35 protein-coding genes are annotated in these 48,557 nt (G+C 44.4%); 18 read left to right on the top strand and 17 right to left on the bottom strand.

What is annotated here, in order from left to right; all coding sequences use genetic code 11:
• Nucleotides 1–75: 75 nt before the first annotated feature.
• The 5 genes from fliE to GY843_RS05440 form a co-directional block, all read right to left on the bottom strand.
• The gene (gene fliE / locus GY843_RS05420) at nucleotides 76–429 is read right to left on the bottom strand and encodes a flagellar hook-basal body complex protein FliE (protein WP_297307296.1); all 354 of its coding nucleotides are present in this window, start codon (nucleotides 427–429) and stop codon (nucleotides 76–78) included.
• A 176-nt stretch (nucleotides 430–605) separates the two neighbouring features.
• Nucleotides 606–1,235 (bottom strand): 3'-5' exonuclease, encoded by a 630-nt coding sequence (locus tag GY843_RS05425; protein WP_297307298.1) that lies wholly within the window; start codon nucleotides 1,233–1,235, stop codon nucleotides 606–608.
• A 3-nt stretch (nucleotides 1,236–1,238) separates the two neighbouring features.
• Nucleotides 1,239–3,068 (bottom strand): putative nucleotidyltransferase substrate binding domain-containing protein, encoded by a 1,830-nt coding sequence (locus GY843_RS05430; RefSeq protein ID WP_297307301.1) that lies wholly within the window; start codon nucleotides 3,066–3,068, stop codon nucleotides 1,239–1,241.
• An 81-nt stretch (nucleotides 3,069–3,149) separates the two neighbouring features.
• Nucleotides 3,150–4,958 carry a sodium:solute symporter family protein gene (locus GY843_RS05435; RefSeq protein ID WP_297307303.1) on the bottom strand — a complete coding sequence of 603 codons (1,809 nt, stop codon included), beginning with the start codon at nucleotides 4,956–4,958 and terminating at the stop codon, nucleotides 3,150–3,152.
• Nucleotides 4,959–4,989: 31 nt separating this feature from the next.
• Nucleotides 4,990–5,250, bottom strand: a complete 261-nt coding sequence (locus tag GY843_RS05440; RefSeq protein ID WP_297307305.1) for a DUF4212 domain-containing protein — start codon at nucleotides 5,248–5,250, stop codon at nucleotides 4,990–4,992.
• A gap of 332 nt (nucleotides 5,251–5,582) precedes the next feature.
• Here GY843_RS05440 and GY843_RS05445 point away from each other — a divergent pair, with 332 nt between their 5' ends.
• The gene (locus GY843_RS05445) at nucleotides 5,583–9,527 is read left to right on the top strand and encodes a NahK/ErcS family hybrid sensor histidine kinase/response regulator (RefSeq protein WP_297307307.1); all 3,945 of its coding nucleotides are present in this window, start codon (nucleotides 5,583–5,585) and stop codon (nucleotides 9,525–9,527) included.
• A 147-nt stretch (nucleotides 9,528–9,674) separates the two neighbouring features.
• On the opposite strand, the gene GY843_RS05450 is transcribed toward GY843_RS05445, so the two are convergent.
• From GY843_RS05450 to fliS, 6 genes are all read right to left on the bottom strand, one after another.
• The gene (locus GY843_RS05450; protein WP_297307309.1) at nucleotides 9,675–10,340 is read right to left on the bottom strand and encodes a response regulator transcription factor; all 666 of its coding nucleotides are present in this window, start codon (nucleotides 10,338–10,340) and stop codon (nucleotides 9,675–9,677) included.
• Nucleotides 10,341–10,495: 155 nt separating this feature from the next.
• Nucleotides 10,496–12,448 carry an acetate--CoA ligase gene (gene acs, locus GY843_RS05455; RefSeq protein WP_297307311.1) on the bottom strand — a complete coding sequence of 651 codons (1,953 nt, stop codon included), beginning with the start codon at nucleotides 12,446–12,448 and terminating at the stop codon, nucleotides 10,496–10,498.
• Between the two features lie 399 nt (nucleotides 12,449–12,847).
• Nucleotides 12,848–14,218 (bottom strand): sigma-54 dependent transcriptional regulator, encoded by a 1,371-nt coding sequence (locus GY843_RS05460; protein ID WP_297307313.1) that lies wholly within the window; start codon nucleotides 14,216–14,218, stop codon nucleotides 12,848–12,850.
• 23 nt (nucleotides 14,219–14,241) lie between these two features.
• Complete coding sequence (locus GY843_RS05465; protein ID WP_297307315.1) at nucleotides 14,242–15,354, bottom strand: ATP-binding protein; 1,113 nt, start codon at nucleotides 15,352–15,354, stop codon at nucleotides 14,242–14,244.
• Entirely contained in the window at nucleotides 15,355–16,800 is a 1,446-nt protein-coding gene (locus tag GY843_RS05470; protein WP_297307317.1) for a sigma-54 dependent transcriptional regulator, read from the bottom strand.
• Between the two features lie 258 nt (nucleotides 16,801–17,058).
• The gene (gene fliS, locus GY843_RS05475) at nucleotides 17,059–17,463 is read right to left on the bottom strand and encodes a flagellar export chaperone FliS (RefSeq protein WP_297307319.1); all 405 of its coding nucleotides are present in this window, start codon (nucleotides 17,461–17,463) and stop codon (nucleotides 17,059–17,061) included.
• 193 nt (nucleotides 17,464–17,656) lie between these two features.
• Between fliS and pseB the strand changes: the two genes are divergently transcribed.
• From pseB to GY843_RS05550, 15 genes are all read left to right on the top strand, one after another.
• Nucleotides 17,657–18,658 (top strand): UDP-N-acetylglucosamine 4,6-dehydratase (inverting), encoded by a 1,002-nt coding sequence (gene pseB, locus GY843_RS05480; protein WP_297307321.1) that lies wholly within the window; start codon nucleotides 17,657–17,659, stop codon nucleotides 18,656–18,658.
• Complete coding sequence (gene pseC, locus GY843_RS05485) at nucleotides 18,655–19,806, top strand: UDP-4-amino-4,6-dideoxy-N-acetyl-beta-L-altrosamine transaminase (RefSeq protein ID WP_297307323.1); 1,152 nt, start codon at nucleotides 18,655–18,657, stop codon at nucleotides 19,804–19,806. The genes pseB and pseC overlap by 4 nt, the downstream gene beginning before the upstream one ends.
• A gap of 36 nt (nucleotides 19,807–19,842) precedes the next feature.
• Nucleotides 19,843–20,703, top strand: a complete 861-nt coding sequence (locus GY843_RS05490; RefSeq protein ID WP_297307325.1) for an N-acetylneuraminate synthase family protein — start codon at nucleotides 19,843–19,845, stop codon at nucleotides 20,701–20,703.
• 135 nt (nucleotides 20,704–20,838) lie between these two features.
• Nucleotides 20,839–21,672, top strand: coding sequence for a class I SAM-dependent methyltransferase (locus GY843_RS05495; protein ID WP_297307327.1), 834 nt, complete (start codon nucleotides 20,839–20,841; stop codon nucleotides 21,670–21,672).
• Between the two features lie 98 nt (nucleotides 21,673–21,770).
• Nucleotides 21,771–23,072, top strand: coding sequence for an acetyl-CoA carboxylase biotin carboxylase subunit family protein (locus GY843_RS05500; RefSeq protein ID WP_297307329.1), 1,302 nt, complete (start codon nucleotides 21,771–21,773; stop codon nucleotides 23,070–23,072).
• Between the two features lie 17 nt (nucleotides 23,073–23,089).
• A complete protein-coding gene (locus GY843_RS05505; protein ID WP_297307331.1) occupies nucleotides 23,090–23,977 on the top strand; it encodes a transketolase in 888 nt (295 codons plus the stop codon).
• Nucleotides 23,974–24,945 carry a transketolase C-terminal domain-containing protein gene (locus GY843_RS05510; RefSeq protein WP_297307333.1) on the top strand — a complete coding sequence of 324 codons (972 nt, stop codon included), beginning with the start codon at nucleotides 23,974–23,976 and terminating at the stop codon, nucleotides 24,943–24,945. Before GY843_RS05505 ends, GY843_RS05510 begins: the two co-directional genes overlap by 4 nt.
• Complete coding sequence (locus GY843_RS05515) at nucleotides 24,942–25,688, top strand: SDR family oxidoreductase (protein ID WP_297307335.1); 747 nt, start codon at nucleotides 24,942–24,944, stop codon at nucleotides 25,686–25,688. The genes GY843_RS05510 and GY843_RS05515 overlap by 4 nt, the downstream gene beginning before the upstream one ends.
• Entirely contained in the window at nucleotides 25,685–26,890 is a 1,206-nt protein-coding gene (locus GY843_RS05520; RefSeq protein ID WP_297307337.1) for an ATP-grasp domain-containing protein, read from the top strand. Before GY843_RS05515 ends, GY843_RS05520 begins: the two co-directional genes overlap by 4 nt.
• A 43-nt stretch (nucleotides 26,891–26,933) precedes the next feature.
• Nucleotides 26,934–28,103 (top strand): class I SAM-dependent methyltransferase, encoded by a 1,170-nt coding sequence (locus GY843_RS05525; RefSeq protein WP_297307339.1) that lies wholly within the window; start codon nucleotides 26,934–26,936, stop codon nucleotides 28,101–28,103.
• A gap of 17 nt (nucleotides 28,104–28,120) precedes the next feature.
• A complete protein-coding gene (locus tag GY843_RS05530) occupies nucleotides 28,121–29,227 on the top strand; it encodes a hypothetical protein (RefSeq protein WP_297307341.1) in 1,107 nt (368 codons plus the stop codon).
• 102 nt (nucleotides 29,228–29,329) lie between these two features.
• Nucleotides 29,330–31,246, top strand: coding sequence for a hypothetical protein (locus tag GY843_RS05535; protein WP_297307343.1), 1,917 nt, complete (start codon nucleotides 29,330–29,332; stop codon nucleotides 31,244–31,246).
• The gene (locus GY843_RS05540) at nucleotides 31,239–32,978 is read left to right on the top strand and encodes a hypothetical protein (protein ID WP_297307345.1); all 1,740 of its coding nucleotides are present in this window, start codon (nucleotides 31,239–31,241) and stop codon (nucleotides 32,976–32,978) included. Before GY843_RS05535 ends, GY843_RS05540 begins: the two co-directional genes overlap by 8 nt.
• Before the next feature lie 18 nt (nucleotides 32,979–32,996).
• The gene (locus GY843_RS05545) at nucleotides 32,997–34,343 is read left to right on the top strand and encodes a DUF4910 domain-containing protein (RefSeq protein WP_297307347.1); all 1,347 of its coding nucleotides are present in this window, start codon (nucleotides 32,997–32,999) and stop codon (nucleotides 34,341–34,343) included.
• Complete coding sequence (locus GY843_RS05550; RefSeq protein ID WP_297307349.1) at nucleotides 34,336–35,133, top strand: formyltransferase family protein; 798 nt, start codon at nucleotides 34,336–34,338, stop codon at nucleotides 35,131–35,133. Before GY843_RS05545 ends, GY843_RS05550 begins: the two co-directional genes overlap by 8 nt.
• A gap of 120 nt (nucleotides 35,134–35,253) precedes the next feature.
• Here GY843_RS05550 and GY843_RS05555 read toward each other — a convergent pair whose 3' ends face one another.
• From GY843_RS05555 to GY843_RS05570, 4 genes are all read right to left on the bottom strand, one after another.
• Nucleotides 35,254–37,311: a 6-hydroxymethylpterin diphosphokinase MptE-like protein gene (locus tag GY843_RS05555; RefSeq protein ID WP_297307350.1), complete on the bottom strand. Its 2,058-nt coding sequence runs from the start codon at nucleotides 37,309–37,311 to the stop codon at nucleotides 35,254–35,256.
• A 97-nt stretch (nucleotides 37,312–37,408) separates the two neighbouring features.
• Nucleotides 37,409–39,523: a flagellar filament capping protein FliD gene (gene fliD, locus GY843_RS05560; RefSeq protein ID WP_297307353.1), complete on the bottom strand. Its 2,115-nt coding sequence runs from the start codon at nucleotides 39,521–39,523 to the stop codon at nucleotides 37,409–37,411.
• 53 nt (nucleotides 39,524–39,576) lie between these two features.
• Nucleotides 39,577–39,957 (bottom strand): flagellar protein FlaG, encoded by a 381-nt coding sequence (locus GY843_RS05565; RefSeq protein WP_297307355.1) that lies wholly within the window; start codon nucleotides 39,955–39,957, stop codon nucleotides 39,577–39,579.
• Nucleotides 39,958–40,053: 96 nt separating this feature from the next.
• Nucleotides 40,054–42,402: a flagellin gene (locus GY843_RS05570; RefSeq protein ID WP_297307357.1), complete on the bottom strand. Its 2,349-nt coding sequence runs from the start codon at nucleotides 42,400–42,402 to the stop codon at nucleotides 40,054–40,056.
• A 228-nt stretch (nucleotides 42,403–42,630) separates the two neighbouring features.
• On the opposite strand from GY843_RS05570, the gene GY843_RS05575 reads away from it, so the two are divergent.
• A complete protein-coding gene (locus GY843_RS05575; RefSeq protein WP_297307359.1) occupies nucleotides 42,631–42,942 on the top strand; it encodes a hypothetical protein in 312 nt (103 codons plus the stop codon).
• A 102-nt stretch (nucleotides 42,943–43,044) separates the two neighbouring features.
• Here the strand turns inward: GY843_RS05575 and GY843_RS05580 are convergent, their stop codons facing one another.
• Both GY843_RS05580 and GY843_RS05585 read right to left on the bottom strand, forming a co-directional pair.
• Nucleotides 43,045–45,399, bottom strand: coding sequence for an MMPL family transporter (locus GY843_RS05580; RefSeq protein ID WP_297307361.1), 2,355 nt, complete (start codon nucleotides 45,397–45,399; stop codon nucleotides 43,045–43,047).
• Nucleotides 45,399–46,496 carry a YCF48-related protein gene (locus tag GY843_RS05585; RefSeq protein WP_297307363.1) on the bottom strand — a complete coding sequence of 366 codons (1,098 nt, stop codon included), beginning with the start codon at nucleotides 46,494–46,496 and terminating at the stop codon, nucleotides 45,399–45,401. The genes GY843_RS05580 and GY843_RS05585 overlap by 1 nt, the downstream gene beginning before the upstream one ends.
• Before the next feature lie 441 nt (nucleotides 46,497–46,937).
• On the opposite strand from GY843_RS05585, the gene GY843_RS05590 reads away from it, so the two are divergent.
• A complete protein-coding gene (locus tag GY843_RS05590; RefSeq protein WP_297307366.1) occupies nucleotides 46,938–48,497 on the top strand; it encodes a PAS domain-containing methyl-accepting chemotaxis protein in 1,560 nt (519 codons plus the stop codon).
• The last annotated feature ends 60 nt before the right edge of the window (nucleotides 48,498–48,557 follow it).

The following is a 48,557-nucleotide window of genomic DNA, read 5'->3' on the forward strand; positions in this document are numbered from 1 at the left end:
AGCCCAGCATTGGACTTCCACTTAACGCTTCTGTGTCAGCCACAGCCACTCACCTTACTTATTGTTCTAATAATATTAGATTGGCATCTTCATAATATCTTCATAAGCAGTAACCAGGCGGTTTCTTACCTGAGTCATTGCCTGAAATGATACCGACGCTTTTTCTGCCGCTATCATAACCTGCGGCAGATCGATCGTTGGATCACCTTGCTCATAGGCAACCGCCAGTTTTTTGGCATCACCCTGAACTTCACTAACGCTATCAACCGCATTCTTAAGAATATCACCAAAACCGGTACGATCTACCGACTTTACACCGTCCATATCCATAGAAGGCGCTACCGGCGATATACCATTAGCTGCACCCTGCACCTGAGACTTAATTGTTCTCATCTGCATAAGTACGCTATTAATATCTGCTCTTTCCATAACACTCAACCAAACGGCATTTTATTGACATTATAACCGGGTAGCTTACAGCTTCAATAACGCAAACACCCGATTTCGACATTTTTTTGTCTAAAAACACGATTACAAAGATTTATATGTATTAAAAAAGCAAAAAACGGGCCAAAGGCCCGTTATTATTCTGACAAAGTTATGACTTAATAATGCGCCTCTGGCGGATCGCCATATTTCAAGCGCACATACATCAGAGCAACCGTTAAAGCATCTCCAACAGCGGTATGCCGCTCTAACATAGGAATATCAAGCTGCTTAGAAATTGTATCGAAGCGCAGATCAACATTACCCCCAACCGACTTCCATTTAATAATGTCATGGTAAACATGAGAAAGCTCTATCGCCTTATTCGGCAAACCAAAACCGAACTTGGGACGGATATACTTATCCAACATACGGATATCATAGTTCACGTAATAACCCAGTATTGGACGATTACCAACAAACTCCAACACCTGCTCCAGCGCATCATCAAGCTCTATACCTTCAGCGAGATCACTTTCACGGATTTTATGGATTTTAATTGAGTCACCAGTGAGTGACTTAGGTGGCTTTAGTTTAATATCCAAGCGCTCACTGGCCAGAACCTTCTGACCTTTAATACGCACACCACCAATTGAAACTATCTCACCCTGCTTAACATCCAGACTTGTTGTTTCACAATCCAGCGAAACCACCTCATCTCCATCATAAGCCTCGAACAGGTGAGCATACGGCCCAGACTTATGGTCGTATTTTTCTTTTATTCTTCTGACCGCTCTAGGTATGATCATTCATCATCCTCCGAGGTGATATCTCATCTCAAGATGCTTCTTAAAGCCTTTTACAATATGCAAAGCATCACGCAGGAGATCTCGCTCCAACTTGTCCAGTGACTGCAGCTCGATGACATTAGGGGTCTGATCATGCCCCGTCTCACTGCACTCAATTCGCTTAACCTGTTGCCTCAAACGCAGACTAATAAATAGACTCAACGCCTCAGCTATTTCCTTACCGTGCTTATCTTTAAGCTGCCCGGCCTCAACTAATGCCTCTATCCGCTCAAATGTATTGGTCTGCTTAATCCTATGCTCAAGCGCAATTGTCCTAATTCCATGAACAATAGGGAAAATACCGCCCTTTTTGATATCCAGCTCACCTTTATCCTTTAGATTCCCAAAGAAAGTCAGCGGAGTATCAAACTCAATGGAAGCCTTAGCGAAATGCGAGAAGAAAACATCATTGTTACGCAGATGACGCATAAACCAGTTACGGCTCGCCTTAAAAATCGCCGGATTGCCCGCTACAGGCTTTGCATCTACAGCTATTGCCAAATTCATTTGCGAATCACCATCACATCGATCCGCCCATTCACCCAGCATTTGAGTCCAACCACCGAGAGAACGCACCCAATCAGGGTTGGATACCATGATATTACCCGGACAAGGCGGGAAGCCAAATTCGATTAAAGTCTGACTAAACTTATTCAGGACATCCTGCATTTCTGGCCAAACCAAACCATCGCGGTGGATAATCGCATTATCCTGGTCAGTCTTCATAATCTGCTCGCCACGACCTTCGGAGCCCATCACAAGCAAACAAACGTGAGGCTGCATATCACTTGGGATCATAATATTAAACAGCTTAGCGATAATGCGACCATTCATTGCCGCCAAGAGATCCATAACAAAGCGTGTTTTAACCCCCTGAGAAACCAAAGCCTTAATCAGATCATCCAAACCCTGTTCAGCCTCTTTTAAATCCTCAACCGTCTGGGCACGCTCAATACGCAAACCAATTACATGCGAATGACTGGAGAAATAACTCAATACATCTGTAAGCTCGACTATGCCGCTCATCTCTCCATCTTTCATAACAACAACACGCTCTATATGCTGTTGCGTCATAATAATCAGAGCATTAAACAGATAATCATCAGGCCTAACTGTGATCAAACGATAACTGGCAATCTCTGCCAAATCAGTCTCCATAGGCAACTGATTTACAATAACAGCATCAAGTAAGTCTGTTCCTGTTACCATGCCATATCTATTACCACGCTTAACCAAAATACAGTCAGCTTTAGCTTGGCGCATTTTCAGAGTAGCATCACTAATGGAGGTCCCTTCCTGAATAACCAAAGGCTCACGCACCAACCCATCGGACACTTTTGCCAGCATAAATTCGGCCATATCCTGGTCTTTACCATGCTGCTGTACTATCTCTGTTTTTGCGGAAAGATTTTGCTGGAAATAATCAGCAAAAAGACTATTGGTCGACATTAGGTCCAATAGTGTTTTAGTAGGCAGAATGTGGCAAATAGTCTCCTCTTCCGCGATAAAGTTATGTATTGCCTTACCACGGATGGCCGACCAACCACCAAAATAATCCTCATTGGTATAGTGAACAAAAACATGCTCAGGAGTATCACTTCCCTCCTCCTGCACTTCACTCTCACCAACCTTTCCTTTAAAAATAACAAACACACCCTCCGGCTCTTCTCCCGCCGTCATGATGTACTCACCTTTCTGGTAATAAGCAATATCAAGACTTGAGCGCAGCAACTGTTGCTCTTTTTCATCCAGCAAGCTGAATGGCAGGTTTGTCATTTTGAAAGAATCAGGCATTTCCAACATCCCCTTTGTAGGAAAAAGAAAGGGCGCACCAACAACCGCTGGGCGCCCTTTTATAGATTTAACTAGTCGATCTTAGTGATCGTGAGCAGCACCAGCACCACGTGGGATACGCAGATCTTCTACGATATCCTGGATTTCCTGCGGTGGTTCTTCAGTCATGTTGGATACTACGAAGCCAACGATGATGTGAAGGATCGCACCTACAGTACCGAAGCCACCTGGAGAGATACCCATGATGTACTCGGAAGGTGAACCGCCGCCAAATGCGAAGTAGTACATGTAGCACATAGTAGATACCAGACCTACCAGCATACCTGCGATCGCACCCTGAGAAGTGTGACGCTTCCAGAAGATACCCATGATGATTGCTGGGAATACGGACGCACACGCCAGACCGAATGCCAGGGCTACTACCTGGGCCACGAAGCCTGGAGGGTTGATACCGAAGTAACCCGCAATACAGATAGCAACGATAGCAGCCAGACGTGCATACATCAGCTCCTGCTTATCAGAGATATCTGGGTTGATAGTCTTCTTCATCAAGTCATGCGAGATCGCTGTAGAGATTACCAGCAGCAGACCCGCAGCTGTAGACAGTGCCGCAGCAACCGCACCAGCCGCTACCAGAGCGATTACCCAGTTTGGAAGCTGAGCGATATCTGGGTTAGCCAGTACCATGATGTCACGGTCTACGTATACTTCGTTTGCGAAAGGCTGTTTAGCTGCATCGAACTCAGCACCCGCTTTCGCGTTGCTAGCCAGACGCTGACCGTACTCACCACGCTCATCGATGAACGCAGGCTTACCTTTCTTAGCGTCGAACGCAGCACCAGCAGCATACTGTACTTTGCCGTCACCGTTACGGTCAGTCCAACCTAGAAGACCAGTGTTCTCCCAGTTTTTGAACCAATCAGGCATTTCAGTGTATGCAGTACCAGTACCGTCAGCACCATTGATTGTCTGGATCAGGTTTACACGACCGAAACCAGCAACACCAGGAACCGCAGTGTACAGCAGCGCGATGAAGATCAGCGCGTAACCCGCAGAAAGACGAGCGTCTTTTACGCGAGGTACTGTGAAGAAACGTACGATTACGTGAGGCAGACCCGCAGTACCACACATCAGAGCTACAGTCAGGAAGAAGATATCAATAGTTGATTTCTTACCGTCAGTATACTGATGGAAGCCCAGATCAACAGACAGCTGGTCCAGAGTAGCCAGTACAGACATGCCGCTATCCAGAGTTGCACCCAGACCGATCTGAGGCAGGAAGTGGCCAGTGATCTGTGCAGACAGGAAGAACGCTGGAACAGTGAATGCTAGGATCAGTACAACGTACTGAGCTACCTGAGTATAAGTAATACCTTTCATACCACCCAGTACAGCGTAGAAGAATACGATCGCCATACCGATAACTACACCAGTGTTGATGTCAACGTGCAGGTAACGAGAGAATACGATACCAACACCACGCATCTGACCAGCTACGTAGGTGAAAGAGATCACGATAGTACAAACTACTGCGATTGTACGTGCAGTAGAAGAGTAGTAACGATCACCGATGAAGTCAGGTACTGTGAACTTACCAAACTTACGCAGGTAAGGAGCCAGCGTAAGTGCCAGCAGTACGTAACCACCAGTCCAGCCCATCAGATAAGCCGCACCATCACGACCTACGAAGGAAACCAGACCAGCCAGAGAGATAAACGAAGCTGCTGACATCCAGTCAGCTGCAGTCGCCATACCGTTAGCAACCGGTGGTACACCACCGCCCGCAACGTAGAATTCTTTAGTAGATCCTGCACGTGCCCATATCGCGATACCGATATAAAGCGCAAAGGAGCCACCTACAAAGAGAAATGTTAAAACGTCGAGACTCATAGCAATGCCGTCCTAATTGAACTTATTATTTTTATTCGTGAACGTCATACTTCTCGTCAAGCTTGTTCATACTGAACACGTAAGTCCAGATCAAGATGACGAAAGCGAAGATTGACCCCTGCTGGCCGAACCAGAAACCTAGTGGGAAACCGAAGAACGGAATCTCATTAAGCTGGTCAACAAACAGGATCGCGCAGCCGTAGGAAACTACGAACCAGATTGCGAGGTGAGTCATAATGATGCGCAAGTTTTCGCGCCAGTAGGCTTGCGCCTGCTCATTACTGATTGACATAACACCATCCTTATTTTTGTTATTTAAAATTGGTGAAAATTTAAGACAGGTAGAGACTAACAGACAGCAAAGCCAAACAAAGCTCAACTTTAGTCGACTCAGCCACTAAGGTCTTAGACTACCTATATCCCCCGTTCAGCCACTTGTGCTGAATACTTTTTAAAATAAAAAAAGCTAATAACTACAACAAGCTATACAAAGGTCTTAGCCGTATTCCCGTATATGTCATTTTTCCTAAACTACCGAGATATGGTTGGGTTCTAACGCAAAACAAGTACACTAAGCTGATAAAACTGTTTAAGCATTGAAATAATTATTTTCGGACAAGAGATATGCTGTCAGGCTGGTCAATAATTCTAATCTCCCTCTGCTATTTAGGCCTTCTTTTTGCGATCGCTTACTACGGCGATAAGACTGCACAGAGAAGCTCAAAGATTATCAGCCGCCCGATTATCTACTCGCTATCCCTGGCTGTTTACTGCTCCTCCTGGACCTTTTACGGCGCAGTAGGGCGAGCCACTACCAGCGGCTGGGAATTTCTCGCAACCTATCTAGGTCCAGCAATAGTCTTTATTTTTGGCTGGCGTCTGATAGAAAAGATGATTCTGATTAGTAAGCAGCAGAACATCACAACAATTTCCGATTTTATTTCATCCCGTTACGGCAAAAGCCAGGCACTAGCAGTCCTGATTACCATCATCGCCGTAACCGGAACAATGCCTTATATTGCGATGCAGCTTAAAGCGGTTGCCATAAGTTATAACGCCCTAACACCTGGAACCGAAGACGTTTTGAGTAAGGGTAGTGATACCGCTCTTTTTGTCGCTATCGTCATGGCTATCTTTGCCATATTGTTTGGTACACGTCACATCGACGCTACAGAGCATCATGAAGGCCTCGTACTCGCGGTCGCCTTTGAGTCAATCGTTAAGCTCACCGCATTTATAGCCGTAGGAATATTTGTGACCGTTGAGGTTTTCGACGGACTCGATGATTTGGCCTACAACGTTGCTATCCAGTTGAATAGCAACAGCAACTACAGCTCTTTTCTTGAAGACAGTTTTTTGACAGAAATCCTGCTGGCATGTGCAGCCATCATCTGTCTGCCGCGTCAATTTCACGTCACCATTGTTGAAAACACCAACCCTGCACACCTCAAGCTTGCTCGCTGGCTCTTCCCTGCTTACCTTTTATTACTGGCAGTGTTTGTCCTACCGATCTCCACGGCAGGCATGCTTTATTTCGGAAACACTGAAGTAGATGCCGATACCTTTGTATTGATGCTGCCACTAGCCGCAGACCATAAAGACCTGGCCACTTTTGCCTTTATTGGCGGCCTATCAGCATCAACCAGCATGGTAATCGTTGCCAGCATCACTTTGGCCACCATGGTTTGTAACGACATCATCATGCCACTGCTTTTCCGAATCTCATGGCTGAAGCTATCCAGTAATAATGATGTAGGCGCCCTGCTACTACGTGTACGCCGCATCACCATCATGTGCCTGATGATCCTTGCGTACTTCTACTACCGTATTCTTGGAGAGCAATCTCCACTAGCATCATTTGGCCTTCTCGCTTTTGTTGCTGCGGCCCAATTCCTGCCAGCAATTATTGGCGGCATATACTGGAAAGCAGGCTCTCGCCATGGCGTACTTGCCGGGCTTATTGGCGGCTTTATACTTTGGCTGTATACACTTGTCCTGCCATCATTTAGTGAAGCAGGACTATTAGGCCCTGAGTATCTGAATACAGGCATTTTCGGCATAGACTGGCTGAAACCTACGGCATTATTAGGCATTACTGGCCTAGACCCTCTAACCCATGGCGTCATCTGGAGCTTAAGCGCCAACCTGTTCCTCTACATTGTGATCTCACGCTACACAAATCTACGCCTAGTCGATCGCATACAGGCGAGTGCATTTGTTGATGTTTACAACAAAGATCTGACAGAAAGCTCACGCCAGTACGGGCAAGTCACCGTTGGCGACCTACAGATGCTAACCGAACGCTTCCTTGGCATCAGTCGCACTCAACACTCCTTCACCGGCTTTGCTCTACAACGAGGCGAGGAACCACCTCTTTCCGGTGATAAAGCAACACCCGAACTGATCCAATTTACCGAACGACTCTTAGCCGGTGTTATCGGTGCTTCCTCAGCACGCATCGTTCTTGCCTCTACCCTACGCGGTAAGGATATGCATATTGGTGATGTTGTAACCATCGTTGATGAAGCCTCCCAAGCCTTGCGATTTAACCGTTCGCTACTGCAATCCACCATCGAAAACATAAGCATGGGCATCAGCGTAGTCGATCAACAGATGCGCCTAGTCGCCTGGAACCGCGTCTATGTGGAAATGTTTGATTATCCCGAAGGCCTGATCTGCGTTGGCAGACCTATAGAAGAGGTATTCCGCTATAACGCCATGAAAGGTGAATATGGCCCTGGCAACAACGACCAACAGGTACGAAAGCGCTTAAAGGTATTAAGGTCTGGTAAGCGCCACAGCTACGAACGCTTCCGCCCGGATGGAACCGTACTAGAGGTTCGCGGAAACCCCATGCCAAATGGCGGTTACGTCAATACCTACATGGACATTACCAACCACAAACACGTGGAAGAGGCGCTTAGAGAAAGCGAGCAGAACATCCGTATATACACCGATAACGTTCCTGTTCTTATCGCCTATCTGGATCCGGAACGGCGTTATCTGTTTGTGAACAAAGCCTATGCAGAAACATTTAATCTGGACCGTAGTTCGATAAGCGGGCAACCCTGCTATAAGATCATGACCCCTGAAGGTTACGAACTGCGCCGCCCGTACATCTCTGCGGTATTGGAAGGCAAACGCCAACAATTTGAAACCACACTACCAAGCATAGACGGCGACACTCGCTATGCGGAAGTCCAGTACATCCCACATATTGGTGAATATGGGGATATCCTCGGTTACTTCTCGCTTTACCAGGACATCACGGAACGCCGTAAGGCAGAAATAGCACTCAAAGAGACCAACGAAACCCTTGAACAACGAGTTCGAGAGCGTACGCACGCATTATCAGTAGTTAACAAAGAACTTCGTAAAGAGAACACCATTCGCTCCCTGATGGAAGACGAACTACGTCAGGCCAAATCAGATGCCGATGACGCCAACCTTGGCAAAACTCGATTCCTTGCATCTGCGAGTCATGACCTGCTCCAACCGCTTAACGCTGCCCGCCTGTTTACATCTGCATTAGCCCAGCAAAGCCATAGCGAAGAGACCAGCCAGTTAGTTGACAATCTCAACGGTTCTCTAACCGCAGCAGAAGAACTGATCACTGCCATCCTGGATATTTCCAAACTGGATGCCGGCGCCCTGGAACCGTCAATTACAGATTTCTGTCTCGATGACATGTTCACTGCATTAAACACTGAATTCACAGCTGTCGCAGATAAAAAACAGCTCAAATTCCACTTTGTTCCATGCAAGAAGGTAGTACGCTCGGATCAACAACTGCTGAGACGAATCATCCAGAACTTCCTTTCAAACGCCATCCGCTATACGCAGGAAGGCAAAATTCTACTGGGCTGCCGCCGCAGAAAAAACATGCTTCGAATAGAGGTTTGGGATACAGGCGTTGGTATTGCAGAAGATAAGATAAAAGAAGTATTCGAGGAGTTCCGCCGCATAGACAACCCTAAACACTCACAGGTTCAGGGACTTGGTCTGGGTCTAGCAATCACAGAGCGAATTGCCAGAATGCTCAATCACAAGCTCAATGTTCGCTCATGGCCAACTAAAGGCACAGTTTTCAGCGTTGAGATACCTTTAGGAGATGAAGCTAAAGCCGTCAAACCTAAACCAGAGAAGCGCGGCTGGATCCGCAGTAAGGGCCTAAATGGCATTCGCGCCTTGGTTATCGATAACGAACCGAAAATACTGGAAGGGATGTCTGCACTGCTGAATGGCTGGGGTTGCGACGCCAGAACCGCCCTGTCAGCCAAGGAAGCGGTTTCTCTGGTTGAATCTGAAGGCTATCAGCCAGAGATCATTCTCGCCGACTACCACCTGTCTGAGACGCTTACAGGCATTATGGCACTTGAGGACCTGAAACCTCTGCTGCAGAAAGAAGTTCCATCCATTGTTATCACTGCTGATCGCACGGATGAGGTCAAAGCTGAGATAAGTGAATTTGGCGCACAACTTCTGACCAAACCAATTCGCCCGGCAGCACTTCGAGCAATGATCAACAAGACCATTGCCACAGCTAGAGCCAATGAGGCAGAAATGTAGGTGCTCACCCCGTGAGCGACACCATTTCAAAGTATCTCGTTGGAGGCGCATCCTCACGCCGATATTATTTGTCGGATTTAATCGCGATGCGGACATCGCTCCAACAAAAAAGGCGCTGAATGCGCCTTTTTCTTTATTTCGAACCAATTATTCCAGATCAGTTTTCGGCGGCTCAACACCCAAGCGCTGAGCAGCAATAACTGCCTGAGTTCGACTATGTACGCCCAACTTACGCAGAATAGCCGTTACGTGAGCTTTGATAGTCGCTTCAGATACGTTTAACTCATATGCGATCTGCTTGTTTAACAAGCCTTCCGTCAGCATAGTCAGTACACGGAACTGCTGTGGTGTCAGCGCAGCCAGGGCAGCAGCGAATTTCTGATCATCTTCACTAACATCGCCCAGATTATCGGCAACTTCCTGTGGCAACCACTCTTCACCCTCTAGTACAGCAACAATAGCTTCACCAATGGTTTCCAGCGGTGCTGACTTCGGAATAAAACCTGATGCGCCATAGTCAATGGCACGCTTCATTACGTGTGGCTCTTCACTACCAGAAACAACGACAACAGGGATACCAGGGTTCTGACCACGCAGGAACACCAGACCAGAAAAGCCATTAGTACCCGGCATATGGATATCCAGCAAAACCAGGTCGGCGTCTGAATGCTGATCTACCGCATCCTGAACAGCCTGAAGCGAATCAGACTCAATTGTTTCTACTCCCGGCATAGCCTGAGACACTGCCTGCTTTAAAGCAGCACGAAACAACGGATGATCATCTGCGATAATAATTTTTTGCGCTAGCTGCATGCGTTCAACTCCCCCTTCAGAAACCCTTAAACGAACGCTGACCGTCAAGGAACGTTATCCCTATAACAAGAACATACTACTTTAAAACAAAAAACTCCCGTAAGGCTAGGAATTTCCCAGCCCTACGGGAGTTTTTATAACTAATTAATTATAAATTAGTCGTTACGGTTCATACGGTTTTCGATCAGATCATCAACTACTGATGGATCTGCCAGGGTAGAAGTATCACCCAGAGCACTGAAATCGTCTTCAGCAATCTTACGCAGGATACGACGCATGATCTTACCAGAACGAGTCTTAGGCATGCCTGGCGCGAACTGAATCAAGTCAGGTGATGCAATTGGACCGATCTCAGAACGTACGTGCAAGCGCAGCTCTTTCAGAAGCTCGTCAGACTGCTCGTAACCAGCCTGCAGAGTTACGTAAACGTAGATACCCTGACCCTTAACTTCGTGCGGGTAACCTACTACAGCAGCTTCAGCTACTGCTTCGTGAGCTACTAGAGCAGACTCAACTTCCGCAGTACCCATACGGTGGCCAGATACGTTGATTACGTCATCTACACGACCTGTGATCCAGTAATAACCGTCTTCATCACGACGAGCACCATCACCAGTAGTGTAAACACCCTTGTATGTGCTGAAGTAAGTCTGAGTAAAGCGCTCGTGGTCACCCCAGATTGAACGCGCCTGTGAAGGCCAAGAATCAGTGATTACCAGGTTACCGTCAGTTGCGCCTTCCAGAGTTTTACCATCTGCATCAAGCAGCGCTGGCTGAACACCGAAGAATGGACGAGAAGCCGCACCTGGCTTAGCGTCACATGCACCCGGCAGAGGCAGAATCATCATGCCGCCAGTCTCTGTCTGCCACCAAGTATCAACGATTGGGCAGCGACCCTGGCCGATAATACGGTGGTACCAATCCCATGCTTCTGGGTTGATAGGCTCACCAACTGATCCAAGAATACGCAATGTAGATAGATCAGAGTCACCCAGTACATCTTCGCCCTGCTGCATCAGTGCACGGATAGCCGTTGGAGCAGTGTAGAACTGGTTAACTTTATGTTTTTCGATAACGCGGCCGAAACGGCTGTTATCTGGGTAGCTTGGAACACCTTCAAACATCAGAGAAGTTGCACCGTTCGCTAGTGGTCCGTATACGATGTAGCTGTGGCCTGTTACCCAACCTACGTCAGCAGTACACCAGTAGATGTCGCCTTCTTTGTAGTCAAAAGCGTACTCGTGAGTCATAGAAGCGTATACCAGGTAACCACCCGTAGTGTGCTTCAGACCTTTTGGGGCACCAGTAGAACCAGATGTGTACAGGATAAACATTGGATCTTCTGCATTCAGCTCTTCAGCCGGGCAGTCTGCAGATGCAGCAGCAACCAGCTCTTCGTACCAAACATCTACGCTGTCATTCCAAGCAACATCTTCTTCAACACGCTTAACAACAATTACGCTGTCTACGATGTCTTTAACTTCACCGTGCTCAAGCGCTTTGTCTACGTTCGCTTTCAGAGGAACGGACTTACCAGCACGCAGAGAGTAGTTAGATGTTACAACTACTTTAGAGTTCGCACCTTCGATACGAGCTGCCAGAGCTTCTGGAGAGAAACCACCGAATACGATTGAGTGAACAGCACCGATACGTGTACAAGCCAGCATTGCAACTGCCGCTTCTGGAATCATCGGAAGGTACAAAGTAACTACATCACCCTTCTCAACGCCCTGTGCTTTCAGTGCATTTGCAAACTTACATACGCGCTCGTGCAGATCACGGTAAGTAATATTTTCAGATTCGCTTGGGTCGTCACCTTCCCAGATGATTGCTACCTGGTCGCCACGCGTTTCCAGATGACGGTCCAGACAGTTGTGAGAAACGTTCAGAGTACCGTCTTCATACCAACGGATATCAACATTGTGCGGGTCAAAAGAAGTGTTTTTAACTTTAGTGTATGGTTTGAACCAATCTAGGCGCTTACCTGCCTCACCCCAGAATGTATCCGGATCGTTAACCGACTGCTCATACATCGCCTGATATTTTTCGTTATCGATGTGCGCGTTTGCCGCAACTTCCGGACTTACTGGATATACCTTTTCACTCATCGTGATGCCCTTAGCTTGATTGTTTTATTTCTCGGATTGCCACGCTGCTTTTTACTAAATTCTTATTATCAGCATTCACGTGGTTCCATTTGGACTTAGATTTATACAGAAGGGGGGTCAATTCTCTGAATTAGACATTGGTATATCCGGACTAAGACCTTAGTCTCACCAGACCATTCATCCTGCCAAAAAAAACCAGCGCCTGAGAAAACTTTTGTTTATTTTTCAAGGACTCACAGCAACAAATGAAGAAGGCAGCAAAGAAACAGCCACACAACGCAAAAATAGCTTACAAGCGCCCACAAACTCTGAAACTAAGCGTTCTGGGCACCCAAACTCACAACTCGATGTGACTTTTACACTATAGAAAATACTACACCCTGCCATTGGCAAAGAGAGCTATCGGCCTAAAAGCTTATCTAGATCCAGCCCCATTTCTCGCATCTTAGCCAACTTATAACGCAAGGTACGTGGACTGATGCCCAATTTTTCAGAAGCTTCTTTACGGCTCCCATGGGTTGATTTGAGCGCATCGATAATCAGCTGAAATTCATGCTGACGCATCCCTTCACCCAACTGCCCTGCCAGATCTTCATCATCCTCGGCTTCAACCGGGCTTTCTATTTCTGTATGCGAGATATCTGAAGGATTCAACATCAGATCAACAGCTCGGATCTCTGTACCACCTTGAAGAATCAAGGCCCGCTGCACCACATTGTCCAGTTCTCGAACATTACCTGGCCACGCATAACCTGCTAAGGCTGCTTTGACATCATCGGTAAGTGCGACTGGTGCACGGTGCATCTTCTGGCAGTATTTACGAAACAGCCTTTCAGCCAGCGGTACCACATCAGCAGGACGTTCCCGCAGCGGTTTCCACTGCAATGGAAAAACATTTAGTCGATAATACAGATCCTCTCTAAACTTCCCTTCTTTTACATAGGACTCTAACTGGCGGTTAGTGGTCGCAAGCACTCGAACATCCAGCGGAATCACTTTGCGTCCACCAATACGCTCAACCTCTTGCTCCTGCAATACGCGCAATAACTTCGCCTGCAAACCCAGATCCATCTCCGAGATCTCATCCAGCAGAATAGTTCCACCATTAGCCTGCTCAAATTTACCCGGGGAGTTATTGTACGCCCCCGTAAAAGCACCTTTTTCGTGACCAAAAAGAGTGGCTTCCAACATATTCTCAGGAATAGCTGCACAGTTGATCGCAATAAAGGGCTTATCAGCTCTGGCGGAGTGATTGTGCACGTACTGCGCCAATACCTCTTTACCGGTGCCAGACTCACCCGAGATAAGTACTGTAGAATCTGAAGCAGCTACGCGACGCGCCAGCTGGAGCAACTGCTTACTACTGGGCTCTTCAGCGATCGGCTGTTCAATTTCTTGTGCTGTTGTTTCACCCACCGCAAAGCGACGTACTGCGGAGATCAATGCCGCCGAATCAAAAGGCTTCATCAAATAATCCACAGCCCCGGCTTTGATCGCCTCAACCGCCTTACTAACCTGACCGAAAGCAGTGATCAGCATCACTGGCAAACCGGGATACTGGCTACGAATTTTTTCCAATAGCTGGTGACCATCCATACCCGGCATATTCACATCGGTGACAACCATATCAACCTGATGCTCGGTCAACAGTTCAAGCGCTTTTTCTGCATCCTCTGCTTCCAGGAAGTTAAAACCGGCCAACTCAAGCGTATCGCACAGAGCCTCTCTCAGCTCATTATCATCTTCAACAATCAGTATCTTGTTGCTCATATATATCTACTCAAGTGACAACTTTAATTTCCTGGTTTTACGCAAGGCAGCAAAATGCTTGCTACCGTCCCTTTACCATCTTCTGATTGCAGCTCAAAACGGCCATGATGAGCGTGAGCAACAACCTGGGCTACAGCAAGCCCTAAACCTGTACCATGAGACTTGGTTGTATAAAAAGGCTCCATTGCTTTTTTAACCGCCTCACTGTCCATACCCGGCCCCTGGTCGATGATATCAATGCGCACAAACTGCTCTGCATCAGAAAAACGGATCTGCAGCTCTGATCCTTTCCCACAAGCCTGTAAAGCGTTTTCAACCAGATTCATACAAACCCCAAGCAGGGCTTCTTTATTACACTGCAAGGTATAACCCGGCACTTCATTAAGGCAATCACAGTCCGCATCAAAGTTGACCAGTGGCAGATCAAGCATATCTTCCAACTCAGCCATTAAAGCAGTAGTGGTAACACTATCATCTAGTCGCATCTCACCACGGGCAAAGATAAGCATATCCCTGACTTGTTGCTCTAGATTAGTCAGGCGCGATTTTGCCTTACCAGCAAATTTCTGACGCTGCTCCTGCTGCAGATCGGGACGGGTAAGATGATCAACATATAACAGAGCAGCCGATAAAGGGGTTCTGATCTGATGTGCTAGTGAGGCCATCATTCTGCCCATCTCAGACAAACGCTGATAATGCGATAAGCGCCCCTGTAGCAACCGGGTTTCAGTCTGATCAGTCAACAGAACCAGCTGCCCGGGCTCAACATCCATCGCACGTGTCATCAGACTTACACGGCGCCCATCTTTCAGAGAAACTTCATGCCCATCATCACTTTTCGGAGCAAAGCTACGATTAATAATTTCAAACCAAGGCTGGCCCTGTAGAGGCTTACCAAGAAAGTTTTCTGCTGCAGGATTAGCTTCCGCGACAACACCCGAGCCATCAATCATCACAACACCTGCAGGTAACAAAGCCAAAAGGTGCTGAAAACGATCACTTAGCCCAGCATTGCGATCATCACCCTGTTGACGTTGCTCGAGCTCGATACTCAGCTGTTGCCGAGACTCTGCTAATTCCTGTTCCAACTCTGCAATGCGCTGCTGGCAAGCCTGAAGATTATTTTGATCACTCATCTACTTACGCTGCATCCCATATTTACGCATTTTTTCCACCAGCGTGGTTCGCCGGATCTGCAAAGCCTCTGCTGCCCTGGCTACAACACCTGAACTTCTATTCACGGCCTGTTCAATCAATGACCTTTCTATCGATTCAAGGTGCTCTTTAAGATTAAGTCCATCTTCAGGCAAAAGATCCAGCGCTGATACAGCAAGCATACCTCCCGTATCAGGTACGCTTTTATCTGTCTGCTCTTCATCTTGGACGGAATAACGATCTGGATCTGGCTCATCTATATGTTGAAAACGAGCGGGAAGTTCAGAAACACCAACAACCCCATTTGGGTACATAATAGCCAGCCGCTCCAACAAATTTGCCAACTCACGAACATTCCCCGGCCAGCTGTGCTGCTGCAGAGACTCAATCGCACTATGCTGAAAACGAACAGAGTCCAATCCCTGACTTTTAAGACGGCTTAGTAACTCATCCAGTAATAAGGGAAGATCTTCTAAGCGATCCCTTAAAGGGGGCATCTCAATAGGAAAAACATTCAAACGATAATACAGATCTTCACGGAAGCTACCTTCCGTTATCATCTGTTCAAGATCTTTGTGGGTTGCAGCTATGACACGAATATCTGCTTCGAGAGTTTTAGTACCACCGATACGCTCAAACTTTCTTTCTTGAAGCACACGCAACAGCTTTACCTGCATTGGTAGTGGCATATCGCCGATCTCATCCAGAAACAGAGTTCCGCCTTTAGCTAACTCAAAACGACCTGCCCTACTACTTACCGCACCTGTAAACGCCCCTTTTTCATGCCCAAACAACTCACTTTCCAGAAGATCGGCCGGAATAGCGCCGCAGTTAATCGGAACAAATGGGCCATCTTTACGTACAGAGTGGTCATGAAGATTGCGGGCAACCACCTCTTTACCCGTTCCAGACTCACCAGTAATCAGGACATTGACGTCACGACCTGCCACCTGGCTCATGGCCTTGCGAACCGTAAGCATGGACTGGCTACTACCTACCAACGAGGAAAAAGATCCGGCATCACTTTCGGAGTTGCTTGCATAGGAACCGTGATAGACCTGAGCTTTATGAAGCTGATCAAGGAGCTCCTTATAGTTGAACGGTGCGCTGATCTGCCCAATCAGACTTATATTAAGATCATCAGGCAGGGATTCAGATTCACTCCACTCCCCCAACGTGATCACGGCGGCTGACGGGATTCTTTGTTGCAGATCCTTAATCAGCTTCTCAAGAGAGATTGGCAACTGACTCTGCCCGAGTATCACCAGCCGGATACCTTCTTCACCTAACTGTTCAGAAGCGGATTGCAGCCAATCAACGAAACCATAAAACTGAAAATTTTGATCCAGAAAAGCAAGGGCCGAGCCAAGCAGCTCACGCCTGCTGATATCATCATCAATGATTAAAACACTAGGCTTAGACGACATAGAGAAAACGAATCTTTATTTTTTTCTAATAGTGACCACATTCCCCATAATTGTCAATTTTATGTCACATTACACAACACATTAATATCCTGACATTATTATGACACATACCAGGACTAAACCAGCACCAGCGAGCGCTCGCACTTAACAGTTCGTTTAATTCCTAATTTACGACGCCAGTCCTGTATGCCCTGAGCCTGGCAATAAAAAAGCTGCCAGAAGGCAGCTTTTTGTTAACTATATCCAAAAACTAACAAGTTACTCGTCACCCACTTGAATCTCATTGGGCATCTCAGACCAACCCTGCTTAATCTCCAGCATAAGATTCATTATTTCCTGAACCTTATCTGCATCATTATTTCGGTTTGCTTCCAGAATTCCCGAAACCATGTAGTCATACAAAGCATCCAGATTTGCTGCGACTTCACCACCCTGCTCAAGATCCAGACTACCCTTAAGACTAACAACTATCTCAGAAGCCTTGTTGAGAGAAGAAGTACGTTCCTCGATACTATTACGCTCAATAGCTCCTTTAGCCTTTGCCAGCGCACCCAGAGCTCCATCCAGTAACATTGAAATCAATTTATGGGGACTTGCTGTTTCTACCGTAGCTCGCAGGTCAACACTTTGATACTGCTTCAGAGCATTTAAATTAACTGCCATGCACACACCTTACTAAATTAACTAGATCACCTAACGTACTGAACTGAGTAATCGGCTACAACCGATCTTCCTTTAATATTCTTTACTCCTCAGCTTAGAAAAAGATAACATTACCCGACTGCAAAAAATGCCTTTCAATTCCAGGCAATTCTGCCGATAACGTATGTAAATCCAGCACGGTAGGGAAGTTCAGATGTTCGATAATAAAACCATATTGATTACCGGTGGCACCGGCTCCTTTGGTAAACAATATACAAAAACCCTACTGGAACGCTATCGTCCTAAGAAAATCATCATTTACTCCCGAGATGAACTTAAACAGTTTGAGATGCAGCAATATTTTGATGCGCCATGCATGCGCTATTTCATTGGAGATGTACGCGACAAAGACCGGTTGCAACAAGCCATGCAAGGTATCGATTACGTAATTCACGCCGCTGCACTCAAGCAAGTTCCTGCTGCAGAATACAATCCTATGGAGTGTATTAAGACCAATATTCACGGAGCTGAGAATGTCATCAAAGCTGCATTATCAAATAATGTAGATAAAGTTATTGCTTTATCTACGGATAAAGCAGCAAATCCAGTAAACCTTTACGGAGCCACCAAATTAGCATCAGACAAGCTTTTTATTGCGGGAAACAATATTGCAGGCGGCCACAGAACCCGCTTTAGCGTTGTCCGTTACGGCAACGTTGTAGGATCACGTGGCTCGGTAGTTCCATTCTTCAGAAAACTGATCAATGACGGTTGTGATGCATTACCTATTACACATTTGGAAATGACTCGTTTCTGGATCACGCTACAGGAAGGTGTAGATTTTGTGCTAAAAAATCTTGAAAGAATGCAAGGTGGGGAGACCTTTATTCCTAAAATACCTTCAATTCGCATCACAGACCTCGCCAATGCGATGGCTCCAAGCTTACCGCTTAAAGATATAGGTATCCGCCCTGGAGAGAAACTTCACGAAATCATGCTACCGTCTGATGATTCATACCATAGCGTCGAATTTCACGATCACTATGTAATCACACCAACTATTCGCTTTTTCTCTGGTGATATTGATTACACTCGAAACCACCTTAATGAAAAAGGTCACGCAGTACCTTCCGGTTTCGAGTATAACTCTCTAAACAATAGCAACTTCCTTACTGTAAACCAGATAAAAAATCTGAACGAGCAATTAGGCCTATGATAGGTTACGGTCGACAATCTATATCTCAAGAAGATATAGATACTGTTGTTGATGTACTCAATTCTAATTCTCTCACACAAGGGCCCGTAGTGAATGCTTTTGAAAAAGCCCTGGCGGATAAGTGCCAGTCGAAACATGCTCTAGCGGTATGCAATGGAACCGCAGCCCTACATCTTGCTTGCCTAGCACTTGAAATTGAAAAAGATGATCTTGTATGGGTAAGTTCGGTCAGTTTCGTAGCAAGTGCAAACTGCGCAAAATACTGCGGTGCAGAGGTAAGTTTCGTCGATATTGACCCAAATAGTGGCTTAATATGTACAACTGAATTGGCTCAGAAATTAAAAAACGCAGAAAACAATGGCCTTCTTCCTAAAGCTCTCATTGTGGTCCACCTAGCAGGACAGAGCTGTGACATGAAGACTATCAGCTCTCTATGTCAGCAGTATGATATCAAGATTATCGAAGATGCTTGCCATGCTCTAGGAGGGCAATACGAAAGCAAACCCATTGGTTCATGCCAATATAGCGACATATCCGTTTTTAGTTTTCACCCTGTAAAACCGATAACAAGCGGAGAAGGCGGGGCCTTACTTACCAACAAAAAAGAATTAGCTAACAGGGCTCGACTCTATGCAAATCACGGTATCGTAAGAGATGAGGAGAAATTGCAACACTCAACTCAGGGCCCTTGGTATTATGAAATGCAGGCTTTGGGTTATAACTACCGCTTAACGGACCTTCAAGCAGCTCTAGGGCTATCCCAATTAAAACGCTTAACTGACTTCACCCTGAAAAGAAATCAAATTGCAAAACTTTACACTGACGCTTTAGAAAGTATGAAGCTTCCATTTCAGCATTTACAGCAAAGCATTGGTCAAATATCTGCGTATCACCTTTACGTTGTCAGGCAATCAAGTCACCTCTCTCAATCCCAGCTATTCAAGAGAATGCATGAGCAAGGTATAGGCTGTCAGTTACACTACATCCCCATCTTTATGCATCCTTACTATGCAGCATCTACTGATGCACAAAGTTTTCCCGGCGCATTAGAGTATTATCACTCGGCATTATCTCTCCCCTTATTCCCGGATATGGATGAAAAAACAATTCACAAAGTTCTTAATGTTTTAAGCAACTGCTGCCGATAACCTCTTTTAATTAGTTTGACAATAAGCTCTCAACTCATGCACAAAAAACTGCCATATTTTATCGCTGAAGTATCGAGTAATCATGCTCAAAACTTAGAGCGCTGTTTTCAATTCATTGATACCGCAGCAGAGATTGGCTGTGACGCGGTAAAGTTCCAGCTTTTCAAAATTGATGAGCTATTTGCTCCTGAAATTCTCAACGACAGCGAACCACATAGAAAAAGAAGAGCCTGGGAACTTCCCTTACAGTTTTTACCTGAACTATCTAAACGCTGCCAGCAACAAAACATTGCCTTCAGCTGCACCCCTTTTTATCTAAAAGCGGTTGAGGAGCTTGAACCTTATGTAGATTTTTTCAAAATTTCATCATATGAACTACTGTGGAGCGATCTAATCCAACGTTGCTCTGAAACCGGGAAACCTCTAGTTATATCTACTGGCATGGCAACGGAAGATGAAATCAGATCTGCAGTAACTGCAGCATCTGGCTGCGAAAAGCTCACGCTTTTGCACTGTGTATCGGCCTACCCTACACCAATCGAACAATGTAATTTAAAGACTATAGAAACCCTACGAAACACTTTTGGCTGCGATGCAGGCTGGTCTGATCATAGTGTGAGCCCTGCTGTGCTATATCGTGCAACTCAACATATGCAGGCATCGATGATTGAGTTCCACCTGGATCTAGACAAGAAAGGTGAAGAATATGAAGCAGGACATTGCTGGCTACCTGAGCAAATTTATCCCGTCATAAAAGATATAAAGCAAGCTCATTTGGCTGACGGCTCTAGTTCAATTTCGATATCTAAAAGCGAACTCCCTGACAGAGACTGGAGGGCAGACCCGAGCGATGGCCTTCGCCCTTTGCTGAAAACAAGGGAAATATTTAAGAATTAGTTTGTTTGCATATTCAACCCCTTACCAATCAGTTCTCTTAAGTTGAGGCTTTATAACAAGATGCATCACGGGAAAGTTTTAGCAACACACAAAGGCCTAAAAGTTATTAATTGCTTAGAATGTGGGTACGCACATGTGGATCCTTTGCCCTCTAGCGATGACTTGATGCCCTACTATGAGACAGATTTTTTTTCTAAGACCAAGGCAAGTGCTTATCTCGATAACGCCAGTGATGAAGAAAAAAATTGGCGTGACGGCTTGTATGGAGACCGCCTTCGGCTAGCCGAGAAATACTTAAACACCAACGGAAAAGAGCTCTTAGATATAGGCTGCGGCCCTGGACGATTTTTACGAGTAGCTCAGAACTCTGGTTGGACGATAAAAGGGATTGAACCAGGAGTCGCTGCCGTAGAATACTGCCACCAGCAAGGTTTTGATGTTGATGCTGGGTTCTTTGATACAGTCTCTGCTGCAACCCTCGGAGAATTCGACATCGTGCACTCGGACATGGTTTTAGAACACGTACCGCATCCCGCCAATTTTGTGCAGCTTGTTAAAAAAACACTCAAAAGAGATGGGATCTTCATCATATCGGTACCTAATGACTTTAATCCATTCCAGATGACTCTTGAAAGCAGCGGCAATTTCCAGCCATGGTGGATCGACAGGGACCATATCAATTATTTCAATTTCGACACATTAGAAAACCTCTTAAGCCAAAACGGTTTTGAAGTATTAGATCGCTTAACAACCTTCCCTATGGATATGTTCCTGCTTATGGGGGAAAACTATATAGACGATAATCAACTAGGTCCTCTGTGCCACAAAAAAAGAATGCATTTCGACCTGAATTTTGAATACATAGGGCTACAGGAACATCGATTAAACTTTTATCGTCAACTGGCCCAGGCTGGAATGGGCAGGCATGCCATTATAATTGCAAAAGTTGAGCAACATGAATACAGCTAAATCGATCATAAAAGTATTTGGATAGCTCAAATAACACCGTAGCATGACATGCCCAATGATGAAATAAGATATCAATCCGAATATGGAGCCCTAGAGAAATGCAGAAAAAAGCAATATACATTATCGGAGCTGGGCCACTGGCAATAAAAACATTTAGCTGGACGAAAGAGTTAGGACTTCTGACAATTGTAACCGACCAGAACCCTGATGCTCCTGGTATATTGCATGCGGACTTTCATGCTCAGCTGAGTGCAGCAGATCAAAGCGGTAGCCATGAAAAATTTATTGCCAGCCTCCCGTCAAATATAACTATTTGTGGCGTTTACTGTGGCAATGAGATTGGGGCGCCCTTGGCAAATCAGCTTCGGCAGCATTTAGGGCTTCCTTATGCCTCCCCTGAATCTATTCTCACCGCTGCAGACAAAGTACTTATGAAAGGCGCATGGCTAGAAAAGGGAATTCATACCCCTCCATGTACTGTGATGAAAAATATCAATGACATAAATCGTTCGATAACCGGCAAGGATGAAACTTTTATCATAAAACCCTCTCTAGGCTCAGGAAGCCGAGGAGTACAAGCTATTCACGATGGGGATGACCTAGAAAAAATTTGGCAAGCTGCTCTTGAGCCTGTTGATTTTGAAGGAAGTGTTTTGCTTGAGCCTTATATTGAGGGACGCTCTATTGATGCCAACGGCGTATTTTTTAAAAACAAATACTACCCAGCCGGCACCCTGGAAAAATATATTACAGATTTCCCTGAATGCTTACCCCTTGGAGGCAACGATCCTGCCGATATACCGACGAACACATCAAATGAAGTTCATCGCCTAATGGAACATGCTTGCCGGGCAATCAACCTGACCGAGGGTCCTGTTAAAGGTGACTTCATTCTGTCGAATGATGGTACGGTGTATGTTTTAGAAGTAGCCCCCCGACTTCACGGAGATGTAACAACTTGCAACACACTTCCATTTGGCAGTGGCTGCAACGCTCTAAAGTTCATGTTCAAATGCTGGACCGAAAATTTCGCAGATGAAGATTTATTAAATCAAGACTGCAGTGGTTATGCTCTCTGGTGGGTTTTATGCCTACCTCCTGGGCTTAGTTACCACCAACACTTTGCCAATCAGCTAGAAGAAGATAACGGCACGACCGTTGTATGGTTTAACCATAAACATGATGAAAACGTCCATTCTTACAGTAGTACGAGAGAAATACCTGGTTATATATGCGCGTATGGAAACAATAAAACTGAAGCTGAGAAAAACATGGCTAGAACTCTGGATAAACTCATTCCATCCCTACCGTCATATTGCACCAATCAATGGTATAAAAACTTAGGCTTAACATTACAACGTTTTGGGATCTCTCCCCAAAGCTGCGGTTATAAATGTTAACTAAAAAGAGCAAGCACATGACTATAGAAATCAACGTCACGGCAGCAACGATCAGAAAGCTGTCAATCACCTCCATAAATAGTGCTGGCTCAGGCCATCCAGGCGGTGCTTTATCATGCGCAGACATTATGGCCTGCATTTTTCAGGAAGAGCTAGGCATAAATTCTGATTGGGCTAGAAACCCGGCAAGAAACCGCTTCATTTTGTCAAAAGGTCATAGCTGCCCTGCCATGTATGCAGCTGGCTCTGTTATGGGTTTAATTGAAGCAAAAGAAACATACGGCTTGCGACACATTAACCATCCAGCTCAGGGCCATCCTGATGTAACAAGCTGGCCTTGGGTGGAGACCAGTACCGGTTCATTAGGACAAGGCTTCTCTGTCGCTGTGGGTATAGCATTAGGCTTACGACACCAGAGTATCGATAGCTCTGTTTATACGCTGCTGGGAGACGGTGAACTACAAGAGGGTGAGGTCTGGGAAGCGGCAATGAGTGCAGCTCACTTTAAACTTGCTTCCCTTTGCGCCATTATCGACTACAACAAATTACAAAGTGATAATTTAAACGAAAATATCATGGGGCTAGAGCCACTCGCAGACAAATGGAGCAGTTTTGGCTGGAATGTATTAGAGATTAATGGGCACGAGATCGGCCAAATCAGAGAAGCATTCAAAACATTCAGAAATGAGTCTGAGCTACCTACCGTAATAATCGCACATACAATTAAAGGAAAGGGAGTTTCATTCATGGAAAAAGTTCCCTCGTGGCACGGTAGTGTCAGCATGACCGACACTCAAACCTCCGATGCTCTAAAAGAACTAGGGGTTCCTGAACACAAACTTGAAGGCTGGATTTCAGGATCTATCCACGGCTGGGAATCCAAAGAGCAAGGGGAAAAATCATGAATTCCAAGAATGCGATAAATCTCATTGGTACGAGCGGAGACTCCCTGAGAGAAGCGTTTGGCAAAGCACTAGTTCAACACTCAAAAGAGAGAAACGACATTGTACTACTGGATGCAGATATCGCAGGAGGAACCGGTGCTCACCACTTTAGAACCGCTTACCCTGAGCGTTTCTATCAATTCGGTATCGCAGAACAAAATATGATGGCTGCAGCTGGAGGAATGGCTGCAACAGGATTAACCCCTTTTGTCACTACTTTTGCAGTTTTTTGCCTACGTGCCATAGAGCAAGCCCGACTCTCAATCGCCTATGCCAATAGGAATGTTAAGATTGTTGCCAGCCATCCAGGTCTGGACGTGGGACCCGATGGGGCGTCAGCACAATGCCTGGAAGATCTGGCTGCCTTTAGGGCAATTCCAGGTATGACTGTTATCTCTCCTGCAGATCCACTAGAAATGGTACTCGCAACTGAAGCGATAATTAACTTTGATGGCCCTGTTTATATGCGAACAGGCCGAAGCCCTGCATCCAGAGTTCTACCGGAAGGTAGCAGTTTTGAAATTGGCAAAGGAAAAATACTAAAAGATGGTCATGATATTACCATCATTGCCTGCGGTGTAGAGGTTGCTCGATCACTCAAAACAGCTGTTAATCTAGAAAAAGAAGGTATATCAGTCAGGGTAGTCAATATGGCTACTATCAAGCCCATAGATCGGGAACTCGTAGCACGGTGTGCCAAAGAAACCGGCTGTATTGTCACGGCCGAGGATCACAGCATTCATGGTGGGCTAGGCAGTGCTGTTGCTGAAGTCATAGTTGAAGATTGCCCCGTACCTATGGGCTTTGTTGCAGTAAAAGATACGTTTGGAGAATCCGGCGAACCTGATGAACTAGCTGAAAAATACGGCTTGGATGAAAACGGTATTGCCCAGACAGTGATTAAAACCCTGAAAAAGAAAAATCGATGATGAGCTCTCAGAACAATAAACTTGTATTTGTTACCGGTGCCAGCCGAGGAATAGGCCGTGCCATTGCCGAAGGTTTTATTTCATCTGGTTTCAAGGTGGCCGTCGGCTATAGGGATAATAAGACCACAGCCGAGAGCATTTGCGAAGGGAAAAAAAATGCTATCGCTGTCCAACTTGAGATCAACTCACGCGAAAGCATTCAGAAAGCCAAAGCTATCGCTGAAGATTTTTTTGCATTACCAATATCTATTCTCGTAAATAATGCAGGAATTGCTCAGGAAAAGCCTTTTTTGGAAATTACTGATGACGACTGGGATCACATGCTGGGAGTAAACCTCCGCTCCAATTTCACGTTCTCTCAAGAAGTAATTCCTGAAATGGTCAAAAACAATTGGGGACGAATCATTAATATCTCTTCTATAGGGGGACAGTGGGGTGGGTTTAATCAGGTTCACTATGCCGCGGCAAAAGCAGGCCAAATAAATCTGACCCGGTCTATTGCAAAGATCTATTCCGGCAGCGGCATCACTTGCAATGCTATCGCAATTGGTTTGGCCCAAACCGATATGGCCGCTAGAGAAATAGAATCTAGCGAAGGGCAAAAAAAGATAGAAGGCATCCCTGCTGGACGCTTGGCAGAGACGTCAGAAGTTGCTGAAACAGCTTTATTCTTAGCTTCTGATGGCGGTGCCTACATAACAGGACAGACAATTAATCTTAATGGTGGGATGTATTTCGTTTGAGTATTCTTTGGATTATAGGTGCGGGAACAGAATCTGTTCCAGGGATAAAAAAAGCTAAAGCTATGGGACTGCATGTGGTTGCCTGCGATGGCGACCCTAATGCACCTGGCTTTGACTTTGCGGATGAAAAAATTGTTATCAGTACTTACGATGTCGATAATTTAGTCACCACTGCCCGCACTTACCATCATGATAAAGCAAAAATTGATGGCGTCATCTGTATGTCAACTGATGTCCCTGTTAGTGTTGCAGCTATAACCGACATGCTGGGATTACCGGGAATTTCATTAGAAACAGCGCAATTATCCGCCGACAAGATTTCAATGAAAAATCACCTACGCGCCAAAGGTATTCCAACCCCTTGGTATAAAGAGATATCAAGTGCTGCAGAGCTCAAATCAACACTTAAGTCAGGTTACTACGTAATAAAACCTGTCGATAGCCGTGGTGCACGCGGAGTTCTTCGCATTACCAATACAGATGACCTAGGCTGGGTATTCGACTACTCCATGCAATTTTCCCCTTCTGGGCGGGTTATGGTCGAGGAGTATCTGGAAGGCCCACAAATCAGCACGGAAGCATTAGTCATAGACAGTATAGGTTACCCTATCGGGTTTTCCGATCGCAATTACGAACGATTAGAACAAACACAACCGTTTATTGTTGAAGATGGTGGTGGTTTTCCTACCCACTTGAGCGCTAAACAGAAAGAAGAGATTGAAAAAACAAGTATTGATGCAGGTATCGCTTTAGGTGTGTCTAATGGAGTAGTCAAAGGCGATATGGTCTGGACTAAAGAAGGTGCGAAAGTTATCGAAATAGCGCCAAGACTGTCTGGAGGCTGGTTTAGTACAGATCAAATTCCTGTCGGTACAGGGGTAGATCTGATAGCAGCAGCTATTGATTTAGCTTTAGGCAGAGATATCAATCCAGAGCGTTTAATTCCAACTAAGAACATCGGCATAGCTATACGGTATTTCTTCCCAGAACCAGGCACCCTGAAAGAAATATCTTCAAAAGAAGACTTCGATAAAAAGAAATGGGTCCACAAGTTACAACACCTAGTATGCCCAGGAGATGTAATTTCGCAGCCTGAGAACCACCCACAACGTGCAGGATATGTGATAACAACCGGAGAAACAGCTCAAGAGGCCAGAGAAAGAGCCCAACAGGTTGTAAAACATACCCACTTTAAAGTTTAAAATTAAGCCTCGGCTAAGTGCATACAGAGAAAAAGGTCAGGACATGAAATATACTTGTACAGTCTGTAGCCACACAGAAGAAAACCTCAACAAGATCTGCAGTTTAACCTTTCCCAGTTTAAATTTTGGATCCGATGGCTCAGCTCTCGAACGAGATATCACGTATAGGAGCTGTTCAAATTGTGGAACAGTTTCACAACACCCTCTTCCTCCCCAAGAAGAACTCAGTCGTTACTATGCAAACATAGATACTCCTCAAGCAAAGGTAGGAGTCTATACAGAATATAAAACGCAGCTTTACTCCCGAAGGTTCGATTTTGCCACCTCTACAGTGACACTTCCTTCCAAGGCTAAAGTAGCTGAAATCGGCTCTGCTAATGGTATTTTTCTAAAAAGGTTCCTCGATGCAGGCCATGAAGTATTGGGAGTTGAGCCGTCAGAAAGAGCTAGTACTGCTGCTATTGATGCAGGCATCAATACACTGAATTCTGACCTTGATAATGCCCTATTAGATGAGCATGCTGAACTATATGATTTGGCTATGTCGATGGATACCCTTGAGCATGTCACAGACCCTCGTTCATTCATTGCCTCAATGGCCCGTTTAATTAAACCCCAAGGATTCATTTATATAGAAGTCCCAGATGCATTAGGCATGGTAGCAGACACAATCGCCTCATGCGGGAACGAAGTGAGCCCTGTCCACCTCAGGCATTTTACTATTACAGGTTTAATAAAGGTTGTCTCTTCTGCGGGGTTTGCGGTTAAACATGTATCATCAACGGCAGAATTACGCTTCCCCAATTTACGCATCGTTGCACAAAAGATATCAGCACAAGAAGATGGTGAACTATCCTTCAGCCAAGCTAACGGCTTTCAACAAGAACTCTATGGTCAGGCCGCAACTAAGATGAAGGAACTTATAGATAGTGGAAGAGAGATCTCCGTTTGGGGGGTTGGAGCTGACCTGCTACAAATTTTGTATTCATATAAACAGCTATACGGACAATTTCCACAAGTAGGCCTTCATGACAGAAGTCCTAATAAAATAGGTAAAAATTTCCTCACGATCGGCTGTATAAAACCAGTTTCAGAAATCAGTACATCTGGCTGCATTGTTGTCTCTCCAATGTCAAAAGTTCTCCAGATGTCCATTATGGAGGATATCAACTCTCAATTTCCTAATGCCGATGCTTATTACTTATTTGAATAGTGCAGAGATATTCAAACATGAGCCAACTTATTAAACCTCTGATTTCTATAGGCGCTGGGCCTATGCAGCTTCCTCTTATTCAGGCGGCAAGAAAAAGAGGCATACCCGTTATAGCAGTTGATCGTAGCCCTCATCCAGACTGCAGTACTATAGGAGTAACCACCATTGAATGCTCCACTTATGATAGTGAAAAAGCAATTACACTTTTAAGAAAGGAGTTAGGAGAAGATAAGCCACTAGGACTTTTAGCAAGAACCTCAGGGCCTGCCATAATGACTGCAGGTTTAGTTTGTCAAGAGTTCAACCTAACCAGTCTTTCACCGCAACTAGCCCGAGCCAGCTTTGAGAAATCGACCTTACGCACGGACTGTGAAGCATTGGGAATTCCAGTGCCTACCGGTACATCCTTCGAAAATATCCATGATCTGACTCCCGATTGGGGTGACCTAGTATTTAAACCGGACATCTCCCTTAGAGGAAAAGAAAATGTCTACTGCCCAGCAGATGAGATACAAGCAGGCGCTTTCTTTGATAATGCCAAGGAAGAATCCCCAAATCGACGAGTAGAAGTACAGCAATACATCACAGGGGCAGATGTTGGAGTAATGGTAGTTTGCTGTGCTCACAAGCGCATACACTCCCTATTTCTTGATGAATGGGTGACTCTCTTAGAAGGAAAGTTCCATGGTGTAGGTGTTGCTGTCCCTTCAGTCCATGAAGGCACAAAAACACCTAAGAAAATAATCTCTATAATCGACCGGCTATTAGCTCATTGGAATGTAACCTCTGGAATAATCTTCTTTACTTTCCGGGTAGATAGCAAAGGAACCCCTTGGCTCTATGAAGTCAACCCTGGGCTTTGTGGAGACAGCATTGTCGATCTCTTGCTACCCGCTGCTCTTGGAAACTCTTACCCGGATTTATACGATGTAGAGGTATCATTAGCCGCGGGGGAGAAACCGACTCTCCCGCAAGAAGCAATAGAAAATTATGCTGTGATAGAAGGAAAACTTTTACCTACTCACAAAGCACTCCACCAGCTTTGTGAGCACACAAAGTACAATGACTTAATAAAAAGGCTCCGCCTTTTCACCACGTTACCAACCAAAGATGTTCAACCATAGGCATGTTTATCAATAGGCCCTTTACCAGGCTGATAACGAGAATGTCAGAATATTTTAGAGAAACGATCAAAAGCAAGCGTTGTAAAGAAAGACCTATTAACTATGCCAAACTCGATTTACGCAATTTTTCACTTAAACCTCGCGTTCTCATCCATTGATGACGAATGTCATTCTGCCGTAATTGAGAAATGTTACTGGCCTTTATTAAAACTAATAAAAGAACATCACATTCCCTTAGGGCTAGAGTTAACCGGATATACACTCGAAAGAATAAATACCATCGCCCCCCACTGGTTAATAGAACTGAAGACTTTATTAGAAAAAGACCAGTGTGAACTTGTTGCCAGTGGGCAAAGCCAGTTAATAGGGCCGTTAGTGCCAGGTGAAGTTAATAAACAAAACCAAGCCTTAGGCTTAAAAGCTTATCAATCATTACTAAATTACACACCAAAAATTGCTTATATCAACGAACAAGCCTTTTCCAGCAGCTTACTCGATATATACATAGATGCAGGTTTTGAAGCCATTTGTATGGAATGGGACAATGCCTATAGCTTACATCCTGAATGGCCCTCCACTTTGTGTAATAAGCCTTCTCTGATTCAAGCAAATAGCGGAAGAATGCTCCCAGTTATATGGAACCGCAGCATCCTGTTTCAAAAACTTCAAAGAGTATGCCATGGTGAGATCACCAAACAAGAATACTTGGAGTTTATCGACAGCCAGAATTTAAACTCTTCCAGCTGCCTGTCAATATATGGTAACGATGCGGAGGTATTCAACTACAGGCCTGGGCGTTTTAAGGAAGAGAAAAAAATTGAGATTGATGAGTGGAAAACCCTCATCGATATATTTATCCAATTGAGAACCAATGCTAACTGGATCCCTATCCGCGATATCCTCAAATATTTAGATAAAAGTGACCCAATAGTTCTAACGACACCTGAATCCCCAATCATTGTAAAAAAGCAGAATAAATACAATATTAATCGCTGGGCCTTAAGTGGAGTTGACGACCTGTATATCAACACACTTTGTTACAAAGTTTTTAACAACGCAACGAAACTACCTTTCAGCGCTGACTTATGGAAACAATTATGTGAGTCTTGGGGGTCCGATTTCAGAACCCATATTGGAGAAAACAGGTTCAGAAAGAATCTCCTTCGTTTAGAGAGTCTGCAGAAATCGTTGCCCGACACTACTTTTGTGACTAAACAATCCTATTCCCAGTGGCAAGTTGATCAATCAGGGCGCTTCCTTCATATCAAAAGTAAAGATTTACACATTGTACTGAATACTTCAAAGGGCTGTAGTATTCACTCTCTCTTATTCACTGGCCATAGCTCTCCTTTGATTGGAACCATAGAACATGGAGTGTTCAGCCATATCAGCCTTGCTGCTGATTTCTTTTCCAATTTTTTGATCGCAGAACTTCCATCTAAAAAGCAGAGAGTTACCGATCTCGGTATCAATAAATTCACAATACTCCCTTTTAATGATGACGGTAATTTAAAAATTGAGATTTCTCTCTCTACGCCTTTCGGAGAAGTTATTAAAGGTTATGAATTTATCGAATCTGATCGTGTTTACTGCTACTACAAATTTCTAGGAGGAACACGGCCAGATGGAACCCTGAGAATTGGAGCTTTAACCCTTTTAAACATCAATGCAGAGCACCAACCTATCTACAGCAACTACTTTGGTGGAACACAGCCAGAAACGCATAAAATCCAAAAAAACATATCTCACGGATCTAGTGTATCCAGCATAATTTCATCATCTAATAATGCAGGTTCATCATCAGGGAACATGCAATGGGGAATAAAAGGTGAGTTTGCACAAATAACATGGGACCCATCCGAATGTGCAGCCATACCTATGCTCCATAATCAAATAGAGCACAATGAACGTTTTAGTCGTTTATTTTTCTCTCTAGTTGAACTAGATGAAACATTAAAGAAAAACGGCTCATTACCTAATGTAAGATTCTGCCTGTCTAAGGGGGAATTAAATGACTAAAGTTTTAACCGTTGTAGGAGCTAGACTTAATTCAAGTCGATTGCCCGCAAAGCACCTTCTCGAACTTTTTCACAAACCACTTATTGCAAGAGTCTTTGAACGTTTGTCATCTCTACCAGGTGAAAAAGTACTCGCCACAACTTCGGACGAGTACAACAAACCTCTTATTGATTGGGCAAGAAAAAGTGCAATCAACTGCTACAGCTATGAAGGTGATGTCAACGATCTCATGGGACGTATTGACCATGTAGTAAATATCCATAAGCCTGAATTCATAGTTTATATATGCGGTGACTGCCCCCTCGTTGATCCCGACTATATTCTTCAGGGTATTGAGAAACTTCGAGAAACAGATAATGCCGACCATGCAACAGCATCGATACATCCCTCTTTGGGTAGAGTAGTTCACGAAGGAATTCTTATGTATTCGATGAAAGGCTGGAAAAAGCTTTTCAATGCCAGCCAAAGTAAACTAGAAAAAGAACATGTTGGCTTGGCCGCACGAGATGAGAATTTACTTAAAACAATATATTTCCAAGAACGAGATTTTACATACTCTTCACATCACCGAATTTCCGTCGATACAGCGGCAGATTGGAGATTCATGGATGCCCTATATACAGAATGTTATTCCAATAACTCTCACCCCCTAAACTTAGAGTGGGCGTTACATCGGCTTAATCACTCCCCCTCTCTTACAAATATAAATAAGCACGTCCAGCAGAAGAGTGGATTCAAGCAATATGGGAAAGCATTGTTTATCACCGAAGCAGGTTCAAGCAAGGGCTTAGGGCAACTAATCCGCTCGTCTTCATTAGCAGAACGGTTTTGCGAAGAAACAGGGCTAGGAATAGAATTGATCATTTTAGGCGACTCCACCCAACATAAATCAATAAAAACCCTCAACCACCAATGGTTCACATTTGAAGAACTATGTTGGGATTACTGTGCAGAAGCCCAAAGTGATATCTATATTTTTGATGTCTTTCCACAACGCCTCCAATCTCCTGCACTGTTTACCGATCTTTTATCCCACTTACGTGAAAGAGGAGCCAGATTATTCGGTATTGACCATATGGCGAAGCTCAACTCCTATTTAGATCAGGTTTATATCCCTAATATAATCAATGACAATCCAGCGGCTGACAATATCAATTTTGGGGCAGAATATGTCATTTTACCTCCAAACACCGTAAGTACTCATGATGACAAAGAAGACCGTTTTGATATTTGCATTACAACAGGGGGAGGAGATGCAGTAGGGTACGGAAGTTGGTTACCAGGGTTATTCGAAAGTGAGATTGACCAACCAAAATCAATCGCTTGGATCCAGGGTCCTTACGCCAAGCCACCGAAAATCCCAGAAGACCCCAAACATAACTGGGCGATCATCGAATCTCCAGATACCCTGCACCCTATCATCGAGCAGTCCAGTACAACAATCACAGTTTGCGGCACAACAGTCTTTCAAAGTATTAGCGCTAAAAAACCAACTATGATCTTACCTAACCCTGCAGTTATACCCAGAGAAGAGTATATTCAATACTGTAATTTACCTTACTGCTTACCACTTGAACCTATTAAAGATCACCTATCACCCGTTATCAAAAGCTTAAGGAACATAGCTACAGGATTAAGTCAAAACGTTGACTCACCAATCATATGTAATGGTCGAGAAAGAATAACTTCTGAAATCATTAATTTTATTGAAACCCAACAGAATAGTTTGTAAATATCGGGGATTGCCTGCGTGGATATAAAAAATAACGAAGAAGAACTCTTAAGTCAGTGCTTTGACTCACTTTTCCCCATATGCCGTTCAATTACCGGGCCCGGCCTAGAACAGTCTATCGCCCTATTTAAGGAGTATATGCCACTTCAGATTGAAAAGATCCCTACTGGAACTCAAGTATTCGATTGGGAAGTACCTCCAGAGTGGCATTTTAAACGTGCCAGACTATGGGGCCCTAATGGAGAAGTGGTCTGTGATACGAACGAATCTAATCTTCATGTAGTGAACTACTCAGAGCCTGTAAATAGATCAATAGAGCTAGAAGAACTCCAAAAGCATTTACACAGTATTCCCTCACTTCCCGAAGCTATTCCTTATGTCACAAGCTATTACAATCGCTCTTGGGGTTTCTGTTTGCCACATAAGCAACGCCAAGAGCTGCAACCAGGTACCTATAAGGTTGAAATTGACAGTTCATTTTTCCATGAAGGGGGAGTCCCCTTCGCTCATTGCACCATAGTAGGTGAGAGTTCAAGAGAAATACTGCTTACTAGCTATCTATGCCACCCTTCCCTTGCTAATAATGAATTGAGTGGACCATTGGTACTGCTCGGACTACACAACCGTATTCAACAATGGTCAAAGCGAAGATTCTCGTACAGGTTTCTCCTCAATCCAGAAACAATCGGTTCTCTTTGCTTTTTATCCAAATATTACCGTCATCTACAATCCAACCTAGAAGCAGGCTTGATTCTAACCTGTGTTGGGGGCCCTGAATCAAACTTAAAGTACAAGTCAAGTAGAATGGCAAACAGTCTCTTCGACTCCTATGTTTCTTATCTCGCTGACCATAATCCTACGATATGGAAAGCACTCCCGTTTAATCCTTTGGGAGGCTCTGACGAACGACAGTACTGCTCCCCTGGTTTTAACTTGCCTATGGGCCAGATATCACGAACTACATATGGCCAGTACGATGGATACCATAACTCATTGGATACAAAAGAGTTTATGGACATAAAACAACTTATAAAAACAATTGATCAACTAGAGGCTTTCCTTTTAGATGCTGAAATTGCTGGTAAACCATTAAACCTCAGCCCTTATGGTGAACCCCAGCTCGGCAAGAGAGGACTTTATCCAAATGTAAACTCACCTAATAATTGGCGTAACTCCAGTGATCGTATGCATGATGACAGAAAAGTTCTAAACGCAATTCTCACCATTCTAAATCTAGCAGATGGTGAGCATAGCATTCTTGAAATAGCCAACCTGCTCGATCTTCCGTTAGACGACCTTAGGCCCATAATAGAGAAACTAGAAAGCGAAAATTTAATCCGATTTAATAGTGAACAAAATGTTTAAACTCATATTTCTAACTGGCGATCATCCCCGGCACCTATATATAGCAAGAGCCCTTGCCAAGGCTGGCCTGCTATCAAAATTGATAATTGAAAGAAGAGAACACTTTATACCCAAGCCTCCCGAGAACATTAGCCCCAAATTAGTTCAACTATTCACTCATCACTTTGCTGAAAGAGAGAGAATTGAGCAAAAAATGTTTGGTCCTGCTAAGTTACCGAGTTGTGATACTGTCTATACCACTTACGACGACCTCAATAGCTCAGATATTAAAAATTTCTTAGAAGAGGAAGATCCAGATCTCTTTCTAACCTATGGTTGCCATAAGTTAACCCAAGAGACCCTTGAAGCCGTTGACGGGCATAAATGGAACTGTCATGGAGGCCTTTCCCCTTGGTATAAAGGTGCTATTACCCATTTTTGGCCTAGTTACATGCTGGAACCTCAGATGACAGGTATGACAGTTCACGAATTAACTCAGGAATTAGATGCCGGAGATGTAGTCCATCAATGCACTGCTCCTTTAGTGGCAGGGGACTCTCTACATCAATTAGGTGCAAGAGCCGTCGTCCAACTCGCTGAAGAGCTACCTACTCTGATTAATCTACTGAAGAAAAAAGGAGCTCTACCTACCCATAAACATAAAACAAACGGTATGTTATGGCGCTCAAGCGCTTGGAGAGCAGATCATCTGTCACTCATATATGAGCATTATGGAGATAAAATCGTAGATCATTACCTCGAAGGGAATTTAATACAGTCTGAACCTAAAATTTACCGCCAATTCGACTAAACTAACGGTAATCTATTAAGTGATAAGCCTAAACCTAGAGGAAGTAGGTATAGGCTCATCAGGCCCTAAGTTATAAAACTGAAAGCTATCTCATACAGCATCCGTTACTCAGACAGTAATTTATTCAAGAAAATTCGGAGGTAAAAAATCAACTTCTTCACCACTAACCTTGTAGAAGTTAGTTTCAAAGTCTTTAGGCACTAACTGTAAAAACCCACATATATTGTCAGCCATATTTGCATAGATCTTACCTACATCCCTCCCTTCTTTAAGATGTAAAACCACCGAAGAAATCACAACCAGAGCATAATTAATGCTCCCCGAAAGTAAACGATAACTAATCGACTGTTCCCTCACTGATTGCAGACTCTTAAACGCCTTATTAAGCACGTCCATTACATCACTGACAGATTTAACCTCGGTATTAAAAACGCGAACAAAGTGGTCACAAATATTCTTCAAATCGAAAAATATTTTGTATGCTTCATTTTTACTTTCTATGGGCCTCATTTGTTTTAGGCTAAACACTTTACCCAGCTGTTCTTTTAAAACTTGGCTTTTTTCCTCTTTCTGCTCGATTAAAGGCAGTTCTGATGCATGCGCAGGCTTAGCCCCTCGTATAAAAGCCCCATCATTCAAGTTGTATACATTTGGCTTCCATTTATCAAACATATTTTCAAAGATAATACGTGATGTTTGAAGAACCATCGTTGTATAAACTTCATCCCTGAAATTACCTTTATCTTTAAGTTCAGGCTCTTTTCTATAGCGATTACCTAAATCTTTCATAAGATGAAAATATGCACTTTTACTAGCATGATGTTTATCGAAATCTACCATCCCCAAATCAACACCAGCCAAATACAGCTCATTAAACCCTAATGTCAAAGCAATAGATGCCGCTGCATTGGTTACAGTTGGATTACAAAAATCAGCTAAAGCTAAGGTATTTCCTTCTATTTGCTCCATACGGCTGACCAGCCAATCTGTCCCTATATCATTAGGCTTTGAAATAATATATGACTCTTTAAATAGAGAAGATAATTTAGGGTAAACTGTATTCAAACCAATAAACGTAATATCTTTCAGGTAATCACCATCCTGATATTTCTTTAACCATTCAAAGGTTATATGCGGTCTTTCCTGTTCAATATGAATATCAGGTTTCAGCCCCATCTTTTCCAGAGTTTGCAAACTTGTGCCCGAGGAGATAATAACTAGGTTATCTTTGTTCTTAATCAGAAAATCTTCACATAAGTCCAAAGAGGGACCATTACCAATAATCACACACGGGCAGCCTGCAAACTGCTTTCTTTGAGATAGAGAAACTCTTGCTATAGGTAGGTTCTGTAAGTAATTCGAAACAGTATGAGATAAAGAAATACGCTCATCATCATAGAACCCTATACCTACTGATAAATTACTCATTTCATTCTTAAGCAGATATTCTAATTGTGATATATCTTCACTATTGTAATGCTTATAGAGATAAACACGGGCAATATTGAATATTCCGTTCCGTTGGAAAAATTCCCCTAATCGTTTCATGCAGTCATGACCTGGCTCCCCTATACACAGCTCAAGGCTATACCCTTCACGATCAAAATATTCAAGAATTGGTTCCCAATCGACCATATGCATTGAATTAAACAGTGCATCTAGATGGGGGTCATATAAGCATAGATTACGTATATCATGATGTTTTATTAGCTGTAAGAGGTGGTGACCACTCCCAATTCCCATCACTACCATAAACCTAATACTTTCAGGCAAAGATTCTTTAACAAGTTCTTCTTTGCTTTTTATATCGCTATAATTTTCTAAAAGCTTTTTCATGTAATTGGTATGAAGGTACCGCTCATGAATTTTGGCATGCGAACCTTCAAAGAAGATCGACCTAGTCAAAGGTTTCTTTTTATACAATGCATATTGCTTTTCTGAAAAACTAAATGGGGCTTCAGAATAAACAAAAGACCCATTCTGAATATTACAAATATTCAAATTACCCTGTTGATCAAGCTTTACTGTTAGCTCTTGAGGCACATAAGTGCTAAAACATTCATAGACCGGCGGCAGATATTTTTTAAAACATTCCAAGTTCTTATTATAAAGCACTTGAACTTCTAAATTTAATCTCAGTACATCTACCTTGTGAATCAAACTATCTAAACCGGACATGCATTATACTCCTAGTATTCTTGCACTATAAATTCCAAAGAAGGATTTGCCTCTGTACACAAAATTAATAAAGCTTCGCAGGCTCCGAAAGGCTAGCCTAGCTGTTAGAGGCGGTGAAAGGTAAACGCTCAAGTATGCCGTCTAGTTGATCGCCAGTACTTTGAAAACTACTTACGATTCGTTCCATAGCAAGGAACTGAGAATAGAGTCGAGCTTCAACTCTTTCCATCTTACGGTCAAGGTCTTCACGATCAGATTCAACATCATTTAACTGGCTATTGATACTGTCTTCACGCGTTTTTATAGCGCCTGTATTTGAAAGGAACTCATCAATTAGGTTAGACAACTCACCGGCAAAACCACGTGAGAAATTAATTGAAAGGCTACCGCCTGCAGCAACAGTATCAGCTGTAGCCCCTTCTAAAATGGTAAAATTTAGCCCGTAAGGATCGCTATCTAATGCGGGAAGAAGTATATTGCCACTACCAAAAGCAGCTTCCCCCCCGATAGTACCAGCAGCATCCACCCCTGCAGTTACCGTCAAACCCGAGTCAGCTAACCCTAAACTTTGGGTCTCCACTGTTGTTCCACTAAATGAAACATTAGAGCTGGAACCATACTGTCTTGAAGTAAATAAGAACTGATCTGTAGCAGTGTCATAGGTCACATCAACTGCAGCTCTAGCCTCTTTTAGATTGGTGTCGCCGTTAATCAAAGACTGGAGATCTGCCCGAAGTTCCTCTACCGTCGTATAATCACCTGTTAGTGTAATTTCATTTGACTCAGTTCCATCTACAGTAACAACAAAACTATAGTTCCCAAGAAGGCCTGTATTCAGGCTGCCGCCCAATGCACCAAAATCGTCAGCTCCATTATCAAAAGCGGTATTGGTTATTACATTTGCCTGAATTGCACCTTTAACGGGGTCCGTAGTTATCGCAATATCGTAATCACCTGCAACAGTGTTATTTGCATAACTACCTACACTCACTTTAACTTTGTCACTGCTTGAAGATGTATCCGTAGCAAAGAGCGACTCTATCAGTTCAAAATTATCATTAAGAGCTAAATTAAAATCATCTTCATCGATGGAAAGCGTTCCATCAAGTTCAGTCCTGATACCAACATTGGTTAGAGCTGTGAATGCATCATCAACTCCAGGAACCGCACTCGCAATAGTACCGCGAATGCTATTAATGATCGCTTTAGCAGAACCATCAGTAGCCAAATCAGATCTGACAGTATTCCCTTCTTCATCTTCCTTATACTTAGTCAGATTTTCTGCTGTTTCATAAAAAAGATTATAGGCTTCAACAAAATCCCTTATCGCTTGTTCCGCCAGGGAAGGATCCTCTGACACTGAAAATGTATAACTTTGCCCAGGGTCTGCTGTGTTAAGGGTAAAATCAAAGCCCTGAATAACATCATCAATATCATTGGTATCACGATAAACTGTCAGTCCATTTACTTTCAACTCTGCATCTGTGGCCTGCTGAGTTTCTGTCATCGTGGAGAAATTGGTTGCATTAAACTCAAAATCAACTAATGAGCCGTTATCATCACCATCGGCTGTAGTGGTGATCTGCATGGCATTGGATGCACCGGATGGGGCTGTCATTAGTAACTGATACTGCCCATCTACCAAAAGTACGGATGCCTGAATACCCGCATCTTCCTCAGCATTAATTTTCTCCGCAATTTCCTGAAGTGAATCACCCGCTTCAACAATAATATTTAATGCGGCTTTTTCATCATTAACGGTAAAAGGAGCGATCGGTTCATTAGAACCATTATAAGTCCACTCACCAAAAGTAATGGTCATCGTACCCGATGCACCTAACGCAGCATCTTTGTCGCTCTGTGCAGCGGAGGCCAAGGACTGGGCTCTAGCCACATCAACAACTTCAATCTGATAAGTCCCTGTTTGAGCACCAGGGTCGACAGAATTAGGGGTAATTACATCAGTATCCGGAAAAGCTACCGAGCGAGCGTTGTATGTATCATTATCCGCCAAAGGGCTTAATGCACTTTGTAGTTCAGACAAACTACTTTTTAATACGCCATAGGCTGAAATTTGTGCGTCTAGCTTTTCTTCTTTGGTATCTAAACGACTTTGAAGAGGTGCCCGTTCAATTTCAACAAGCTGGGAAACAAGGCTGGTGGTATCGATACCAGAACCGGCTCCCAGTGACTTAATAATACTATCACTCATAGCCTAAGCCTCTGGTTAATATAGGGGGTTAAATAAAAGGCCTAACCAGTAGTTCAGGCCTTTTCATCGAAAAGCATACCAAGCATTCTATCTAAAGACTCAGCAAACTTAAGTGCTTCTTCTGTAGGTATCTGTCGAACAACCTGATCAGTTGTGAAGTCACGTACCTGAACAACAACTTTATCAGAAGCCTTATCAACTGAGTAGCTTAAAGACCTTTGACTACTTTGCATCATCTCATTTAAGCGATCAATTGCAGCATCTAGCTTTTCCATGGACACTTCTTGTGTCTCTTGGGCCTGCTTTTGAAAACGCTCATTACTCGGTGCTTCTGGAACCGGCTGAGGCGCAGCTTGCTGAACTTTCGGTCCTTGCTGAGGCTGCTGTGACGATGGCGTAACTACCGTAGACGCTACACTCATTGAATCTGCCATAACATATTCCTCTCTTTTTTCTTAGGAACAATCCCCCATCGCACGATGGCTCAGGGGGATTATTCACACTTCTATCAGTTAAGTATAGCCACTATCTTACTGAAGCAGTGACAGTACCTGCTGAGGTGCAGCATTAGCCTGAGCCAACATTGCAGTACCCGCCTGCTGTAGCACCTGAGCTCGGGACAGAGCTGCAGATTCAGCAGCGAAGTCAGCATCCTGAATACGGGACCGAGCTGCAGATGCGTTCTCGGAAACGTTTGACAGGTTGTTGATAGTAAAGTCCAGACGGTTATTTACCGCACCCAACTCACTTCGAACATCGTTTACTGTTTCCAAAGCGTTATCGATTGCACCGATAGCTTTTTGTGCTCCAGCTGCTGTAGAGATATCCAGAGAAGCCAGAGATGCACCAAAGCCAGCACCAGTTGAAGACTCATTTTGAGTTTTCAGACCAGTATTGGTTGCACCGTTTCCTGAAACCTCAATACTAATTGGCGTACCACTCAGAGATCTTAATTCCAGACCCGCACTAGTTGTGCTAGCACCACCTGTCATAATACCTTGTTCGTCCAGCCCCAATGCATTCAGTGTTTTCGCACCGTTGTCATCACCTGTGTCGATACTAAAGCTTGCAGCTGAAGTTAGAACCAGATCGCCATTATCATTCACACTTGCGTTTACGCCGGTGCTCGCAGCTGAGCCATTGATGTCATCAACCACATCATTGATATCGGTAGTATTACCGATAGTCACCTCAACGTTGTTCAGGCGGATGCTACCCCCACTAAATGCAGTATGTACCAGAGTCGCCGCAGCACTGATTGTATTACCAATTTTTGTTCCGACCGCACCACCAATTGCAGCTTCTAACAGTTGACCACCACTACCAGCTGTACCACTTGTAACCGCCACAGAGATAGAAGCATCACTGTAGAAGTTCATTTGATCATCTTCATCGATATAAGCTGTTACACCCGTATTTGATGTCTGTGTATTGATTTTGGTAACCATTGCATCCGCTGTGGAGCCAGAGGTAATAGCGATATCTACACCGTTTATTATAAGAGCCGCACCCGCCCCTGTGAACGTAGTTGCTGCAGCAGTAAAGGCCAGCTCTGCTGTTTTATCGGCAAAGTCAGTAGCAGAAGTGCTTTCTGCCTTCAATGATGCTGTAACGCCTGTTTCATCAGTAACAGCGTTGATGTTATCTACTTTCCCTTGCAGAGTGCCTGTATTTTCATGGTCAATAATCTGACCATTGATTGTCAACTCACCATAAGCCAATGCAGTATCATTCAATGCACCACCTAGTACTGTTCCATCTGCTCTATTTTCCTGGAAGCCGATGTAACCCAAATCTGTAGATGAACCATTCGCACCTGCAGTAACGGTAATCTCATTTCCATCTGTAGAAGTCAGACCGATCTGCCCCTCGAAAGTTGGGTAACTTGCGCCAGATGCAAAACCAGTGATAGCTGTCAAGGTACCACTAGTAGTAACAGCCAGATTGATTGAAGCCCCTGTATTATTTTCAAGCACAAGCTCATTATCATCATTCAAAGATGCATTTACGCTACCACCAGTTACTGTATTAATTTCAGAAACCAACTCATCCATGTTGTTTGTGCCAGTAATATTAAATGTCTGAACAGTTTCGTCTGGGTTGGTTACCGTAATTTTCAGAGTATCACTTGCCAGATCGCCACTACCTACTGTAGTAGCTTCAGCCAAATTAAAGCCACTAGCAGTGACACCGTTAACATTGTCATTAATCTGGTTAATCAGACTTTCCAGGGTGCCTTCACCTGCCGCTGTCGATGCTCCATCAAAAGCACCAATACTCTGATTATTGATCAGAATATCGCCATCTTCCCAAGAGTTTGTTCCCAGATTAGTGTCACCACCCGCGATATCGGAGCTTGTTGCCCCCAAACCCAGACTTTTAGAGTTCAGAGCTTCGATTTCGAATCCGATAGTTTCGTTAGCTTCAGAACCAACCTGCAGATCAACATTTCCAAGAGAACCATCAAGAATGTTCAGACCGTTGAATGTAGTTGTTTCAGAGATACGGTCCAGTTCTTTGATCAGCTGCTGTACCTCAGCATTGATAGTAGAACGGTTGGAATCAGTGTAAGTACCGTTGGCAGACTGAACTGACAGCTCACGCATACGCTGCAGGATGTTAGTTGTTTCGTCCAGCGCACCTTCAGCAGTCTGGATCAGAGAGATACCGTCATTCGCGTTACGAACCGCCTGGTCCAGACCACGAATCTGGGAAGTCATACGGTTAGAGATCGCAAGACCTGCAGCATCATCTGCTGCAGAGTTGATGCGCTTACCGCTGGTCAGACGTTCCATAGCCTGGTTCTGCTCACCCTGTGAGATTGTCAGGTTACGCTGCGCATTCAGCGACATGATGTTTGAGTTAATTACCATTGCCATGAGATTTTCTCCTCATATTCAGCCGAGTCTGACCGGCCATCTTAAATTTTTTGCTTTTGATTTCTCCGGTTTAAAGGGGTCGGAGAGTCAAGCTTGAAGAGGTTATCGACCAGGGATAAAAACCCTTTAGAAAAAAATTTATTTTTCTTTATGGGATAACTCTCTTGTTGCTTTTTAATATCGGCACACACAGACTGTTCATTAGAGAAACTTTACGGAAATAATCAAATGAGCGTTTTAATTGAACTTGCAGCACAAGCCTTACAGCAAGCAAAACAGATGAACAACGCAGCACTTGAGAACGATTGGGGTCAAGTTGCCGAGATACAAACCAAGCACGGTGAACTTGTTTCTAAGATTGCTATAGCTGAAGTGGAGCCTCAGTTGGCTGATGAGCTTCGTAACATTCTTATAGAAGTCAGAAAACTTAATGGTGAAACTGAAGCCCTTGCGGCCTCAACGAAAGATGGGCTTGTAAAGGAAAAGAAGACCATCAATAAAGCTAACAAAATGCAGAAAGCACTAGACGCCTTTAAATAACGCTCACGAAATACTTCACCACTAAGATACAGAGTTCACAGAGAAGTGATTATTCTCTACTCCTATACACTCTGTACCTCTGCGGCAAATTATTTGATCACACTAATTCTCTTCCTTTCTCTCAGGATGCAACAAACAAGCAATTGCTGGCAGCAGTATTAATGCACCCAACATGTTCCAGATAAACATAAAGGTCAGCAGGATGCCCATATCCGCCTGAAACTTAATAGGTGACAGCGCCCATAAGATCACACCAATCGCCAGCGTCAGGCCAGTGAAGGCCACTGACTTACCCGTACTCTGCAGCGTTTCCAGATAAGCAGTAGGAAGTGAATGCCCCTGTTGTAGGTAGGTCTGCATTTTAGAATAGATATAGATGCCGTAATCCACACCTATACCCACACCTAGTGCAATCACAGGAAGCGTTGCTACTTTCACGCCGATACCCAGCTGCGCCATTAATGCCTGACAAAGCACAGAGGTTAGCGCCAATGGTGCAATAATACAGATGACTGTGCGGATAGAACGGAAGGTCAGCAAACAAAGGAAACTTACCACTGAGTAAACCCAGATCAGCATCTCGTACTGTGCGGTTTCGATCACTTCATTTGTCGCCGCTTCGAAGCCCGCTTTACCCGCTGCCATATTGAACTGAATACTCTCAGTTTCATACTCATCCGCAAATGAACTCACTGCAGCCGTGATACGCTTCAGTGTTTCCGCTTTATGATCATCCAGGAAGATGATCACCGGCAACAGAGAACAGCTACTGTTCATCAAACCTGCTGGCACATATGAGAGGGATGCGTTGATTACATACTGGTTACGAATCACAGAACGCCATTTAAGGTTACCCTCGTTAAGGCCTGCTGTTACCCGCTCCGATACATCCACCAGCGAGATACTGGATTGCACGCCCTCAATGCCTTTTAGGTAGAACTGGAAGCGATCTACTGTTTCCAGTGTTTCATAGCGGCTACAGTACTCGACTGGCGTTGAAACCATTACCACAAATACATCACTGGATGTGGAGTAGTTTGAGGTAATGAATTCGTTATCCAAGTTATAACGTGAGTCCGCACGTAGCTCCGGAGCACCGGAGTCCAAATCACCTATCTGTAGATCTTTACTGCCATACAGACCAAGCGCTAGCAGAACAAATGCGACAGATACAGCAACCGTTGCCCCTTTACGGGTGGAGAAAAAACTAAATAGATGCCAGTGCGAGTGCTCATTCTCAATACTGCGTTTTGCCTTATTAATGGCATTGCGCCCTACTCCCACATAACTCATCAACAGTGGGAGCAACATAAGGTTGGTCAGTACGATTACCGCAACACCTACAGATGCAGCCACCGCAAGATCCTGAATTACCTGAATCTCAATCACCATCAGGGTTACAAAACCAATACCATCAGATAGCAGCGCGGTCAGGCCAGGAATATAAATGGTTTTAAAGGCATGACGAGAAGCCTCAACTTTACCCGCACCCGTCGTCGCAGATTCAAGCGTGATGGTGTTTACAATCTGCACCCCGTGGCTAACTGCTATTGCAAATACAAGGAATGGTACCAGCATTGAGTATGGATCTAAGCCGTAACCCAACAGGTTAAGAAGCCCCAATTGCCACACAACTGCTGCTAGAGAGCAGATCAGAGGGATCAGGGTTCCCATCACACTGCCGGAATAAAGGTAGAGCAGAACCATAGTGACAATAAATGCAACCGCGAAGAACAGAGCAACCTCAACTGCACCATCAATCAGATCACCAACTATCTTGGCAAAGCCGGTCATATGTATATCAATTGTTGCTGAGCTGTATTTATCCCTCACCAACTCTTCCAACTGAGCAGAGAACTCCTGATAGTTCAGTTTCTCACCCGTATCAGGATGCTTATCAAACAGCGGGACCTGAACCATGGCAGATCTAAAATCATTACCTACCAGAATACCCACTTGGCCAGAGCGCAGGATATTGATCCGCACCTGTTCCAGGCTTGCCTCTGATCCATCGTACTTAGCAGGAATAACCGGACCACCGACAAAACCTTCTTCGGTTACTTCGGTCCAACGCACGTTGGGGGTCCAGATAGATTTCAGTGCCGAACGGTCAACACCGGGGATAAAAAACAATTCATCGGAGACCTGCTTCAACGTATCCTGAAACTCACGGGTAAAAATATCACCCTCTTTAGCTGCCACAACAACACGGATACTATTCCCCAGACCTGCCAGATCATCTTTATAACGGATATAGTTTTCTACATATGGATGTTCAGCAGGGATCATCTTCACAAAGCTGGCATCCGGACGGATATTAGAGGCTTGCCAAGTCAGTAAAGCTGTAATCAAAAGAAACAGAACCAAAACCAGCTTGCGATGCCCATAAAGGAAGCGCTCAGCCACCTTCTCACTGGTCAAAATAGGCCACAACAGGACGGAGGAAAGCTGTTTCATTATTGACCTCCAACCAGAGAAATTCGATTAACACCCGCTTCACCCACTGTGATCAGGTAATCACCCACAGCCGTAACCGCAGAATATGAACGCAGACCTCTCTCGCCATAGAGCCTGAAGGTATCACCACTTTGCTGTAGCAAAGCACCACCCTGACCAACCAAATAAGCTTTATTCTCTACAACCACTGCATCATTGATCGTAGCAGTGGTTTGCAAGGCCACTTTTTCCCAAATAGCGTTTCCCTCAGCAAGAGCATCAGGAAGTTGAAGTTTAAATACATTACCTCTTAGCCCCATAAGATAGAGAGAATCTGATTCAGCCACAGAGAAAAAGGAACCATCGTAAGGAGAATCTAAAGCCACCCAACTCTCGCCAAGATCCCTGCTCAACATTACCAGCCCTGCCTCACCCAGAATCAGCAGCTCACCTTTCTGAGTAAGATGTAACTTATTCAGGTGCAGCCCATCAGGATTAGGAAGTTTATGGCCGATATACCGCCATTGTTTACCGCCATCATCTGTTACCAACAGAAGGCCATAAGCCCCCAGCACAAATCCTTTATCAGAATTAACAAACAGCACATCTAATAAAGGTGCCGTTGGCCCCTCTTCAGAGGCAACCGAAGCATCATCAAGTTGATATTCGACCGTTTCGAGAAGATCGCTATCAACATCCGGATTTTTTTGCAGTTGCGATAGATAGTTTTCCAGTTGTTTTACGCGTAAAGCATTCAGATTATTGCCATCAAGAACCTTTTCCCAGGAAACACCTGAATCTATTGATCGCATAATCAAGCCATCATGTCCAACCGCCCATCCGATTTGATTATCAAAAAAGTGCAGATCCGTAATAAGAGTACTGATTGGAACGGATGCCTGCTGCCAAGAAACCCCAGCATCATCGGAGAAAATAATGACACCATGCTCGCCAGAAGCCACCAATCGAGATCCAGCATTAGTAACAGATAGAAGCAGAGCATGTTCTAAACCAGGCTGTTTAATAGCCTCTTGTTTCAGGCGATCAGCCAATACTGACTGAGAAAACGCCATAACACATGCGATAAAAGGCACACTAAGAAAAGAAGATTTACGCATTCAAACCCCGGTTATTATTTTTTTCGAGAGGCAATTATCATCCTAGGATGTACCAAAACCGCTCAATCCAGCAATAACATTCCACCCCAAATTCACTAACAATATTAATCATAGCTTCATTTAAAGAAGATATACTGGGACAGTTTGGGATAAGAAATTGCACCAAAGTAGTGCTCAATTAGGGCAATTCCTTATTGCGCTGCAGCATAATTCGTTATTTAATCAGAACTATTGAATTAAGGTTGTTTAGCGCTCAAAAAATATCCGACCGATAGGACGGTCGGAGCAATGTCAATTGCTCAACAACCTTTATAGATGTCGATCCGAGCTTTCGGCACAACTAACCACACTGCCCTGCGACCTAAAGTAGAGAAAGGGCAGAAGCGGCCATAAAAAAAATTACATGCTGCTCCGGTTAACAGGAATTTACTGGAGACGTATATGAGCACAACAGTTACAGGTAGAGAACACGTCTACCCCGATCATGTTCGCCTGATATCGACAACAGATACTCAGGGTAACATCACTTATGCCAACCCTGAGTTTTGCCAGGTTGCTGGCTATACCCAAGAAGAGTTGATCGGACGGCCGCACAACATTGTGCGTCATCCTGATATGCCACCCGCTGCATTTGGCGATCTGTGGCAACATATGAAAAATGATCAACCCTGGATGGGTATGGTGAAAAACCGTTGTAGAAATGGCGATCACTACTGGGTTCAGGCATACGTCATGCCGCTCTATGACGAACTAGGCAACAAAACTGGCTATCAGTCAGTGCGAACCCGCCCCACTAAAGAACAGATTGGGCGCGCGGAAGCCGTTTACAGTAAATTACGAAAATCTCCTCCAACAAAACCACTTAAGCGCTTTAGTTTATCAGCGCGACTTACAGCCATTGTTGCAGCCATGGGGTTTGGCATGCTGGCCTCAGCCCACCTCCCTTTGGAGCAGGTTTATCAATCAATTTTGATGTTAGCTGTATTTGGCATTGGCTTGGTTGCCATCTACTTTAATTCTCAGGGTATTAAACAGATCTCCGGGATCAGCAGTGAGATTTACGACAATCCACTAGCGCAGAAAGTCATGTCAAATAACATGCACGAGCAAGGCGCAGTTGATCTTGCCTGCAGAATGATGCGAGCACGACTGCGAACCGTAATCGGTCGTGTAGAAGACAGCATCGAAACATTGGGTAACGTGGTTAGTGAGAATGACGCGGCTATCAGCCAAACCACCTCCGGTATCCATCAGCAAAATACTGAGAGTGACATGCTAGCCAGTGCTGCAACGGAGATGTCTGCTACAGCTCATGAAATTGCTAACAATACGGCGCAAACCTCAGAAGCAACGCAACATGCGTCCGATCTTGCTGATGAAGGGAAGCGCAATATAGATACCATGCTCAATAGCATCAGCGAGCTGGTTTCTGATGTACAACACGCATCAAACTCATCGGAAGAACTAAAGCATCAGGCATCATCTATCGAGCAGATCGTTAACATCATTAACGATATTGCCGAACAGACTAATCTGCTTGCACTTAATGCGGCAATTGAAGCGGCACGCGCAGGTGATCAGGGCCGAGGCTTTGCAGTAGTTGCGGATGAAGTACGCACGCTCGCACAGCGCACACAGACGTCCACCAGCGAAATACGCAATACCATCGAAGCCATTCAACAACAGGTAACTATCACTGCGGACACTATGACTCGCTGCTCAGAACAGGCAGAAAAAGGAATTGTACAGGCCAAGCAAGCAAACTCTTCATTTGAAGCAGTCTCCGAGGCCATGGAGCAAGTATCTGACCGCTGCATCCAAGTTGCCACCGCATCTGAACAGCAAAGTGCAGTTGCCGATGAGATCAGCAATAACATTGTCAGTATTCGCGACATTGCCAGCAATAACATGTCAGCAGCCGAACAGACAAACAACGCTAGTAACAATCTGCGTTCTCTTGTCAGCGAGCTGCAATCAATGATGAAAACCTTCTCTGCTTAAGTAGATAACACTATGGACAGTGGCGTTCTTTTTTTAGCCGAGCCTGAAGTTCTGAACTTC

The organism is Neptuniibacter sp. (assembly GCF_024231755.1).
GTDB lineage: Bacteria > Pseudomonadota > Gammaproteobacteria > Pseudomonadales > Balneatricaceae > Neptuniibacter.

Coding starts and splice junctions, on each gene's coding strand:
- GY843_RS05580 (WP_297307361.1), bottom strand. CDS start 45,399: ATGAAACAGCTTTCCTCCGTCCTGTTGTGGCCTATTTTGACCAGTGAG.
- GY843_RS05550 (WP_297307349.1), top strand. CDS start 34,336: ATGTTTAAACTCATATTTCTAACTGGCGATCATCCCCGGCACCTATAT.
- GY843_RS05430 (WP_297307301.1), bottom strand. CDS start 3,068: ATGCCTGATTCTTTCAAAATGACAAACCTGCCATTCAGCTTGCTGGAT.
- GY843_RS05505 (WP_297307331.1), top strand. CDS start 23,090: ATGACTATAGAAATCAACGTCACGGCAGCAACGATCAGAAAGCTGTCA.
- GY843_RS05500 (WP_297307329.1), top strand. CDS start 21,771: ATGCAGAAAAAAGCAATATACATTATCGGAGCTGGGCCACTGGCAATA.
- GY843_RS05525 (WP_297307339.1), top strand. CDS start 26,934: ATGAAATATACTTGTACAGTCTGTAGCCACACAGAAGAAAACCTCAAC.
- GY843_RS05590 (WP_297307366.1), top strand. CDS start 46,938: ATGAGCACAACAGTTACAGGTAGAGAACACGTCTACCCCGATCATGTT.
- pseB (WP_297307321.1), top strand. CDS start 17,657: ATGTTCGATAATAAAACCATATTGATTACCGGTGGCACCGGCTCCTTT.
- GY843_RS05435 (WP_297307303.1), bottom strand. CDS start 4,958: ATGAGTCTCGACGTTTTAACATTTCTCTTTGTAGGTGGCTCCTTTGCG.
- GY843_RS05425 (WP_297307298.1), bottom strand. CDS start 1,235: ATGATCATACCTAGAGCGGTCAGAAGAATAAAAGAAAAATACGACCAT.
- fliE (WP_297307296.1), bottom strand. CDS start 429: ATGGAAAGAGCAGATATTAATAGCGTACTTATGCAGATGAGAACAATT.
- GY843_RS05490 (WP_297307325.1), top strand. CDS start 19,843: ATGCACAAAAAACTGCCATATTTTATCGCTGAAGTATCGAGTAATCAT.
- GY843_RS05565 (WP_297307355.1), bottom strand. CDS start 39,957: ATGGCAGATTCAATGAGTGTAGCGTCTACGGTAGTTACGCCATCGTCA.
- GY843_RS05555 (WP_297307350.1), bottom strand. CDS start 37,311: ATGTCCGGTTTAGATAGTTTGATTCACAAGGTAGATGTACTGAGATTA.
- GY843_RS05585 (WP_297307363.1), bottom strand. CDS start 46,496: ATGCGTAAATCTTCTTTTCTTAGTGTGCCTTTTATCGCATGTGTTATG.
- GY843_RS05540 (WP_297307345.1), top strand. CDS start 31,239: ATGACTAAAGTTTTAACCGTTGTAGGAGCTAGACTTAATTCAAGTCGA.
- GY843_RS05570 (WP_297307357.1), bottom strand. CDS start 42,402: ATGGCAATGGTAATTAACTCAAACATCATGTCGCTGAATGCGCAGCGT.
- GY843_RS05575 (WP_297307359.1), top strand. CDS start 42,631: ATGAGCGTTTTAATTGAACTTGCAGCACAAGCCTTACAGCAAGCAAAA.
- GY843_RS05510 (WP_297307333.1), top strand. CDS start 23,974: ATGAATTCCAAGAATGCGATAAATCTCATTGGTACGAGCGGAGACTCC.
- GY843_RS05445 (WP_297307307.1), top strand. CDS start 5,583: ATGCTGTCAGGCTGGTCAATAATTCTAATCTCCCTCTGCTATTTAGGC.
- GY843_RS05450 (WP_297307309.1), bottom strand. CDS start 10,340: ATGCAGCTAGCGCAAAAAATTATTATCGCAGATGATCATCCGTTGTTT.
- GY843_RS05460 (WP_297307313.1), bottom strand. CDS start 14,218: ATGAGCAACAAGATACTGATTGTTGAAGATGATAATGAGCTGAGAGAG.
- GY843_RS05470 (WP_297307317.1), bottom strand. CDS start 16,800: ATGTCGTCTAAGCCTAGTGTTTTAATCATTGATGATGATATCAGCAGG.
- GY843_RS05440 (WP_297307305.1), bottom strand. CDS start 5,250: ATGTCAATCAGTAATGAGCAGGCGCAAGCCTACTGGCGCGAAAACTTG.
- pseC (WP_297307323.1), top strand. CDS start 18,655: ATGATAGGTTACGGTCGACAATCTATATCTCAAGAAGATATAGATACT.
- fliD (WP_297307353.1), bottom strand. CDS start 39,523: ATGAGTGATAGTATTATTAAGTCACTGGGAGCCGGTTCTGGTATCGAT.
- GY843_RS05535 (WP_297307343.1), top strand. CDS start 29,330: ATGCCAAACTCGATTTACGCAATTTTTCACTTAAACCTCGCGTTCTCA.
- acs (WP_297307311.1), bottom strand. CDS start 12,448: ATGAGTGAAAAGGTATATCCAGTAAGTCCGGAAGTTGCGGCAAACGCG.
- GY843_RS05465 (WP_297307315.1), bottom strand. CDS start 15,354: ATGAGTGATCAAAATAATCTTCAGGCTTGCCAGCAGCGCATTGCAGAG.
- GY843_RS05515 (WP_297307335.1), top strand. CDS start 24,942: ATGATGAGCTCTCAGAACAATAAACTTGTATTTGTTACCGGTGCCAGC.
- fliS (WP_297307319.1), bottom strand. CDS start 17,463: ATGGCAGTTAATTTAAATGCTCTGAAGCAGTATCAAAGTGTTGACCTG.
- GY843_RS05530 (WP_297307341.1), top strand. CDS start 28,121: ATGAGCCAACTTATTAAACCTCTGATTTCTATAGGCGCTGGGCCTATG.